Source organism: Pedobacter sp. (genome assembly GCF_041645105.1).
Classification (GTDB): Bacteria; Bacteroidota; Bacteroidia; order Sphingobacteriales; family Sphingobacteriaceae; genus Pedobacter.
This window is the reverse complement of sequence record NZ_JBAZQQ010000001.1, coordinates 460,349-518,019: the sequence shown is the minus strand read 5'-3', so window position 1 is coordinate 518,019 and position 57,671 is coordinate 460,349. Positions and strand designations below refer to the sequence as shown.

Here is a 57,671-nt window from a genome sequence, read left to right as displayed (position 1 = left end):
TAATGAACGTGCCGGTTCTGAAGTGATTACTGATCTTGTTTTTCTTTAAGCGGTTATCCGCCAAAAATTCTGCTTATTAACCATATAATGAGTGCAAGTACCAGCACTACTATAATTATACCCGTCCATACTCCTGCTTTAAAGATGCCTTCGACAAGTTCGCAGCTCATAAGAGTCGAGGAAAGTAAAGCAATAATTGCCAATGGAAAATACCTTTTTACAGTCATAGATTTTAGTTTTGATGTATAGGATTAACAATAAACTATGACAATGGTTTTATATCGGTTATTTTCCGTTTACTTTTAGTAATTCAATTTCAAATATCAAAGTACTGTATGGAGGGATATCTGCGCCAGCACCACGTTCTCCATATGCAAGGTTATAAGGAATAAAGAATTTGTATTTTGATCCGGTTTGCATCAGTTGAACTCCTTCTGTCCATCCTGCAATTACACCGTTTAATGGTAGTTCCAGTGGTTCATTTCTGTCGTATGAGCTGTCAAATTGTTTTCCATTAAGTAAGGTTCCTTTGTAATTTACCAATACTGTATCTGTAGCTTTCGGTCTGATTCCGGTTCCTCTGTTGATTACCTGATATTGTAACCCACTTGCAGTAACCTGTACACCTGATTGCAGTTTGTTTTTTTCTAAAAATGCTTTACCCTCATTAATTGCAGGTGCATGTTTTTGTTTACTAACCGTAATAAATAGGTTGCTGATTGCTGTCTGCGACTTCTCTTGTGAAATTAAAGGAGTTGCACCACCAAAGGCATCTTTTAATCCTTTTACTAATAAATCATAGTTCAAGCTAGCTAACCCGTCGTTTTTCATACTGGTTGCCATAGTATTGCCAAAGGCATAACTTGCGGAGTCTAGTGTCGACTTGAAAACTATTGGTCCTGCAGTACTAGCTTTTTTTGCTGATGTTATCGGTTTTTTTACTGTGGTTGTTTTTTTAACCGGCGCTTTAGTCTGCGCATTTAAGGTAAGTGCACAAAGTGGAAGCATTAGTGTAATTAAAGTCTTTTTCATTTGTTTTATTGTTGTGCTTGAAAGGTACAAACTTTACAAAAAAATAAGCACCTTTTTTGAGGTGCTTATTTTAATATTAGATTCGTTATGGTCATAACGATGAAGAAATATTAATGTTCTTAGAAACGCTCTACAGCAGTAAAGAAGAAATCACCTTCAATTTGTGCGTTTTCATCAGAATCCGAACCGTGAACAGCATTTGCATCAATTGATTTTGCATATTTCTGACGGATAGTACCTTCAGCTGCTTCAGCAGGGTTAGTAGCACCTATTAATTTTCTGAAATCTTCAATAGCATTGTCTTTTTCAAGTATTGCAGCAACGATTGGTCCTGAAGACATAAAGCTTACAAGGTCAGCATAAAAAGGACGTTCTTTGTGAACAGCATAAAATTCACCAGCTGTTTCTGCAGTTAATTTAGTGTATTTTAATGCTATGATTTTAAAACCTGCAGTAGTAATATCATTAATGATTGCACCAATATGGCCATTAGCAACTGCATCAGGCTTAATCATGGTAAATGTTCTGTTTGTACTCATCTTGATTTTTAATTTTTTGCAAAATTACATTTTATACTGTTAATATTAAAGCGCTGATTTATTACCTTTAAAATCTTGCTAAAAGAGGTCGAAATATTATTGGCTTCAATTATCATTAAATTATTAGCTTTGCTGCGAAAGTTATGCTATCAATTTCAGAAATAAAATCATTACTGGCTACGCCACAGAAAATTGTAATTACTACTCATCATAAACCTGATGGTGATGCAATGGGTTCATCTTTAGGTTTATATGCCTATCTGATTCAGCAAGGACATCATGTTAAAGTGATTACACCTACAGATTATCCTTACTTTTTGCATTGGCTACCTAATAATGCTGATGTGATTATTTACACGGATGAGCAGGAACGTTCAGCAGAATTGGTTGCAGAAGCTTCACTTGTATTTTGTCTTGACTTTAATAGCCTTAGCAGAATCAATGAGCTTGGTGATTTGGTTAGAGCATCTGATGCTTATAAAGTTATGATTGATCATCATCTGGATCCTGAGGATTTTGATGATTATCGTCATTGGAATATAAATGCCTGTGCTGCAGCTCAGTTGGTTTATGAATTTATTGTAAATGAACTGGGGGATGGAGCAATGATGAACAAGGATATTGCGACTTGTTTATATACGGGAATCATGACAGATTCAGGCTCCTTCAGGTTCGAATCTGCAAATGCCGCTGTCTACCGCATTGCAGCGGATTTAATCGACCTTGGTGCAGAACATTGGAGAATTCATCAGTTGGTATACGATAATGCAACTGAAAACCGTTTACGTTTCTTAGGTCACTGTTTAAGTGAAAAACTAGAAATACTCCGAGAGTTTAATACAGCAATTATTAAGGTAAGTAAAGAGGAATTGAAATCATTTAATATTGTGACAGGTGATACCGAGGGTATTGTAAATTATGCATTGTCAATTAATGGTATTAAATTGGCTGCATTTATTATTGAAAGAACTGATAAAGTTAAATTATCTTTGCGCTCCACAGGAGATTTTCCTGCGAATGAGATTTGTAAGAGATACTTTAATGGTGGTGGGCATAGAAATGCCGCTGGAGGGGTTTCTGAAAAGAATTTAGAAGACACAGTGCTGGATTTTAAAGCACTTTTAGTAGAGTATAAAAACCAATTGCTACAGTAGTCTGTAGCAATTAACTATAGAAAGTAAACATATAAAAAGTATAATTTTAAAGAACACATGAAGAAAGGTATCTTAATTCTTTTCGCGGCAACACTTGGGTTAGCTGCTTGTAACAATTATAAAAAAGGTCCGGGAGGCCTATCGTATATCATTCACAAAGATGGTGGTGGTGCGAAAATTAAAGAAGGTGATATCGTTAAGTTGAACTTCATCCAGAAAAGTGAAAAGGATTCTGTGATGTTCAATACATGGGATATGGAGCAACCTCAGGTATTTCCTGTTGCTAAGAAAATGTATGATGGAGATATGAACGATGTGTTAACATTGTTTGGAGAAGGTGATAGTGCTACATTTAAGTTAGATCTTGATACTATGGCGGCTCGTTCTGGTCAGCCAAAACCTGCAGGTACAAAAGATAAGTATATCGTGTTTACTGTTAAAGTAGAGAAAGTATTGGCTAAAGGTGCTAATGAAGCAGATTCTACTTTCCAAAACAAAGCAAGAGATTTCTTTGAAAAGGATTATAAAACTACCATGGACAAGAAGAAAGGTGCTGAAGCAGGTAAAATCAAAAAATACATTGCAGATAATAACCTGAAAACTACAACAACAGCTTCTGGCTTACAATATGTAATCAGCAAACCTGGTGATGCTGTAAAACCTGCATTGGGTGATACAATGATGGTTAACTATACTGGTAAATTGACAACTAAAAAATCTGATGGTAAAGACAATGTTTTCGATACTTCAGACGAGAAAATTGCTAAAGCATCAGGTAAATTCAATGCAATGGCCCAGTATGGCCCTCGTCCAATCACTTTAGGCAGAGCAATCCCTGGATTTGATGAAGGTTTACAGTTAATTGGAAAAGGTGGAAAAATCACTTTAATTATTCCTTCAAACCTTGCGTATGGCGAGGGTGGTATGCCTCAGGGTGGTATCAGTCCTTTCTCTCCACTTGTATTTGAAGTTGAATTGTCAGACATTAAAAAACCAGTTGCTGGTCAGGCAGGTGCTACAATTGCACCAGTTGCTCCATAGAAAACTGAAAAAATAATAAAGAGACCCGGTACGCAAAAGCATACCGGGTTTTTTATTTGTTAAGCTCCGATGGTTTTTGTTAACTTCGCCAATGCTTTTTACAGACACCCATACCCATTTGTATTATGAAACAGATGGGGATAAACTAGATGAGCTCATGCAACGTTGTTTTGAAAATAAGGTTGATCGCTTATTTTTGCCTAATGTTGATGTTGAATCAATTGCAAAAATTGACAGTATGGTAAAAAAGTATCCTAAAAACTGCTTTGCCATGGCAGGTTTACATCCTTGTGATGTAAAAGAAAATTATGAGGAGGTTTTGGATGAGATATGTCAGAGCATGGTTGATAGGGATATTTATGCTATAGGTGAGATTGGTATAGACCTGCATTGGGATAAAGGTACACTTGCTTTTCAACAGATAGCTTTTTGTGAGCAGATTAAGTGGGCAAAGGATCTTGATCTTCCAATTGTAATTCATTGCAGGGAAGCGTTTGATGAGATTTTTGAAATACTAGAATCGGAAAAGGATAATCAATTAAGAGGGATTTTGCATTGTTTTACTGGGAACCTTGAACAGGCTAATAAAGCAATTGAACTTGGATTTTATTTAGGTATAGGAGGTGTGGTGACTTACAAAAAGGCTGGATTGGATGAAGTTTTGAAGCAAGTGCCATTGGCGAATCTTGTTTTGGAAACAGATTCACCATATTTGACACCAGTACCATATAGAGGTAAACCAAATGAAAGTAGCTATCTGGTGCATATTGCTCAGAAGCTGGCCGAGATTTATGAAACCAGTATTGAAGAAATAGCAGCCGTTACTACTGCAAACTCTATTAGCATTTTTAAGATTTAACAATGACCAAAATACTCATCATATACACAGGTGGAACTATAGGGATGGTAAACGATACCGATACTGGCGCCTTAATTCCTTTTAATTTTAAGCAGATACAGCAGAATGTGCCAGAACTGGCCAGACTGAATTATGAACTGGAGGTACATTCTTTTGATCCAATTATGGATTCATCAAATATGCATCCGGTTATATGGGCAGAGTTAGCGCAGCTGATTCATACCCGCTATAATGAATTTGATGGTTTTGTAATATTGCATGGCTCAGATACAATGGCTTTTACAGCCTCAGCATTGAGTTTCATGCTTCAAAACTTAAGTAAGCCAGTTATTCTTACTGGCTCTCAGCTGCCAATTGGCGAGATCAGAACCGATGCGAAAGAGAACTTGATTACGGCATTGGAAATTGCAGCTATGAAGCTACATGGGAAAGCTAAAGTTCCAGAGGTTTGTATTTATTTCGATTCGCAGTTGTTTCGGGGCAATCGTTCTATAAAATATAACTCGGAGAAGTTTGAGGCATTCCGTTCTCCTAATTATCCAATATTGGCCGAGGCGGGGGTGCATTTGAATTTCTTCAAGAATTATATATTGCCACAACCTGAAAAGGAATTAGAAGTACTATTGGATTTTAATTCGAATATAGGGGTCTTAAAAATGTATCCAGGAATATCACAACAGGCAGTAATGGCCATTACACACTCGCCAGTGGATGCGATTGTTTTGGAGACCTTTGGTTCCGGAAATACGACTACTGCCCCATGGTTTATTAATTGCTTAAGAGAAGCGATCAATAGCGGTAAAATTATTGTTGATATCTCTCAATGTCAACGGGGATCCGTAGAACTTGGCAAGTACGAAACAAGTAAGGAATTACAGCAGATGGGAGTAATCAGTGGATACGATATGACTTTCGAAGCTACAATTACAAAGTTGATGTACTTAATGGCTCAAGGACATGATAAGTCTGAAGTGGCTAAATTAATGGAGCAGTCGCTTAGGGGAGAATTGACCGCCTAAAGTAAAACTTATGCATTTGTTTTTTGTGCAGGGTTTATAATCTTAAATTTGGGGATCAATAAGTAAGACTAATGAAAATAGAGCAAATTTATACAGGGTGTTTAGCTGAGGCTGCCTATTACATTGAAAGTAATGGGGAGGCTGCAATTATTGATCCTTTACGTGAGGTTGAACCTTATCTTAAAAGGGCTAAGAAGGACAATGCTGTAATCAAGTATATTTTTGAAACGCATTTTCATGCTGATTTTGTTTCCGGGCATATCGATCTGGCAGAGAAGTCAGGTGCAGAAATTGTTTATGGACCAACCGCGAAGACTTCGTTTAAATCTTACATAGCTGTAGATGGTGAGCAGTTTAAAATTGGAGAACTGACGATCACTGCATTGCATACACCTGGTCATACGTCAGAATCTACTACTTATCTGCTTACAGATAAGGAAGGGAAATCACATTGCATTTTTAGTGGCGATACCTTATTTATTGGTGATGTGGGGCGACCGGATCTTGCGCAGCAAGGGGATCAGACTATTGAAGATATGGCAGGTACTTTGTATGATTCTCTGCATAGCAAAATCATGGGTTTACCTGATGATGTGTTGGTTTATCCTGCACATGGAGCAGGATCGGCTTGTGGTAAGAGCATGAGTAAAGAGACCTTTGATACATTGGGAAATCAGAAGCAGGTAAATTATGCGCTTAAAGCAACATCAAAAGAGCAGTTTATAAAAGAGGTTACTGATGGTATTTTGCCCCCTCCGCAATATTTTGCCAAGAACGCTGCGATGAATAAGTATGGATATGAGCGTGTGGATGATGTCTTTGAAAAAGGGCTTAAGCCTTTAACTCCCTCAGCGTTCGAAAGTATGGCGAATTTAACAGGCGCACTGGTACTGGATACGCGTGATCCACAGGTATTCGCTAAAGCTTTTATACCTTCTTCTGTTAACATTGGACTGAACGGACAATTTGCCCCATGGGTGGGCGCGTTGATTACTGATCTAAAGCAACCTTTATTATTGATTGTTGAAGCTGGTAAAGAAGAAGAAGCGATTACCCGTTTGGCAAGAGTTGGTTATGATAATACGATCGGTTATCTGGAAGGCGGAATTACAGCATGGCAAGAGGCCGGGAAAGATATAGATAGTATAGCATCTATTTCTGCAGATGAATTCGAGAAAATAGCTAAAGCGAATGCGGCTATTAAAGTGCTTGATGTGAGAAAACCCGGAGAATATGAAGCTGAGCATCTGGAGTTGACAATGGCACGTCCTCTTGATTATATAAATGATTGGACTAATGAGGTCAATCAAAAAGAAACCTATTATATTCATTGTGCTGGTGGTTATCGCTCTATGATTGCTGCATCTATCCTTAAAGCAAGAGGGGTAGATCATGTGATTGATATTGCTGGTGGCTATGGTGCTATAAAAAATACAAGTTTAAAACGGACTGATTTTGCCTGTCCTTCTAAAGCGATGAAAGCCTAATAAAGATGCCAGGGATAAATCAGATAAAGCTGCCTATAGCTGCAGAAATAGATGCCTTTGAGGAGAAGTTTAAAGCTTCTATGCATAGCGATGCACCATTGTTGGATCGGATTACTCATTACATTGTAAAACGTAAGGGGAAACAGATCAGGCCAATGTTTGTTTTTTTTGCTGCTAAGTTATGTGGCGGTATTATTGAGTCTACCCATAGAGGAGCAGCATTGGTAGAGTTGTTGCATACCGCGACACTTGTACATGATGATGTGGTGGACAATGCTTATGAAAGACGTGGATTTTTTTCTATAAACGCACTCTGGAAAAATAAAATTGCCGTTTTAGTAGGTGATTATTTATTAGCCAAAGGCTTATTACTTTCTGTGAATAATTCTGAATTCCGCTTATTGCAAATTGTTTCTGAAGCAGTAAAACAAATGAGTGAGGGCGAGTTATTACAGATCGAAAAGGTGAGGAGGATGGATATAAGCGAAGAACTTTACTTTGATGTCATCAGACAAAAAACAGCTTCGTTAATAGCTTCTTGTTGTGCTTGTGGAGCGGCTTCTGCAGGAGCTGACGAGGAAACGGTAGAGAAAATGAGGATGTTCGGTGAAAAGGTGGGGATCGCTTTTCAGATTAAGGATGATACTTTTGATTTCGGAACCGATGATGTGGGCAAGCCACTGGGTATCGATATAAAGGAGAAGAAAGTAACGCTACCTCTTATTTATGCACTAAACAGGTCTGAGAAGGCTGAAAAGAAAAGAATCATTAACCTGGTAAAAAACCATAATGAAGAACCTGAAAAAATACAGGAGATCATAGACTTTGTAAACGCAAAGGAAGGTGTACATTATGCTAATGAAAAAATGGTCCAATATCAAGAAGAGGCTTTTGATATCTTGCATAGTTTTGAGCCCGGTGATGCCAGAACCGGACTTGAGCAATTGGTACGATATACTACAGAACGTAAAAAGTAAGTTTCAAGGTTTCTTATTATATAATAGAAACCTTTATGCCATGCCCTTCTAGTCCTTTTTTTACCTGATCAGGAATTCCAGAGTCTGTAATGATGTGGTCTACAGCTTCAATTCCACAGATTTTCCCAAAACCACGTTTTCCGAATTTGGTTGAGTCGGCCAATACAATTACCTTCTGAGAAGATTCTATCATCTGTTTGTTCAGGTGCGCTTCAGATGCACTGGTTGTGGTTAAGCCAAATTCTAAGTCTATCCCATCGACACCCAGGTACAATTTACTGCAAAAAACATTACCCAATACATTATCTGAATAGGGTCCTGCAACAGATGCTGAACTTTTTCTCACCAGACCGCCTAGCTGGATAATTTCAACGTCGGCATGGTTAAGTAGTTCTAATGCTACATTTAAGGCAGAGGTGAGTACTGTTAAGTTGCCTTTAGGCTTAATGCAACGTGCCATGGCCAATACTGTAGTGCCTGAGGCAATAATGATGGAATCGTTGTCTTCAATCAGACCTGCGGCTAAAGCTCCAATTCTCATTTTTTCAGCAGATTGCAAATGCTCTTTTTCGTTTACTGGCCTATCTACCGTGTATGGATTGTTTAATGTTGCTCCTCCGTGCGTTCTGAATAAAAGGTTTTTATCTTCGAGTAGTTTCAGGTCCTTACGTATGGTTACGGAAGAAACGTTTAGTTTTTTGCAGAGCGATTGGACGTCTATTGCGCCATCTGTTTGAATTTTATTTAAAATATACTGATGTCTTTCGGCTATGTTAATCATTTGTGTGTCTATATCTATGAAGTAATATAAGCATTATTTTAATTTCAAAATGCGCTTTTTAACAAACTTAACGTTAAAAAAATAATATTACCAATTTGTTTTTTTTTAATATCTGTCTTTTTTTAGTTTCGTTTTATTATATTTGATATTGTAAACGAAAGATTACGAAATATTGATATTTAAAATTGAAAAGAAACAAAATGGTGTTTAAACGCGAATCATTTATTAGTCAGGTAGAAGAGCAAGTAGAGTGGGATGTTATTATTATTGGAGGTGGAGCAACAGGGTTAGGAACAGCTGTTGATGCAGCCAGTAGAGGTTATCGTACTTTACTGCTTGAGCAATCTGATTTTGCAAAGGGAACTTCAAGCCGCAGTACTAAATTAGTTCATGGTGGTGTCCGTTATCTGGCGCAAGGTGATGTTGCATTAGTATATGAGGCTTTGCATGAAAGAGGCTTGTTATTGAAAAATGCGCCTCATTTAGTTAAAGATCAGGAATTTATTATTCCTGTTTATTCGTTTTTATCTAAATATAAATACCTGATCGGTTTAAAGCTTTACGATTTGCTCGCAGGCAAGAGTGGTTTTAAGAAATCTTCCTTCTTGTCAGCTTCGAAAGTGCTAAGTGCAATACCAGGATTGAAGTCTGAGGGCTTGATTGGTGGAGTTAGCTATAGTGACGGGCAGTTTGATGATGCAAGATTAGCTTTGAACCTGGCGCAGACTGCGGCTGAATATGGTGGTGTTTTGTTAAATTATACTAAGGTTACTGATTTAACGAAAGAGAACGGAATTATAAACGGTGTAAGTTTTATAGATACTGAGACTAAGAAAAATTATACGTTAAAAGCGAAAGTAGTAATTAATGCTACTGGTGTTTTTGTGGATGAGATCTTAAAGATGGATGTGCCATCTGGTAGAGCTATTGTTCGTCCAAGTCAAGGTGCACACGTGGTGCTGGATCCGTCTTTCTTAAAAGGTGATAGTGCTTTGATGATTCCTAAAACTCCGGATGGACGTGTTTTATTCGCTGTGCCATGGCATGGAAAAGTGTTGGTTGGTACAACCGATACTCCATTAAACGAACATTCATTAGAGCCAAAGCCATTAGACGAAGAGATTGAGTTTATATTAACTACTGCAGGGAAATATCTTACTAAAGAGCCAACCAGGAATGATGTGCTTGCCGCATTTGCGGGCTTGCGCCCATTGGCAGCTCCTGGTAAAGATACCAATAGTACAAAAGAGATTTCCAGAAGCCATAAGCTCATCATAAGTGAATCAGGCTTAATTACAATAACAGGAGGTAAGTGGACAACTTATCGCAGGATGGCGATGGATGTAGTAGATAAGGCAATTGAATTGGGTAAGCTGGTAACGAAAAAGTGTGTAACTCAAGATGTTAAGATTCATGGGTATATGCCTGAAATTCAAGAGGGAACGCTTAGTTTGTATGGCGCGGATGCAGAGGGGATTCGTAACCTTTTGAAAACGAGCCCTGAGTTAGGAGAAGCATTACAAGTTGGTTTTAAATATACTAAAGCAGAAGTGGTTTGGATGGTTCGAAATGAAATGGCGCGTACAATTGAAGATGTACTCTCCCGCAGGATGCGTCTATTGTTTCTGGATGCAAAAGGGGCATTAACACTTGCTCCAGCCGTAGCAAAATTAATGGCGGGAGAATTAGGTAAAGATGACCAGTGGATAAATGGGCAGATAGAAGAGTTTACGGCGCTGGTTAGCCAGTATTTATTATATACGCCTTTAAAAGAAGGTTTTGATAAAGCTGGAGTTAAAGCCATAGCCTAACTTAATCGAGACTTAACATGTATTTAATATTGCAACCTTGATATTTGCAGCAAATGAAAGATTCGAAATAAAACGAAATATTGCAGAGGAAATGGAGCAGATTTTAAGATTGTGTTTTGGAATAAAGAAAATAAAAAAAAACGTTAACCAAATTATTAACTAGCATTATGATTAAAAATTTTACTAACAACGTGCAATTTAAAAGGCCTCTCAAGTACCTCGCATTAGCAGGCATTTTGGTCTTTTTACAATTGCCACAAATGCTTAAGGCGAGTGAAGCACAGCCTTTAGGTGAGCTGTTTTTTCAGGAAACAGTTAATGTAAAAGGTACTGTCAAAGATGCTGAAGATGGTCAGCCTATACCGGGAGTAACTATTTCTGACAGCCAGAGAAAAGTTTTAGGTGTAACAGATTCAAAAGGCGCTTTTAGTGTTAACGTAGTGAAAGGGACAGAAGTTTCTTTTAATATGTTGGGCTATACTATTGTTAAACGAATGGTTACTAATGCAACGACAGCTATGGCTGTTGAGTTGAAGAGCTCAAGTTCTGAGCTTAACGAGGTAGTTGTTACCGCATTGGGCATTAAACGTGAAGAGAAATCTTTAGGTTTTGCCACAACTACAGTTGATAGTACTCAGTTAACCAATGCCATTTCAAGTAACTGGACTGATGCATTATCAGGTAAAGTTGCAGGTTTGAACATGGTTCGTAATGATGGTCCTTCTGGTTCCAACAAAATTATTTTGCGTGGTGAAAATAACCTTACAGGTGATAATGAAGCCCTTATCGTAATTGATGGTGTTGTGGCATCAAGTAGTTCGAAACGTACAGCTGCTACTGGTGGAGGCGTATACGGTACATCTGGTGATATCATGCCTGCGGATTTTGGTAGTGGGATTAATGATATAAATCCCGATGACATAGAAAGTGTTACTGTACTTAAAGGCCCTGCAGCATCGGCATTATATGGACAGAGAGGTGCTAACGGAGCAGTTATCATTACTACTAAGTCAGCGACTAAAGATAGGAAGACAATGGGCATTACCTTTACGTCAAACAGCTCATGGCAAGATATTAACAGAGGACCAGACAGACAACAAGAGTTTGGTGCAGGTACTTTTGGCGTTCCTTATTTCTCATATGGTACTTCTCCTGATGGGGCGAGTACTAATGGGACTAGTTCAACCTGGGGAGCTCCATTTGATGGTGGAAGAATGTACTATCAATACGATCCATTAACAAAAAAACAAGGTCTGGAAAGGACTCCGTGGGTAGCTTATAAGGACCCTATTGATGCCTTTTTTATAACTGGATTCGAATCATTGAATTCAATAAGTTTAGATGGTACTTATAAGAAAGTTGCGATGCGTTTTTCTGCAAGTCATGGCAGCAATGAATGGATTGTGCCAAATACAGGCTACGAAAGAACTACTGTTTCCTTTAATGCAAACACCAACCTAACTAAAAAGCTAAGTATAAATCTAAAAGCACAATATAGTAACAGGCATAGTGATAACTTACCTGCTACTGGTTATGGTAACCAATCACTGATGTACTGGTTTATGTTTGCACAGCCAAACGTAAATGTTGATTGGTATAGAGATTATTGGGCTCCTGGTAAGCAATATGAACAATTGATTAATCTTACAACGACTAACCCGGAGAGTCCATATGCTATTTCAGAGCAATATATAAATGCGCAAAGAAGAAATGGAATTTTAGGTAATATTCAAGCTAATTACAAATTTAATAAAGAATTTAGTTTAATGGCTCGGGCGTCGATAGATTTAAATGATGAGATTCGTAACACTCGCCGCCCTTGGGATGCATCTGGAAATAAGTTTGCACATGGTTCTTATCGTGTATCAGATATGCGTTCTTATGAGATCAATGCCGACTTCTTGTTGAAATATGATAAGAAAATCAATAAGGATTTACATTTGACAGCAAATTTTGGTGGTAGTCAGATGCGCAATGAATATGGTAGGATGGAAACTCGTGCAGACGGTTTGGTAATCCCAAATGAGTATAGATTGGATAACAATGAAAACCCTTTGGTTTATGTTCCAGATACAGCAAGATATAGAATCAATAGTTTCTATGCCTCCGCTTCATTTGGATATAAAAACTTTTTATACTTAGATATTACAGGTCGCCAGGATTGGAATAGTACTTTGGCAACATTAACACATACAGACAACGTAGGTTTTTTCTATCCATCTGCTAGTTTAGCTTTTGTGGCTTCTGATTATTGGAAGCTCCCAAAGGCATTTAGCTTTGCTAAGTTAAGAGCCTCAATAGCCCAGGTAGGTAGCGGAAGTAATACTCCATATAGAACTGCATATTATTATTTAAAAGCAGCAGATGGAATTTATCCTGACACTTCAATGAACAATCCAAGAGCATTGCCTAATTATGATTTGAAGCCGCTTAAAACGACTACAATTGAATTGGGATTAGATTTAAAAATGTTTAAGAATCGTTTAGGTTTAGATGTTGCTGTGTATGCAGGTAATACCAAAAACCAAATATTAAATAGAATCGTAGATAAATCTACTGGTTACAATACGCAGATCGTTAATGTTGGTAGAGTAGATAATAAAGGAATTGAGATTGCACTTAATGGTACCCCCATACAAACAAAAAAGTTTAAGTGGACAACTTTTGCAACTTTTTCTGCCAATAAGAATGTAATTAAAGAATTGGCAGATAGTTCTGTTGTACTCCGTACAGGAGCATTGGGTGGTGGCCAGGTTGTGGCAAATGTTGGTGGTAGCATGGGCGATTTATATGGAAGAGGTTACCTCCGCTCACCAGATGGTCAGATCATATTTAATCCTGAGACAGGAGTAGCTTTAGAAAATCCTGACTTGCTATATCTTGGTAATACCATGCCAACTATGAGATTTAGTCTTGGTACAGGGTTTAACTATAAGCAATTTAACTTGAATGTTTTGTTTGATGCTCAGGTTGGGGGAGTTGGTCATTCACTTACCTTCTCAAGAATGGCTTCTTTGGGTAAACATAAAGTTACATTACCTGGAAGATATAATGGTGTAATTGGAGATGGTGTTTTACAGAACCCTGATGGTACATTCCGTAAAAATGATGTAATCGCTACTGACCTTGCTGCTTTTTATGAATCGGTATATGGAAGCGGTCAAGCTGAAGGAAGTATTTTTAGAACAGATTATGTTAAATTCAGAGAAGCAAGTTTTGGCTACTCTCTTAATAAAAAATTATTAAAATCTATAGGTTTTAATAAAGCAACACTTAGTGTTTATGGGCGTAATTTGTTTATTTGGTCGCCGTGGCCTGCATTCGATCCTGAGTTTGGAACCATGGCTGGTTCGGATATCGTTCAAGGATTTGAAACAGGCCAATTGCCATCTACGAGAACTTATGGTGTACGTTTAGTTGTGGGCCTTTAATTTATAGAAATTATGAAAAAGATTAAAAATACTATTGTATATACACTTTTAACGGTTTTGGGTCTGTCAACAACGCTATCCTGTAAAAAGGATTTCATCGATGTAAATATTGATCCTATTGGTGAGAGAGAAGTAGAGGCCCGAAGATTGCTACAGCCTGCATTAGTCAACATATTATATGCTAATATGATTCGTAACTGGAACTTCAACAATCAGTTGATGCAGGTTTCAGTAGAAATTAGCGATGCTGAGGGTAAGGTTTTTCGTTATGATGTAAGAAGAACATGGGCGGATTATACCTGGAATGCCTGGTATACAAATATGACGGATCTTAAAGACATCTATACCATTGCTAGTAAACCAGAGAGTCTAAATAAATCATACCAGGGAATATCGCTGATTACACAAACCTGGGTATCTTCATTATTAACTGATACTTATGGCGATATACCTTATTCCGAGGCGAATATGGGGAGGACTGGCAATATGCAGCCTGTGTTTGATAAGCAAAAAGATATCTATGAAGATATGTTTAAAAAGCTGGAAGAAGCAAATGACTTATTGAAAGAGGGTACAGCCATAGATGCAAGTGATCCCGTTTATAAAGGAGATATCTCAAAATGGAGAAGGTTTGGTAATTCGCTTTATTTAAGACTATTGCTTCGTGCTTCTGGGAAAATAGAAGTTGCAAGTACGGTAAAAGCAAAAATTAAAGAGATGATTGATACTAACCCTGCTGAATATCCGATTATAGAAAATAATACACAGACAGCTAAAATTTTATGGAATGGAACTAATAGTAGTAGTGCTGTTTATTCTTCTCCATATATGATAGGTATACGTGCGGTTGATTTTAGAAACATGCCTATTTGCGACTTCTTCTTAGGTAAATTGGTTTCTTGGGAAGATCCAAGAGTTGATCCTGCTTTGGGTACTGGCGGTGTACCTCGTTTCGGTATTGATAAAGGAGTAGATGGATATGTGGGTGTTCCAAGTGGGTTTTTGCCAGGTTCTGGTGTAATCATACAGGCTCATTTTAATTCAGATGCAGAGAACAAGTTTACCTTGCAAACAGATCCAAATACTGGTATCATTATGAATAGTGCTGAAGTAAGTTTTATCTTGGCTGAGGCCGCAGCAAAAGGTTGGATCATTGGCTCTGCGGAGAGTTATTATAATAAAGGAATGGCTGATGCAATTTCTTACTGGATGCCAACTTTATATACAGGTCCGACAGATGCTAATTTCATAAAGTATATTACTGATGCAAACTTAAAATGGAATCCAGCTTTACCATTAGATGATGCTAGCATAGGAGGAAATAGTAAGATGGAGATGATACATATTCAAAAGTATTATGCGATGTTTTTGGTTGATTTTCAACAATGGTTTGAGTATAGGCGTACAGGACATCCTATTTTACCAAAGGGACCGGGTTTAGCTAATGGAGGTGTAATGCCGGCTAGGTTAAATTACCCACTAGTAACGCAATCGACAAATCCGACTAACTATAAGAATGCTGTTGCCGCTCAAGGTGCAGATGATATCAATACATTGGTTTGGTGGCAAAAACCCTAATTCTTAATATTTAGAAAAATAGTTATGAAAAAGATTTTAAAAAAACATATACTGATCGTAGGGGCATGTCTGGCTATTTTGTCTGCATGTAAAAGGGATAGTGATTATATGATTGTCACACCTAGTCCATTTATTTCCAATTTTGATTTAAAAAAGCTTTATAGGGGAAATGATGTGATTTTAACCAGACAAGTTACGAGAGAAGCGGTCTCCGTAAAAGGACAAGTTACCTCTGATCATTCGGGTCACAATTTGCCAGAAGGCTTATTGTTTATCCAAAATTTAAGAATGACTGGTAATGGAATAGATTCTTTAAGGGGAATGGCCATTAATATTGGTGCAGCCGCAGCAAATTATATGCCTGGAGATTCAGTACATATTGATATTGAGGGAGGCACCTTAAAGCGAGTAAACGGCATTTTACAAATAACAGGAGTTCCTGCCTCTAATGTTAAGAGAGTGGCGACTGGTATTAATGTACTTATTATACCAATATCTACTGTAGCTTTGTCTGCTAAACCTGATAACTTCGAAGGGGTTTATGCAGCGGTGTATAATGGTAATTTTGAACCTAATATTGGTGTAGAAACGCTTGAAGGTACAAAAATACTAAACGATGGCTTAGGAGATCTTCAAATGCAGGTTAATAATACTGCTAATTTTAAGTCCGAATTGTTACCTTGGACAGCTAATGTAAAAGGGATTGTAATCCCAACAGCGACAGGTGTTTCTCAGATATGGCCACGTATAGAGGCAGATTTTGAAGCTACTAGTATAATAGTGGATCCTAATATTCCGTTGGGTCCAAATCCTGCAATTATTACAGGTTATTTTGCAAATCCATCTGGTACAGATGCTAACTATGAGTACATACAATTTATGGCAACTCAGGATTTGGATTTTAGACAAAAACCTTTCAGTGTGTATACCTCTAATAATGCAGGAGCAACTGGTTCCGATTTTCCTGTTAATGGATGGAATAGAGGTGGGGTACGGACCTATAAATTTAAACTTACAAAGGGAACCGTGGCAAAAGGGACATTCTTTTATGTCGGTGCTTTGAAACAAATCGCAGGCCAAACCTCAACTGATATCAGTAATGCAAACTGGATTGTTAGTAAGCTTTATAGTAATGAAGACGGGGATGATGGCATTGGAGATAAAACGAGTAATCTTCTGGCTAATAGTGGAAATGCAGCAGGTATTTCAATTTTTGCGACTACAGATGTGAGTCTATTTACGGTACCTTCAGATGTGGTGTTTTTTGGCGGAAATGGTGGGGATGTTTATGGTGCAGGGGTTGGTTATTCTATTAGTAATAACGATATGTATAATGTGTATGATGGAACCACATATCAACCGTTTTTCAGACAAGGAAAGAACACTGCAAAGTTTGTAGTCGCTGTCGATAGTCAGTTTAGTTATTTAGGTGGAGTGTATGATGCGACGACAAAAAAATGGACAACTAAAAGGGCGCATACTACATGGCCAATTGCTAAAAATTCTCCATTGTCTTTAATTGAACAAAGACCGGACACTAGCAGACCAGATGTAACAAAGGTTGTAAACTAAAAACAAATATTAATTTTTATCAACAGGAGCTATCATTATAGCTCCTGTTAATTTAAATAGCTCCTTTTTTAATTAGGCTACCATAAAAAATTAAGATTTAAGCCACTCAAAACCAAACTAGATGAAAAAAATGTTCCTTCTAATAATGCTTTGTGCATCAAATTATGTTTTTGCGCAAAAAGGAAATCTTTATGCCAACTTTCCTGAGCAATTCGAGTCACCTGATACTTCTGCTAAATCAAGATATAAATCTGCAAAGGTTGATTTAAAAAGCGGCAACTGGACTTTTGATGATGCACTTTTGGGGGCTCTTGAAAATAAAGATAGATTTAACGGAAAGCAATCTGTTAGGATGCAACAAAATAAAGACAGATCTGTATATCTACAAATGAATTTTGATTTGCCAAATGGTGCTTCAAAAGTAGAGGTTGCTTATGGCAGTTTTCAAAAGGATCTTACTTGTACCTGGAGGCTGGAAGCATCTATGGATAAGGGGAAAACATGGACTCAGGTAGGTACAGATATTTCTGACCTAGCACCGGCCTTAAAAGTAGTTACATTTAACCCTGACATTAAAGGTAAAGTTCGTTTCCGTATTAATAAGTTAGGTCTAGGTTCTTCAAAAGAAGATCCATCTATAAAAAATGGGCGTCTCAATATTGATGATTTTGCTGTATACGAAAACTAAATCACCAGTCATTTAAGATATGAATAGAAGATCTTTTATACAATCCCTCGGTTTAATTACAGGGGGTGCGTTTATCAGTTTACAAACTAGTGCATTCTCGGATTTAAAGAGAGATAAGCAAATTAAAGGTAGAGTTACTGATGGTAAAAGAGGTATAGCCAATGTAGTAATATCTGATGGCTATAGTGTGGTGTTAACAGACTCCAAAGGTAATTATACCATTAAAACGGACGATATGGCTACCAATGTTTTTATGAGTACACCTGCAGGTTATGAGTTTAAAACAGACTATAGCATCAGCAGACAGTACGAAACTCTGGGAAGTCGCAATCAATATGATTTTATACTTCAGGCATTAAAAAAGAACGATACTAAGCATAGTTTTATCGTTTGGGCGGATCCTCAGGTAAAAACCAAGAAAGATGTGAAGCAAATGATGGATACTTCTGTTCCTGACGTGCAGCAATTGGTGAAATCTATGGGACCAGATGCATTGGTTCACGGTATTTGTGTAGGAGATATTGTATGGGATAATCTCCCTTTGTTCCCAGATTACAATAAAGCTGTCGCGGATATGGGCATCCCTTTTTTCCAGGCATTGGGTAATCATGATATGGATTATAGAATGGGTGGTGATGAAACCTCAGATAAAACCTTTAAGGAAGTATTTGGCCCGACCTACTATTCATTTAACCGAGGTAAGGCACATTATGTTGTATTAGATGATGTACGGTATTTAGGTACTGAACGTAATTATGATGGTTATATCGTAGAAAATCAACTTGAATGGCTTGCTAAGGACCTGAAGTATGTTGCTAAGGATCAGTTATTGATCATTAATGCACATATCCCGATTCATAATTCAGTTAAAAATAATGCAGCTTTATATGCATTACTAGAGGGGTATACCAATGTACATATCATGACTGGTCATACCCACTATAATCTCAACAAAGTAATAAACGAGAACATCTACGAACACAACCATGGTACAGTATGCGGTGCATGGTGGACAGGCCCGATTTGTGGTGATGGAACTCCTCGTGGTTATGGAGTTTACGAAGTAGATGGAACCGACTTAAAGTGGTATTATAAATCAACGGGGTTTGATAAAACCAAACAGTTTAACCTGTTTGTTGAACCTTTAACCAATCAAAAACGGGCAATTGCCAATGTCTGGAACTGGGATCCACAATGGAAAGTAGAATATTTTCTGGACGATAAAGCAATGGGAATAATGGAACAACAAAAAGGTTTCGATCCTTTAGCCGTACAATTGTACAAAGGAGATAAACTCCCTGTTACCCGTTCTTTTGCTGAACCGAAAAAAACAGATCACCTGTTTATAGCACATTTTGGTCCTGAGGTAAAAAATGTGAAGGTCATAGTTACTGATCGCTTTGGTGAAAAATATACAATAATCGTTAATGCTTAAATAATTAGATACAATAACCAAATACAAATCAATGAAGAAAGTAATTTGTGTAGCCACAGTGGCTTTGTTAAGTTTGTCGGCTTGTAAAACCGTGCAAAAATCAAATACAATGACTAAAGTAGAATTCCCGGCCTTTAGTACTGAAGGGCATAGAGGAGCCAGAGGGCTGATGCCTGAAAACACAATTATCGGAATGCGTCATGCTATCGATTTGGGTATTACTACTTTAGAAATGGATACACATATTACCAAAGATGGCAAGGTTGTAGTGACTCATGACGATTACCTGAGTCCTTCATTTATGCTGACACCTGATGGAAAAGAAATTCCAAAATCTGATGCTAAGAAATATGCAGTATACCAGATGGATTATAGTCTGTTGAAGCAGTTTGACCTGGGGACAAAAATTAATGCTGGTTTCCCGGAACAAAAGAAAGTGAAATCATATATTCCTTTGCTATCTGATCTTATTGATGATGCGCAAGCTTACAGTAAAGGCAAAAAGCAAATGTTCTATAACATAGAAACTAAATGTAGTGCAAAAGGCGATGGGATTGTACACCCGGGACCGGAAGAGTTTGTGAAGTTACTGATGGATGTAATTGAGAAAAAAGGAATCACTCCTTATGTCGTTATTCAGTCGTTCGATAAAAGAACATTGCAGGTATTAAATAAGAAATACCCACATGTAAGAACTTCTTTCCTGATCAATAACAAAAAGACAGTTGAAGAGAATTTAGCTGATCTTGGATTTAATCCATTTATCTTAAGCCCTCTTTACAAATTGGTTAATGAAGAGATGGTAAAGAAATGTCATGAAAAGAAGATAAAGGTTATTCCATGGACAGTGAATACTAAGGAGGAGATTGTAGCCATGAAGCAGTTAAATGTTGATGGGATCATTTCTGATTATCCTAACCTATTGGTTAACTAGATTTCACAAAACCCAAAACAGCATGTTCATAACCAAACATGCTGAATCTTTAACGTTCTCTCATCAACAAAACCAAAAACGATTAAACAAGTAAAACTAACCATTTAATGAGTAATAAATTATTTTCTCCTGCTCCACATAAAGAGCTTTTGCCTTTAAGCAGGATTGATCCTGAGTATAAGAAGCAACGTTTTAAAGTTTTTTTAGGAATCTTTTTGGGGTATGCTGGTTACTATTTAGTTCGCAAGAATTTTTCGTTAGCGATGCCGGATCTTATTGATCAAGGATATACCAAGGCACAGTTGGGCTTTGCTTTATCTGGTGTTTCTATCGCTTATGGTTTGAGTAAGTTTTTAATGGGTAATGTTTCTGATAGAAGCAATGCCCGTAATTTCCTTACTGTTGGATTAGTCCTTTCTGCATTTACCATGATTTTTATGGGAGTGTTCCCATTTGCTACTTCATCCATAACAGTGATGTTTATATTACTATTTATCAATGGGTGGTTTCAGGGAATGGGGTGGCCTCCATGTGGCAGGGTAGTAGTGCATTGGTATTCAATAAAAGAGCGGGGTACTATGATGTCAATATGGAATGTTGCACATAACGTTGGTGGAGGCTTGGTAGGTCCAATTGCGATTCTTGCAATCGAGATTTTTGCAGATTGGCATAGTAAATTTTATTTCCCAGGTCTAATAGCTTTGGTTTTTGCAGTTATTGCATACATTTTAGTTAGAGATACTCCACAATCTTGTGGATTGCCGCCAATTGAAGAATATAAAAATGACTATCCTGCAAATTATTCGGTAGATCATGAGAAGGAACTTTCAGCGAAAGAGATCTTTTTTAAATATGTATTTAATAACCGGGTACTGTGGTACATCGCTTTTGCAAATGCATTTGTTTACCTGGTTAGATATGGTATTCTAGATTGGTCGCCAACCTTCCTTGAAGAAGCAAAGGGCTTCTCTTTGAAACAATCAGGTTGGGCATATTTTCTTTATGAATGGGCAGGAATTCCAGGTACATTGTTATGCGGACTGATTAGTGATAGAGTATTTAAAGGGCGCAGAGCACCGGCTACTATTATTTATATGGTATTGGTAACAATTGCTGTTCTAATATATTGGAAAAATCCGCCAGGGAACATTTGGGTTGATAATGCTGCATTAATTGCTATAGGCTTCTTGATTTATGGTCCTGTAATGTTGATAGGAGTGCAGGCCCTTGATCTGGTTCCTAAAAAAGCTGCGGGTACCGCGGCTGGATTAACAGGTCTTTTCGGTTATATGGGCGGGGCTTTATTCGCTAACATAGCCATTGGTCTGGTAGTAGATAAATGGGGTTGGGATGGTGGATTTGAGCTGATTATCGGTGCCTGTATCTTATCTATTTTCTTTACTGCATTAACCTGGAACAGGGAGAAAAAAAATTTAGGAGTTGCATAAACAGTAACTTGTAATTTTAAAAAAACACAGTATGAACCACAGATGTCAAAGAATTATAGCAGGGTTAAGTTTGATCATGCTATTTACAACTGGTGCAGCCAGTGCTCAGAAAGTAACATGGGATAGCACTTACAGACCTAAAGCTTATCTTAAAAAAGTAGAAGAGTTTAAAGCAGAAGGCATCAATAAAAATGACTTCGTGTTTTTGGGTAACAGCATTACCGCAGGTACCAATTGGGCAAAATTGCTTGATCTTCCCAATGCTAAAAACAGAGGGATTTCCGGAGATATTACTTTTGGTGTATTAGAACGCCTTGATCAGGTGGTGTCAGAAAAGCCTAAGAAAGTTTTTGTATTAATTGGTATTAATGACATATCAAGGAATATTCCTGACAGCATTATTTTAAGGAATTATAAAAATATCATCAGGAGGATACAAGCAGGCTCAAAAAAGACTAAAATCTATTTTTATACCTTATTACCTGTAAATAGTTCGTTTAATAAATTTAAAAACCATTACGGTAAAGACGATCATATTTTATGGCTCAATTCTGAAATCAGAAAGTTTGCAGATAAAAAAGTAACCGTAATTGATTTGTATACACATTTTCTGGATTCTGAGAATCATTTAAAAGCAGAACTCACACACGATGGGTTGCACCTGAAGCCGGAAGGCTACCAGGTTTGGGCAGAAGTGCTCAAAAAGGGTGGTTATTTAAAATAATCTGATCAACTTATTTTTTTAAATATACCATAGCGGGCCTGTTCATATATTGATCAGGCCTGTTTATGTAAGGGGTTTCACTGTAGGTCTCCTTACCTAACCTTCTAAGCGTTATATAGTGAGAAACAAGTGCCGCACCAAAAGTTGGACTTTCAATATAATCAAGATCAAACTCAGCAGCCGTTTGCTTTACAATAGCACCTATGGCAGGGTAGTGGATGTGACATATTTTAGGGAAAAGATGATGCTCCACCTGTCTGTTCAAGCCCCCGCAAAAAAAACTGGTGATTTTGCAGTCGCCCCCAAAGTTTGCCGTGGTTTGCATTTGGTGGACAGCCCAGGCTTCTTCAATATTTCCTTCTTCATTAGGAAAAGGAAAGCTAGTGCCTTCCACCACATGTGCAAGTTGAAAAACAAGACCTAGTACCAAACCTTGCGAAAATTGCATTACCAGAAAGCCAATTACAAACTGCCACCAGGTAATGTTCATCACTAATAAAGGCAGCAAAATGAATAAGAAATAGTAGATCCCTTTATAAAAGAAAAGCTTAAAATATTCTATTCTAGGATGGTTTGCAACCTGTTCGCCAATCTTTTTCTGAAAGAATTTCTTGTAATCTTTTCTGAATACCCAGGAAAGCATGGCAAAACTATACAGTAGAAAAGCATAATAATGCTGGTAACTCTGCACCTTATTTACCGTTTCAGATTCCGAGAAACGAATTAGTCCGGGCGCCACATCTATATCCTCATCATGTCCCGCAATATTGGTATAAGTATGGTGAACAATATTGTGGCAGATGTTCCACACATAGGGACTGGCACCAATAAGATTAAATACAAAACTAAAAAGCTGGTTTACCCTGGCATTAGAGGAGTAAGCCTTATGGATGGCATCGTGGCAAACATTAAAGCCTACAAAAGCTCCAAACATGCCCAGAAGGGCACATAATACAAGGGTTACTACCGGATTAAAACCTCCAAGAAGGATCAATAAATAAATAGCTAGTATTCCTATCAGAAAGAAAATTGTTTTAAACCACATCGCTGGGTTTGCATGGATGGAAATGTTGTTGTCAGTAAAATAAGCATCTACCCTTTTCCGCACTGTCACGTAAAATGTCGACTTACTGACATTCGTGAACTTAACCTTTTTTGTCATAAATTATTCCCTGCTGGGTAGTGTTATATCTTCTTGTCGATTTGCTAATGTAACATAATTAACACATACATCATGCCAGTACCATCATATTATTATATCAATTGATATTATTATTTAGTTACGAAATCACAAAGGGTTTGGATTTTCAATTATATTTACCGCTAAATTAATGGTTCTATACCAATCATTATCTATACATAGATGGAAAACATCAATATCAAGCAGTTGGCCAAAGCCCTGAACTTGTCAACATCGACAGTCTCCAGAGCTTTTAGGGATAATAGCGATATCAATAAGGAAACGAAAGAAAGAATACTGGCTAAAGCAAAAGAATTCAATTACCAACCTAACCATTATGCAAGTAATCTTAGGGAGCAACGGAGTAAAACCATTGCCGTAATTGTTCCTGAGCTGGCCAACAATTTTTTTTCTCAAGCCATACGTGGTATAGAGAAAATTGCACGCGACAAAGGTTACCACATTCTGATCTATTCAACGGACGACGTTTATGAAAAAGAAGTATCCTTCATCAGGCACTTACACAATGGCAGGGCCGATGGCATTATCATGTCTGTAACCGGTGAGGCAAACGATCATACTTATCTGAACGAACTAACCCAAAAACGCTTGCCACTTGTTTTTTTTGATAGGGTTTACGAGGATATCATCACTCCAAGGGTAATTACCAATGATTATGACAGTAGTTTTTCTGCAACACAACACCTGATTAAACAAGGCTGTAAACACATCGCTTATCTGGTTATCAATAAAAACCTATCGATAGGTAAATTCAGGATGCAGGGATATATTGATGCTTTACTGAAACATAACATTCCTTATGATGACCGTTATGTAGTCGATTGTACAAATAGCTATGCTAAGAATAATGTGATCCTAAAGCAAATGCTGCAAGAGCTAAAACCGGATGGTGTTTTTACTTCGGTAGAAAGACTTGCCTTTGCTACTTATTATGCTTGCTATGATTTAAATATATCTGTGCCAGACCAGCTAAAAGTGATTGGTTTCTCTAGTCTGGAAATAGCACCATTGTTAAACCCTTCTTTAACTACGATTACACAGCCCGCTACAAAGATTGGAACAGAAGCTGCAAACCTTTTGTTTAAAATGCTCGAGAATCCAGAATCTGTAGATCCGAATGAAAAAATTGTACTGAATTCAAAACTGGTTAAAAGACGTTCAACAGAAAATAACTAACTAAATTTTCGAAATCGATTATTGCCAACAGCGCATATTTGTTATGGCCGCTTTATGGGCCCATTGAAAGGTTCTGATTGGTCCGAATCTGGGACACAAATTCTCCCTTTAAACAAGCTGAAAAACGGTGGAGATTTCGGTGCTAAAAAACATGATTTTTTAGGCCTTGAAAAACGTCCATTTTGAAAAAAAAATCTGACGGTTTTCTTGTTTTACGCAGAATTTCTGCTCTTCCTTTCAACGGTCTCTCCAAAAAGTGTTGAAAACTCCGGGAACGATCCCGGGAACGATCCCGATAAAAGAGCTAAAAAACGTAAAGTGTAATAAATACACTTTCTTTGCTGATTTTACTTTGTAATTAATTGTTGTTCAGTATATTGCTTTTTTGTTTGGTGGTTTTTATCAAAATGAGCTTGCAAATAATTTTGCAAATAATTTGCAATTTGAAGTATAAAATATGGTGTTAAAAAAAAATATGATATAAAATTTTGAATTGTCGTTGGCGACTGTAAATTTACCATAAGTGTTACATACACTTAACGTTAACCGAATATTACACCTTAAAACGAGTTCAAATATGAAAGTATTTTACCTAAAAAAGCATTACCTTTTGGTGCTTTTGGTTTTAACAGCACTAGGGGCAAATGCCCAGACCGGAGCCCTGGTTGGAAAAGTACTGGATGAGACCGGAATCCCACTACCAGGCGCATCTGTACAGATCAAGAGTATCAGTAAAAGTACACTCACCAATGCTGACGGAACTTATAAGATTACAGGTTTAAATAATGGTACTGTAGCTTTGCTAATTAGCTACGTAGGTTACCAGCCTAAACAAGAAACAGTAAAGATAAACGGTAACACAGTTGTCAACTTTAGCTTGAAGCCAGATCAACAGAGTTTAAACGAAGTAGTGGTAGTAGGTTATGGCACGCAAACACGTCGCGAAGTAACCGGATCTATCTCTAAAGTAACCGGCGAAAAGCTAACCGCTATTCCTACACCAAGTTTTGAAGCTAGTTTGCAGGGACAGGCTCCAGGTGTACAGGTAACACAAGGTAGCGGACTTGCTGGAAGTGGTTCTGTAATCAGGATCCGCGGTATCGGTTCAATTTCTGCCGGTGGTGATCCACTTTATGTAGTAGATGGTATTCCAATTACTTCAGATCCGTTTATTGGTGACAATCGGGGCGGAATGAACCAGAATCCACTGGCAACCATTAATCCTAATGACATTGAGTCCGTAGAGGTATTGAAAGATGCAGGTGCAGCAGGTATCTATGGTTCCCGAGGTGCAAACGGGGTGATTTTAATTACTACAAAAAGAGGGAAGTTGGGCAGACCGACTTTCAATCTGTCTACCAAATACGGTTTAACCACCTATGCTAACCGTCCGGAATTTGTAAGCGGATCGGAGTGGTTGCAATTGCGTCAGGAAGCATGGGCAAATGATGGAAATGTAGGTTTGGCTACTTTGCCAAATGGAATAAGCTGGGAAACAGCTGAAAAAAATAATACTGATTGGTGGGGATTGTTAACGAAAACAGGACATACGAATGATCAAAGCATTTCATACAGTCAGGGGACAGAGCGCATAAAAGCCTTCGTGTCTGCGAATTACAGTGATAATCAGAGTTTTCTTAAAGGTAACAGTTACGAACGATATGGTTTCAGAACCAATCTGGACGTTAAAGCAAATTCGTATATCAATACCAGCATCAATGTAGGATACGATAGAGGAACGAACACCAGGGTAAATGCAGCCTGGGGTGGCGGTTTAGGTGATGCAATGTCCACAGCTTTACCAATTTATCCCGTTTACAATGCTGATGGTTCTTATTTCAACAGTGGTGCGAATCCAGTAAGAAATGTAAATCTGCTAGATTGGAAAGCGGTTACTGACCGCGTAATTGCCGGGGTTACTTTTGAAGTTAAACCTGTAAAGAATTTAAGTATCAAAGCGATTGCGAACATCGATAACATGAATGTTAAAGAGAACCAGTTTCAACCCGCAGAGCTTAGAAATCAATCGAGAGGATATGCTAATTCATGGCCAACAAAGATATTTAACAATACGCTAACCGGAACGGCTAATTACGATTTGCAATTGAATGATAAGAATAAGCTTTCGTTTCTTGCCGGTGTAGAAACACAAGTTACTTACCGTCACCGTCATCCCAATGGAATTTATGGAGAGGCTGACGGGCCTTTCAATAAAGATCGTGAAAGTTTGAATCAAGCAATGAATACCCTAAAATCTACGCCTCTCTTTTATGTGCCCGGAGATCTTAGAGATACATTTGAGTCTTTATTTGGAAGAATCAACTATTCATATGACAATAAATATTACTTACAGGTTCTTGCAAGGAGGGACGGATCTTCCAAGTTCGGACCGAATAACAAGTATGGATATTTTCCTGCAGCATCTGCTTCCTGGTATATCAGTGAAGAAAACTTCTTGAAAGGAAATAAAGTGCTGTCAAATTTAAAAATAAGAACAAGCTATGGTTTAGTCGGCAGTTCTCAGTTCCCTTCTGCACAATATGATGCCTATTATGGTCCGGGAAGCATATACAATGGAGGAGTTTCTGTATATCCAAGTAACGTAGCTAACCCAAATCTGAAATGGGAAGAAGGTCGCAACTTCGATCTTGGTCTTGATTTTGGCCTATTTAACAATAGGATTAGTGGAGAGCTGGCCTATTATCATAAAAAAACATCAGGTGCATTACTTAACGGTGCCGTATCTCCTTCAACGGGCTTTTTAACTGGTTGGGTAAATGTTGGAACTATTTTAAACGAGGGCCTGGAGCTAAGTTTAAATACGATTAATATCCAGTCAGATAAGTTTAAATGGGTGACGAGATTAAATGTATCGCAGAATAGCAATAAGGTATTGGATTTAAATGGGTTTTCTGCCGACGCGGTGTCTGGTGGAACAAATGATACCCGGTTAGCCATAGGCCATCCACTAGGTGTAAATTTTTTGGTGAGGTATAAAGGGGTTGACCCAGCTGATGGATTACCAATTTGGCTGAATAAAGATGGTTACGAAACTAAGACCTTCTCTTTAGATGACCGCGTAATTACCGGACAGGTATTACCTGATTATGTAGGAGGTTTAACGAATACTTTTTCATATAAAGGTTTTGAGTTAAATACCCTGTTTACTTTTGCAATTGGTGGTAATCTTTATGATGGATCTGCAAAGCGTCAGTTAGGTATTGTTACGGATTGGAATATTCGTACAGATATTGCCGACCGCTGGCAAAAACCCGGCGATATCGCTAGGTTCCCCAGGTTAACTTTAAATACGAATGCTTATCCCGGACTAGCAAGCGAATGGCAGTACAATTCAACCTTGTTTCTATATGATGCTACCTTTGTTAGATTAAGAGAAGTTACACTTTCTTATGCATTGCCTGTCAGTTTTGCACAAAAGTTACGGTTACAGAGTTTAAAAGTATTTGCGGCAGGGATGAATTTGCTCACCTTTAGCAAGTATCCCGGAGGTGACCCCGAAATAGCCAGAGATTTTGCGAATCCGCAGGACAGAAACATGAGTCCTAATGTCACTTATTTGACGACTCCTCAACAAAAGAGTGTAACATTTGGCCTATCTACATCATTTTAATTGTTGACTATAATAAAACGAAGATGAAAATCAACTATAAAAATATTATAAAAGTCGTGGCTGTTCTGGCTGTATTAGCTGGTACAGGGACAGGATGTAAAAAATTTCTTGATTCACCTCCAGCATCGCAGATACCTGAAGAGGAAGCGATAGCCGATGAAGCAGGATTGAGAACTGTACTTATCGCTGGATATCAAAGTGTGGGTGGCGATTTTGCATTTGGTGGGAGGATAAAAGTAATGAGTGAATTGCTTGCTGACCAACTTGATGGTAGTCAGCAAAGTGGGGATTTTGGTGAGACCTTTCAACGAAAATCTTCCATTTTTGGGGATTACAAGAAGGACATGTACAAAGAGTTGTATCAAGGTATTTATCGTTCAAATGTTGTGCTTAAGTTTTTGGATAAAGCCAATCCTGCAAATAGAAATGATATTGAAGGACAAGCATTATTTATTCGCGCTATACTTCATTTTGAAATCGTAAAGTTGTTTGCCCAACCTTATCGCGCCACAACTGACAATTCTCAACTAGGTATTCCTTTACGTATAGCTACGTCTACCGAGTCTAAGAATAGAGCTACTGTAAAGGAAGTTTATGACCAGATCATTAGCGATTTGAAATCGGCAGAGTCAAAATTAACAGGTGAGAATACGGGATTTGCAACAAAATGGGCAGCAAAGGGCTTGTTGGCTAAAGTATATTTCCAAATGAATGACTTTCAAAATGCATATAATTATGCTAACGAAGTCATTACTACCAATAAGTTTATATTGGATCCCACTTATACTACACGATTTTCGGAAGGAATGTCTAAAGAAGCTGTTTTCCAGATCATTTCAACTAGAGGTGTGTTTGAGGCTGGTGGGCATTTAAGGGATAATATGCGTTCGGATTTTGTATTACCTAATATTAGATTCACAAAAGCAACTTATGATTTGCTGAATACGCCAAATGATGTAAGAAAGACTTTTTTAGATGCTGTTAAATACCCTGCATTTTATCCACTTACAAAATATAATAAAGACAGATTTAATATTCCGGTTGTCTATTTGACGGAACTTAAGCTGATCAGGGCGGAATCTGCTGCTGAAAACAATGCCAACCTTGATGTTGCAGTTAAAGATGTTAATGATATCATGAACAGAGCCTATGCTGGTACAAAAAGTATCCCGGCAATTTCTACACCTGCTTTTATCATTACCAATTCAAGACTTGAACGTAACCTTGAATTTATCGGGGAAGGAGTTAGGCTTTCTGAAATCAAACGTATTGGCGCACGAAGCGGGGAGAATGTAGACAAACGTGGATCAGTTTGGAACTGCCCGGGTTTCCTTTTACAATTCCCTCAGGAAGAAATGGCTACAAACCTGACTTTCCAACGCAATCCGGAAGGCAACTGTTTTTAATTCTAAACTTTAAGAGATAAACGTATGAAACGTATTCAATATATCCTATTCGCCATCTGTATCCTCTCGATATGGAGCTGCAAGCCTGAAGAGTTTGCACCAATTGGGGAGCCACAAAATATTGTCAAATCAATCCAGGGAAACTGGGGCTTAACCAAAGTAACTCAAATTGATCAGGATGCCAGTACAAAGGGCTTCCCTTACAAACAACTGGACATTACCTCAGTATATCCGTATACCGATTTAGCCCTCTCTTTTTTAGGCGATGCACAAGGTAATCCGTCTACATTTACCATTACTTCTGGTAATGCACCTAAAATAGCCGATTTAACATCAGGCAATTGGACTGTAGATGACGTAAAAGCCCCGACTTCCATTTCTTTAACAAATGGAACATTAACCAACAGCTTGAGCATAGGTTCTTATGTAAGCCTAAAAGCGGGAAAACTGATCATCAAAAGAGATAAGAAATTGAACGGAAAGGTTATCCTTTCTTACCAGTATGAATTCACCAAAAAGTAGAGCGGTTATGAAAAAGATATTATTATTAGTGGTATGCTGTTTTGGTGCAATGTGGGCATCAGGACAAGGAAAGGTTACTTTTAGCCCGGCGACTTTTACTGCTGAGGACGAGGTGACGATTACCTTAGATGTTACTGGTACTCCATTGGAGGGTGCTAACGACGTATATGTGTGGGCATTTTCTAACGATGGTATTGGGGGAGGAAAAGATGCAAGTACTAACGGACAGTGGGGTAGTTCTTCTGAAGACGCCAAGATGACTAAAACTGCAACCAACATATTCACCTTTAAATTTACAGGGACTACACTTTTCGGACAAAGTCCGGCTGAGCTGATTAACTTCGGTTTCCTGGGGAAATCTAAAGATGGCTCGAAGCAAACACCGGATTATAAACCGTTTAAGTTTGACCCTTTAGTGTTTACCGCTTCGCAGTTCAGGATATTCCCTGCAAAGCTGGATTATACGGATATGGCTACTGTTTATTTTCACCAGAGCCTGGCTACCGATATTAACTTGCAAAGAATGACGAATATAAAGGTGAACTTAAGTTTCTATAATGAAGCAGGTGATCCGGTTGGCTCGAAACAAGGTATTGCAACGGTAAAAGAGTCAGCTATTCTTTTTTCTTACTCTTTTATTCCTGATCGGGTAGTTACCATTCCGGCTGGAATTAAACTGGGCAAGTTCAGTTACCAGTTTACAGGTACGGTAAAAGATGCGAATGGACTTGATATAACAACCAGCGGTCCGGTAACAGAAGTAGTTTATACGGTATTCAATTAATCTTAAGGCGATGAAATACAAAATATTATATACGCTTCTTGCATTTGTAACAATTGCATTTGGATGTAAAAAGGCAACTTATGATGATGCATCAAAAGGAGAGGCATTGGGGACTTTTACCGCAACGGCACCTGCCAACAATACCATGTTGGTGCTTAACTCAGCAACACCGGGTAAAACAATTGACATTACCTGGACAGCCGCAAAACCAGGTGTAAGCACAGCCCCCACTTATAAATGGGTAGCTGCATTAAAGACTGGCTCGATAGATCAGCCGATCATAGAATTTCCATCAGATAATGGTGGCAAGGCCAATACACTTACTTTAACCCAGAAACAACTGGACGATGCATTGAAAGCAAAAGGAATAGCAGACGGTGCTAAAGCAGAGTTAATATGGCGCATTGTTGCTGATAATGGCACAGTAAAAGTGAATGGCGATACTTTTAACATTTCTGTAACCAGGTTTGGTGATGGCGTATCCAATTTTATATTGTACGGTCCCGTTTCAAGTGCTGATGTAATCACCATCAATCCCATATTAACAGAGCAAACACTTAATTTTAAATGGCAAAAATCTTTTGCCGGAAAAGCTGGTGCAAATGTCACGTACAAAGTTAAATTCATCAAACCTGATGGTAGCTTTGAAACGCCATTATTTGAGCTTACTTCAAATAATAACGGGTTGGACTCTAACCTGAATGTATCTTATAAAGATTTTGATGCAGCATTGACCACTGCTGGTTTAGCAGATCAGTCGGCTGTTGCTACCTTAAAATGGAGTGTTGAGGCTACTTCTGGTACATTTAAAAAGTTCTCTGATTATGCCAATGATGTTTCTGTACTTAGGGATGTAAGCCTGTTTATGGTAGGTAATGCGTCTGAATTTGGCTGGGACAACGGTAATCCAACCCATATGTATCGCGATGAAACGAACAGAGGTAAATACGTTTATACAGGTTATTTAAATGCAGGAGACTTTAAATTCATTACGGTTGTTGGCAGTTGGGAAACACAGTATGGCAACGACGGTAGTAACGGTGTTAAGCTGAAAGCCAAAGGATCTGATCCTGATCCTGGAACATATAATGTTGCTACAGCAGGTTACTATACGGTGAAAATCGATATCAATGCGCTGACTTTCTCCATCACTCCATATGATGCCTCAGGCGCAACAAGCTATAATTCTATTGGGATCATAGGAGGATTTAATGACTGGGCGAACATTACTGCTATGAGTAAGACTTCCTTTAATCCACACATCTGGACAATTACGCAAACTATCACAGCAAATACTGAAATGAAATTTAGAATTGACACTGGATGGGATGTGAACTGGGGGCCTGTAGAAGCTAATGTAAATGGCAAATACGGCAAGGCTGTAAGGGACGGTAAGAATATCAATGTGAAGCCGGGTACTTACAAAATACAGTTCAACGATTTGACTGGAGACTATATTTTCTATAACAAATAACAGATTAACTAAGTAATGCCGACCTGGAATATTCCTTGTCGGTATTGCTTTCCTGATGCTGCTTGGACATTCTTTAAGTAAAAGCGCCTAACCCATTTAACATGAGAAAACTATTTATCGCATTATTTTTTACTCTTTTAAGCGGCCTGGTAAATGCCCAGAAACTGGAACGTGTAGAACCCATGTTTTGGTGGGTAGGGATGAACAATCCTAAACTACAGTTACTGGTACACGGAACAGACATTTCCAAGCTTGATGTCAACTTAAATTATCCAGGCGTTAAGCTGGTAAAGGTAAATAAGGTTGAAAATCCAAACTACCTTTTCCTTGATCTTGAAGTTGCTGCGGATGCCAAAGCAGGGAAATTCCCAATTGAATTCTTGCAGGCAGGGAAAAGAAAACTGCAATATAGTTATGAACTTAAAAATAAGGAAACTAATCCATTAAGGATACAAGGAGTAAGTAATAAAGATCTGATCTATTTGCTGATGCCTGATCGCTTTGCCAATGGAGACCTTAAGAATGATGTAGTAAAAGGAATGCGTGAAACTAAATTGAACCGTGATTCCATGTATTACCGTCACGGTGGGGATATTCAGGGACTGATCAATAAATTAGATTACCTGAAAGACCTTGGGGTAACCGCGATTTGGATGACTCCGGAAATAGAAAACGATATGCCTTTGGTTTCTTATCATGGCTATGCGGCAACCGATCATTACAAAATAGATCCACGCTATGGTACATTGGAGCTATACAAAAGCTATGTAGACAAAGCTCACCAGAAAGGATTGAAAATTGTTAAAGATATAGTGCACAACCATATGGGGACAGGACATTGGTTTTATAATGATATGCCAATGAAAGACTGGGTAAATCAATGGCCCGCTTATACCCAAACAAGTTATCGTGATGAACCTGTGATGGATCCATATACCTCTATCGCGGATAAAAAGAAAATGCTGGACGGTTGGTTTGTACCTAGCATGCCTGATTTTAACCAACGGAACCCATATGTGCAAAATTATATCACTCAAAACCACATCTGGTGGGTAGAGTATGCGGGTATTGACGGATTAAGACTAGACACCTATCCGTACAACGATCCTGATTACATGAAAGACTGGGCACAAAAGATAAAAGCAGAGTTTCCGACATTATCCGTTTTCGGAGAAACGCTGGTACATACGGCTGCGGCACAAGCGTTTTTTACCGGTGGCAATACCGTAAACCGTGGTTTTGATACGGAACTGCCGGGCATAACAGATGCCGTCCTTAAAAATGCCATTTACGAGGCATTGAATGGTAAGTCGGGCTGGACAGATGGCGTTTTCAGACTATACTCTACAGTAGCACAAGATTTTCTTTATCAGGATGCAGAGCGTAACGTCATTTTTATGGATAACCATGATATGAGCCGATTCTATTCCATGGTAAATGAAGACATCGATAAGTATAAATCAGGTATGGCTTTGTTGTTAACCATGAGGGGCATCCCACAATTGTACTATGGAACAGAGATCCTGATGAAGAATTATTCTAACCCAGATGGATTGGTACGTTCAGATTTTCCCGGCGGATGGGCAACCGATAAAACAGATAAGTTTACAGCTGCCGGACGTACAGAAAAAGAAAATGAAGCCTTCAATTTTGTAAGAACACTGGCTAATTACCGTAAAAATAATTCGGCCTTACAAACGGGTAAAATGATGCAGTTTGTTCCTGAAAATGGAGTATATACTTACTTCAGGTATCAGCCGGAAGGTGCTACAGCAAGTGATGCCGGCAAAACTGTAATGGTCATCGTAAATGCAGAAGAGACTGCAAAAAGCCTTGAGACTTCCAGGTTTGCGGAATGTATTGGAAATGCATCTTCTGCAACCAATATCATCAATGGCGAAAAATTAAATACACTTAAAACAATCGCAGTGCCCGCAAAAACAACATTGGTACTTGAACTGAATTAAATGAGTAATATAACAGAACATATGGCCTGCATATTTGACCTTGATGGTGTCCTGGTGGATACTGCCGTATACCATTACCAGGCATGGAAACAACTGGCAAATTCACTGGGTTTTGACTTTACACATGCGCAAAATGAACAGCTGAAAGGGGTAAATCGCATGCGTTCACTGGATATGATCCTGAATTGGGGAGGCATAGAAAAGAACGAAGCGGAAAGAGAAGAACTTGCCTCGCTTAAAAATTCTTGGTATGTAGCCATGATTAGTAAAATGACTACTGACGAAGTATTACCAGGTTCTTTAGAGTTGTTGCAGGATTTGAAAGCCTGGGGTATTAAAATAGCACTGGGCTCAGCGAGCAAAAACTCTTCACTGATATTAGAACGGACAGGCCTCACTCATTTTTTTGATGCTATCGTAGATGGGAACGCGGTGACCACCTCCAAGCCTGATCCGGAAGTATTTTTGAAAGCCGCAGAGCTACTTGGTGCAGCTAATAAAGACTGCATAGTGTTTGAAGATGCACTGGCAGGCGTGCAAGCAGCTATAGCAGCCGGAATGCATGTGGTAGGCATTGGTGAACCCGAAAATTTACCAGGTGCAAAGCTGGTGATAAAAGACCTCTCAGAAATAACAATTGCCGAACTCTCGGCTTTGAAAAGTCAGGAAATAGAAAAAGGATAATGTATGCCAACCGGTTAGCCGGTAAGTGTACCAGAGCAGTATAAAGATGAAGAATTACATAAAAGCAGACGAGTGGAATATTATTGAGGAAGGTTTTGATCCTCATTTAAATAAAGTATCAGAAAGTTTGTTCAGTATTGGCAATGGACGTATGGGCCAGCGTGCTAATTTTGAAGAAGCATATTCTGGAGAAACCCTGCAGGGTAATTACGTAGCTGGAGTATACTATCCAGATAAAACCCGTGTAGGATGGTGGAAAAATGGCTACCCGGAGTATTTTGCCAAAGTATTAAATGCTGCCAACTGGATTGGTATCGACATCACTATTGAAGGCGAAGTACTGGATCTTTTTACCGCTAACGTAACAGACTTCAAAAGGGTACTCAATATGCAGCAAGGTACGTTGAGCCGTACTTTCACCGCTGAACTAAGAAGTGGTAAAATTATTCAGGTCGAAGCGTTACGTTTCTGTAGCATAGCCGAAGATGAACTGGCAGCTTTACATTATAAGATTACTGCTGTTAACTTTGAAGGAAGTATTTTGATTACTTCATATGTTGACGGTGACGTGAAAAATCAGGATGCTAATTATGATGAGAAATTCTGGAATGAAGTAAAACAAGAGCAGGTAAATGATACGGATTATCTGGTGTTACGAACCAAAAAGACAGAATTCGACGTATGCACAGCAAGCCATACAGCCATCATTAATAATGGCCAAAAGCAAACGTTAAAACCTGTCTCTAAAGAAAAATATCTTGGACAAACTGTCGCAGTATACCTGAAACAAGACCGTACTGTTGATATCTATAAAATTGCAGCAAACCTTTCTTCACAAAATTATAATAAGGAAGAACTACTTGCAGTTGCCAAAACAAAAATGGCAAACGCAGTCGCAAAAGGTTTTGATCAATTGCTTAAAGCACAAATCGCTGCCTGGGCTGCAAAATGGGAAGAAAGTGACATGGTGATTGAGGGAGATGTTAAAGCCCAGCAAGCCATTAGGTTCAATATTTTCCAGCTCAATCAAACTTATACCGGTAAAGATGCCCGTTTGAATATCGGGCCTAAAGGTTTTACCGGCGAAAAATATGGAGGCTCTACCTATTGGGATACAGAAGCGTATTGCATTCCGTTTTATTTATCTACTGCCCCACAGGAGGTAGCCGAAAACCTGCTGGTTTATCGTTATAAACAGTTGGATAAAGCGATTGAAAATGCTGAAAAGCTAGGCTTTAATAAAGGTGCTGCCTTATACCCCATGGTAACGATGAATGGCGAGGAGTGTCATAACGAATGGGAGATTACTTTTGAAGAGATCCATAGAAACGGGGCTATAGCTTTTGCTATTTTAAATTACATAAGGTATACAGGTAAAGAAAATTACCTGGCGCAATATGGTCTGGAGGTATTGATAGGTATCGCACGTTTCTGGAAACAGCGCGTAAACTGGAGTGTAGATAAACAAAAGTATGTAATGCTTGGGGTTACAGGTCCCAACGAATATGAAAATAACATCAATAACAATTGGTATACCAACAAGCTTGCCGCATGGTGTTTAAGGTATACTATGGAAGCTGCGAATATTGTTAAAGCACAGCATCCTGAAAAATATAAAGCAATCGTAGAAAAAACAAAGCTTAATGAAGATCAGGAGTTTAAAGACTGGACTGCTGTGGCGGATCAGATGTATTATCCTTACGATGAAAAAGAGCAGGTATTTCTTCAACAGGATGGTTTTATGGATAAAGAACAAATCCTGGTTAAAGATTTGCCAGCCAGCGAGCGCCCTTTGAACCAGAAATGGAGCTGGGACAGGATATTACGTTCCTGCTATATCAAACAAGCTGATGTTTTACAGGGAATGTATTTCTTCGAAGATGAATTTGATCAGGAAACCTTAAAAAGGAATTACAACTTCTACGAAAGAAGGACTGTCCATGAAAGCTCTTTATCACCATGTGTTCACAGTATTTTGGCCGCTAAATTAAGTGATGAAGAAAAAGCTTATGAATTTTACCTGCGTACGGCACGTTTAGATCTGGATGATTACAATAACGACACGGAAGATGGCCTACACATTACTTCAATGGCCGGCACATGGATGAGTATTGTAGAAGGATTTGCGGGGATGCGTGTGCGTAACGGACAACTAAGTTTTAAACCTTTTTTACCAAAAGCCTGGAAGTCATTCTCCTTTAACATTGGTTTTAGAGGTATTCAGTTAAACGTACATATTACTGCATCCCAAATCAGAATTGTAAATAATGCAGATCAGGTATTGGAGATCAGTATATTTAATCAGCCTTATACATTTCCTAATGGAGAAAAGGCGATTAATTACAACGAACTATTGGTATGACAGCGCACCTAAGAATCCTTATTTTGATTTTACTGACGATTATTGCAGATCCGGCTATTGGCCAGGCGCAAAATAAACCGGTAATTTACCAGTTGTTGCCGAGGTTGTTCGGGAACAAACAAACAGCAAACGTTACTTATGGCACCATTGAACAGAATGGAAGTGGTAAGTTTAATGATATCAATGTGAAAGCATTGGAAAGTATTAAGGAACTGGGCGTTACCCACGTCTGGTATACCGGGGTGATTGCCCATGCAAGTATGACCGATTATAGCGCCTTTGGCATAAAAGCTGATGATGCCGATGTGGTTAAAGGTAGGGCAGGTTCGCCTTATGCCATCAGGGATTATTATGATGTCGATCCTGATCTGGCAGTGGATGTAAAGGGAAGGATGAATGAGTTTGAGGCTTTAGTCGGCCGTACGCATAAAATGGGTATGAAAGTGATCATTGATTTTGTTCCTAATCACGTAGCGCGCCATTATCATTCTCGTATGAAACCAAAAGGTGTGGAAGACTTTGGAATCAAAGACAATACCACAAAAGCCTTTAGCGTAACCAACGACTACTATTATATTCCGGGAGAGCATTTTGTAGTACCGGGAGAACTGGATAAGAACGATCCACTGTACGATTTAAAAGATTTGAAATTTGATGAAATGCCGGCTAAGGCGACAGGTAATAATGTATTCTCTAAAGCACCTTCGCAAAATGACTGGTATGAAACGGTAAAGCTAAACTATGGGGTAGATTATCTTAATGGAGAGAAGCAGTATTTTGATCCTAAACCATCGGTATGGTTAAAAATGCGGGATATTCTTCTCTATTGGGCTGCAAAAGGTGTTGATGGCTTTCGCTGCGACATGGCAGAAATGGTGCCTGTTGAATTCTGGGAATGGGTGATCCCCGAGGTAAAAGCTAAATATCCATCCATGCTATTCATCGGCGAAGCTTATAATGCCGCTGTCTATGCCACCTATTTAAATAAAGGTCGTTTCGATTATTTGTATGATAAAGTAGGTTTATATGACGGGCTTAAAAGACTTATCAGAGATGAACACAAGGCGGATGTTAAAGAAATCGCAAGAGTTTGGCAGGTAGAAACTGCTGGCTTTGGCGACCGTATGCTGCGCTTCCTGGAAAATCACGATGAAGAGCGAATTGCTTCAGCTGGATTTGCAGGTAATCCTTTATATGCACTGCCAGCGATGGTGGTTTCAGCAACCTTGTCTGCCGGACCTGTAATGTTGTACTTTGGCCAGGAGGTCGGGGAGCCAGGTAAAGGAGTGGAGGGCTTTGGTGGTGATGATAACCGTACCAGTATTTTCGATTATTGGGGTGTTCCGGAACATCAAAAATGGATGAACAATGGCGCGTTTGATGGTGCTCTATTAAATAAGGAACAACAAGAGTTACGTAATTACTATAAAAAACTAATGGGGATTGTTTCTGTGTCTGATGCCATTAAACGTGGTCAGATTTATGAAATACCTGTTTCTGGTAACATGAACAACAAGATGTACGGCTATATTCGGTATACCGCAAAGCAGCGTTTGTTGATTATTGTGAATTTCGATCGTAACCAAACGTTAGAAGCGAATATAGCACTCCCGGAAGAAGTCTTAAAAATTAAAGCTTCGGTACCCGTTACTGATTTGCTAACCGATAGAAAATTAAACATCCCTGCTGGAATTACTATTCCTGTAAGTGTGTTACCTGTTTCTGCACAGATTATAGAATTTTAAACCAAATAGATGAGCTTAAAAACATTAACCGAAAACCCAAAGCTAAGTTTAGTCCAAATCATTAATATGAGCGTCGGCTTTTTCGGCATTCAGTTTGGTTGGGATTTACAGCGTGCCAATATGGGCCGCATATATGAAAATCTGGGTGCAAATCCGGATCAGGTTCCATTATTGTTTTTAGCTGCTCCCTTAACTGGTTTGCTTGTTCAGCCAATAATTGGCTATATGAGCGATCGCACATGGCACCCAAAATGGGGTAGACGAAGACCTTATTTTATGATTGGCGCTATTGTGAGTTCCATTGCGCTTATTTTTATGCCACATAGCAGTGCGTTGTGGATGGCTGCAGGTTTGCTATGGATTTTGGATGTTGCAGGGAATGTGGCGATGGAGCCTTTCAGAGCTTTCGTGACCGATAAATTACCTGATTCTCAAGTCAACAGAGGCTTTATCATGCAAAGTATGATGATTGGGCTTGGCGGAAGTATCGCGTCGGCACTACCCTGGTTAATGAACAACGTTTTTCATCTGAGCAATACGGCCAGTCAGGGCAATATCCCTGAAAACGTGAAATTCTCTTTCTATATAGGGGCCTTCTTTTTCCTGGCTGCGGTATTGTATACGGTTTTTACTACCAAAGAATATCCACCCTCAGATGTCGACTTTAAAGAGAAGGTCCTGGAAAGCAATAAAGGTTTCGGTGCCGGCGCAAGAGAAATCTGGCACTCGCTATTGAATATGCCGAAAAGGATGCAGATTATTTCGTTGGTGCAGTTTTTTACCTGGCCGGGCTTGTTCTTAATGTGGTTTTATTATACTACTGCTGTTGCTGTAAATGTATTTGGCGGCAAAGATGCCAGTGATCCGGTGTATGCTCACGGAGCTGATTTTGGTAGTTTAACGCTGGCCTACTACAGTGTAGTAACCTTTTTGTTTGCATTGGTATTGCCTAAAATTGCCGACAAATTAGGTCGTAAAACTACACATGCATTGTGTTTATTGTGTGGTGCTTTCGGCCTAATCAGTGTAGCCTGGGTACAAGATAAGAACATGCTTTATTTATGTATGACAGGGGTAGGCATAGCATGGGCTAGTATTTTATCTATGCCTTATGCCATGTTGAGTGGTTCCTTGCCAAAGGATAAAATTGGCATTTACATGGGCATATTTAATTTCTTTATTGTGTTGCCCGAAATTATTGCTTCACTGGGCTTTGGCTGGCTAATGCGCGAAGCGCTACATAACGACAGGCTTTTAGCCGTACAGATGGGGGGAGGCTTAATGATTATTGCTGCAATTATTTGTTACGTTTTTATCAGAGAGCCGCGAAAGACGGATAAGAATTTAGCGGATAAATTGGCTATTGAAGGAAGAGATCAATAAAATTAAACCATAAACTAATGAAAAGATTTTATCTGGTGCTACTGATTTTATCAGTATTGGCCACCGCATGCAAAAAAGGAAAGGTTACGCCAGAGCCAACAAGACCAGTTGTTCCGGTTACTCCTAATCCTCCGGTTACACCCGACCCGGTTCTGCCAGCAGCAGCAAAGGATGGTGTTGTATTTATCAATAATGGTACATCAGCTATTGTTACCCTGTATGCCCCATACAAGAAAACGATAGCACTAATTGGTGAGTTTAATGATTGGAAAGCCTTGCCAATGAGAAATACTGCGGATGGAAACGTCTGGTGGGTACAGATAGATAACCTGAATCCCAATACGGAATATGCTTACCAGTTTTTGGTTGATGAAAGCTTGAAGGTGGCGGATCCTTATTGTGAAAAGATACTCGATGAATCAAATGATATTCATATTGATAACACTACTTACCCTTCTTTAAAGGCGTATCCGAAAGGTAAAACCACTGGTATTGTGAGTGTAATGCAAGCCAACCAACCTGCCTATACCTGGAAAAATACAGCAGGTTTTACAAGGCCTGCAAAGAATAATCTTGTCATTTATGAGTTGTTAATTAGAGATTTTACAGCAGAGCATAATTATGCATCAACCTTGCAGAAGCTCGATTATCTAGTAGGATTGGGCATCAATGCTATTGAGCTTATGCCAGTAAATGAGTTTGAAGGAAATTTAAGTTGGGGTTATAATCCTTCTTTTTACTTTGCGCCGGATAAGTATTATGGTACAAAAGCAGCACTACAAAATTTTATTGATGAATGTCATGGTAAAGGGATTGCTGTGATTTTGGATATGGTTTTGAACCATTCATTTGGGCAGTCGCCCATGGTTCAGCTTTATTTTGATCAACCTTCGGGTAAGCCTCTTGCCATTAGTCCATGGTTTAATACCCGGTCTGATACTCATCCATATAATGTGGGCTACGACTTTAATCATGAAAGTACTGCTACAAAAATATTTGCTAAAAATGTTATGAAGTTTTGGATGCAAGAGTATAAAATTGATGGTTTTCGCTTCGATTTATCGAAAGGTTTTACACAAAAGGTATCAACAGATGACGCCTCTTTTAGTGCTTATGACGCAAGCAGGGTCGCAATCTGGAATGATTACAATAATCATATTAAAAGTATTGATGCTAATAATTTTTACGTGATATTGGAACATTTTGCTGATGCTGCGGAAGAGAAAATATTAGCTGATGCAGGTATGATGCTTTGGAATGGTCTGAATGTAAATATGAACGAGGCAACTATGGGCTGGGTTAGCAACTCTGATTTCTCATGGGCTTTTTCTGCCCGTCATGGTTTCGCCAGATCAGAAAACCTGATCAATTTTATTGAAAGTCATGATGAAGAACGTACCATGTATAAAAACTTGAATTATGGAAATGTGACAACTTCTTATAGTGTGAAAAATCTGACTACAGCTTTAAAGCGAGAAGAAATGGCAGCGGCTTTTCTATTTGCTGTTCCTGGACCAAAAATGATCTGGCAGTTTGAAGAACTTGGATATGATATCAGTATAAATTATAACGGACGGACGGGTAATAAACCTATCCATTGGGAGTATTTTCAACAATCTGAGCGTAAGGCTTTATATGATACTTATGCAAAGCTAATAGGATTGAAAAAGAAGAATGCTATTTTTAATGCTACAAATGCGAGTTATAATTTATCTGGTGATATTAAGTATGTGAAGTTGGTTGAAGGTTCCAATACTGTGATGGTAGTCGGTAATTTTGATGTAAATAACAAGAATGTTAGTATTGATTTTGGTACATCAGGATTATGGTATGATGTACTTAGTGGAGGAACAATCACGCTAGGTACTTCGATTTATAACAAAATGCTTGCTGCGGGCGAGTACCATGTGTACAGTAGCGCACCACTTAACGGTGGTTGAAATAAATAACGTTTTTAAAATAAAATGTCTATTTTTACAGCCCGATTATGGAACAGATAAAAACATCATTCGATTTTGAAAAGCCTATTGTTGAATTAGAACAACAAATAGAAAAGGTTAAGCAAGTTGCGGAAAAAACCAAAGTAGATATGTCTGCTACCTTAACAGAGCTTGAAGGAAAACTAGACGCTACACAGCAAACATTATATAACAACCTAACAGGTTGGCAAAAAGTTCAAATGTCCCGTCATGCTGAAAGGCCACAGACGCTGGATTATATCAGTATGATCTGTGATGATTTCATCGAGATGCATGGTGATAGAACGGTTAAGGATGATAAGGCTATTATTGGAGGTTTTGCAACAATTAATGGCGAAACGGTAATGATTATTGGACATCAGAAAGGTAAAAACACAAAAGAAAGACAATACCGTAATTTTGGTATGGCTAATCCGGAAGGTTACCGTAAGGCTTTACGTTTGATGCGTTTGGCTGAGAAGTTCAATAAGCCTGTTATCTCTTTTATTGATACTATGGGTGCTTACCCTGGTCTAGAGGCTGAAGAGCGTGGACAAGGTGAAGCCATTGCACGTAATTTACTTGAAATGTCGGTATTAAAAGTTCCTATCATTTGCTTTGTAGTAGGTGAAGGCGCTTCGGGTGGAGCATTGGGAATTGGTATTGGTGATAAAGTATATATGTTGGAACACACCTGGTATTCTGTGATCTCTCCTGAGTCCTGCTCATCAATCTTATGGCGTAGCTGGGATTATAAGGAGCGTGCTGCAGAGTGTTTAAAGCTAACTTCTGATGATATGTTTAAGAATAAACTTATCGATGGTATCATTAAGGAACCACTAGGAGGGGCACACCAAAATCCTGAACTAATTGCGCAGACTGTAAAAGCTCAGATTATTGCAGATCTTAAAGTGCTTAAAAAAGAAAAGACAGAAAAAATGATTTCTGCCAGAATTGAAAAATTCTGTGCAATGGGAGTCGTTAACGAATAAAAGAGTTATCTGCCTATTCTGGTCGTATCTAAATAAAACAGCCTGTATCATGATGAATGATACAGGCTGTTTAGTTTTATTAGTATGTATTTATGATTACCTATTTCATTAAGTATGTTAATGCCTTTGGTCTTATCATATTTTCTGTATAAACTTTTCCGAATCTATCGGTAACTTTAATTTGTAAGGTATTGGTTGCATTACTGGCCTTAGCTTTAAAAATATGTGCTGTTGCTGTTGAAACGAAATCATCCGTTGGCACTGCATCTGCATTTACACGTTTAGCTTCGTAGGATATAATATGTAATGGATCATAAGCAGAAACTCTGGTAACAGTTAAAGGAGTTCCATTCTCTGTTACCTCAACTTTCCATTTCTCATCGTAGCCCCAAACGTTTATCAATATTTCATTATTGTTATTTGCTGTCCCATATCCTCTAGTGTAAAGACTCAATTTTGTATCTGTTGATGCCGGAGCAAATGCAGCGGCTGTGATATGGGTTTTGTTTAAATCATAAGCCCTGAATTGGTAATCTCTGCTTTCCCCAATTCCTTTGTACTGCCACTTTACATCTTTATTGTTGAACTCCCAGATTGCATAGCCACCCGGGCTACCATCCTTGGCAATGTGGTTACCTGCATAGCCATTTTTACCAGTCCACCACCAAGTGGCACATACAGCTGCAGTATTATGTTCCATGAATGTACCAGTAGCATTGTCTACAGCGTAGTTAATATGAGTATGTCCTGTTAATACGTTCACATTAGAAAATTCGGTAAAAGCTGCTTTAAATTCAGCGGAGTTATCCAGTCTTAGAGTGGAAACTGGTTTTCCGGCACTTAAGGTTGGGTTGTTGTTTAATTGGATGTGCATTCCTACAATAATAGGAGTAGATTTATCTTCAATCATTGCCAGATCTTTCTTTAACCATTCCATCTGACTACTAATGATCTTGCCTTTGTAGTCTCTTGCTCCTTCTTTTTCAAACATACCATCTGCATTTATGTATTCAACATTGTCTAAGACAACATAATGTATTTTACCTAAATTGAAGGAGTAATAAGTTGGGCCAATAATTTTTCGGTAAGCACCTTCAGACAGCAAATCACCCGCTACATAAGGGTCATTATCATGATTGCCAATGACATTAAATACAGGTGCATTTATCTTATTCATTTGTGTTAGGTAATCAGATAGGAAGTAACTATTTGAATACCAGTATAGGTCCCATGTTAAATCCCCTAGTGTTAAACCATAGATTTTAATTCCACTGTTTTTGTAAGTCTGTATTACGCTGTTTACATCAGGCATAAATCCCTTTTCAAACTGAGAAATGTCATCATTTCTATTCGCAAGGTGAAGGTCAGCCATTGCCAGAACAACATGTTTATTGTTATCCACGGGTGTTAGTTTAAAGTCTTTTATCTCAACCTGGTTTGCAGCTTTAGTTAATGTCTTATAAAACAATGGTGCACTTCCGTTATTATCTACTTCATAATTTCCAGGAATAGAAACAAAAACATAATGGTTTTCTTTTTTAGAAGGAAGATAATATATGCCGTCACTATCAGTTTTAGTAACTTCCACTCCATCAGAAACGACAACATTTGCAAGTCCAATACCTTGTGCATGGATTACACCTTTAATCGTCATTCCTGTTTTATCTGGAATATTTACATTAAAGATAATATCAATAGTAGTGCTTGCCAGGTAAAGATAGTCGTCTTTGCGTTTTAAAGTGAGTTTGTAACTTCCTTCCGGAAAATCATTAGGAATAATGAAAGTAATGCCATCTGCCAATACCTGTTTTACTGTTGAATTGTAAATCAGAGATAAATCTTTTGTTGAAGTTAACATGATTTCATCACCTTGTACAAAACCTTTTCCTGAGATCTTTATTTCTGTTTTATAATCAGTCGTTATAGATGTTGGGACTGCTATTTCTATTATTTTAATCCCAGATATTGGAGGTTCCGGTTCCGGCTGATCTGGTCCTACTTTACTTTTTGAACATCCTACTGCGAGGATTGAAAAAAATAGAAGGATAAAGGCCGCTTTTGTGAAGGGGTGATATTTTATTTTTTCCATACTTAATTCGTTTATTAATGATTGGTTTTTGGTTTTGAGTAGCGAAAATCCAGTTAAACAGTTAAACGAATAGTTATGGATTTTGCAAATGATAAATTGAAAGTGAAAATAATAAAAAATAATTAAAATGAAACAAAAAGAAGTTTTCTATTGTTTTGTTTTTTAATTATTATTCTGTAATGAACTTTCGTTTCTTCGTTTAGTTCAAGGAAGGTCTTGTCTATTTTAAGTCTAGCCAAAACAGGAGCGATAGAGTAAGGCAAAAAAAAACGCTGATAAACTAACGCCACATGGTGTTAGTTTATCAGCGTAAAATAATTTACCTTATATATCTTACTGTTGTGAGAAGTAAGCCGAGAATCTTGATTCTAAACCTTCAAATTGACTTGTCAGACTTTGGCTAAGTTTTGTTTGCTGGTTCTGTTCAGCTGTTTTAGACATTTGGTGCAGGAATGATAAGCCCAACTGAACATTTTGTCCGCCAACAAACTTACGTTTACTAGCAGAGACATCAGCAAGATATGTCAATTCTTTTTGGATATAAGCAGCAGATTTTTCTATTAAAGTATTTGCTCTTTTGGTATCACCAAGTAAGTAAAGGTTTTCTGCCATAAAATATGTACCCATCATAGAACGCATACCATAGAATTTATCAGGCATTACCTCGAAATAGCGGTTCACAACTTTTTTAGCATCTTCTACTCTGTTTTCTCTGATTAGCCCAGAAATTGTGTTGTTAAAAATGTTAGTGAAAATAGAAATATCATCAGCAGATTGAGGGTCAAGATATTTTGCATTCTTAACATTACCCCATACAAACTTATCCATTACATTTTTGTAAAGAACAGGCGTGTTGATCAGTTCTGCTTTTTGAGCTGATGTATCAGCCTTTAAAGGAAGTAAACGTAAAGCAAGTCCTTCATTATATAAATAATTGTCAAGGCCATTGTATTGGTCTGACGGAACTGTACTGGCAAAATAAATTGGTCTTTCCCAGTTGTTATGTACCAGGATGTCAAAGAATGCCAAAGTACCTTTGGTTACATAATTTTTATTAAAGCTCCATTCTAGTGCAGGTGCAATTTTACTTGAATCTGCAGCATTTACTACACCATTTTTAATCACGTCAGCTTTATTTACCGTCAGCTTAAAATTCTTTGTAGGAATAAAATTCTCTCTGCTGCCGTCTTGTAATGGAAGTTTATCTTCAGGATCTTCAGATAAAAGTATAGCAAGGATATTGCTTAATTCTACTGAACCTGCAATTTTATAATCCTGGTAATACATTACGTCTCTGACACCTTGAACGTATTGCGAGGGTTTCATTGAAATTGGTAATGCCGCAGATTCATTAGTAACTCGTTTTAATCCGTTGATATACCAATCGGTATCAAATAAACTTAAGTTAACAAGTTTGATATCAGGTCTGATATTCTCAACTTCTTGTGCATACCATAATGGATAGGTATCGTTATCACCATAAGTAAAGAGAATGGCGTTTGGTGCACAGGATTGCAGGTAGTCGACCGCAATATCATGGGCTACCATTTTGGTTGATCTGTCGTGATCATCCCATCCTTGAGCAGCCATAAGTACAGGAGCTGCTAATAGACCTGTTGCTGTAGCTAATATAGCTCCGTTTGCTGGGGTAAGTTTTTTGAATACCCATTCTCGAATAGCTAATACGGAGAGGCCTATCCAAATGGCAAAGGCATAGAATGAGCCAACATAAGCATAATCTCTTTCCCGTGGTTCCAGTGGTTTCTGGTTTAGGTAAAGCACAATGGCTAAACCTGTAAAGAAAAATAATAAAGCAACCGTTCCGGCATCTCTTTGGCTGCGACTAAATTGCCAGATCGCACCCATTAACCCAAGAATAAGGGGAAGGAAGAAGAAACGATTGTAGGAATTGCTGTCTACAATAGATGGAGGAAGGTTAGTCTGATCACCAAGCATAATAGCATCAATTGGTTTGATACCACTTAACCATTGACCTTCATACAAACTTCCCTGACCCTGATCGTCATTTTGACGACCTGCAAAATTCCACATGAAGTAACGCATGTACATTTGACCAATCTGGTATTTAAATAGGAAACTAATGTTGTCAAAAAGACCAGGGAAATGATTGTCATCAAAGCCCATCATGTCTTTATAATAGCCAACATGTCGACCATCATCACTATACATTCTTGGGAAAGGCGTAGTTTTGTCATACTCATAGTCAGTCTTTTTACCAGCTACTTCATATTTATCATCACCTTTTCTATATAGTGTTTTTCCTTGTGTAAGGTTAACTTTTTGCGAATTGTAGTTAGGGCCAAACAACAAAGGTCTGTCTCCATACTGCTCCCTGTTTAAATAACTAAGGAATGAGAATGCGTTATCAGGGTCACTGTTGTTAAGGTTCGGGTCGGCTTTTGCACGGATTATAATCATAGCAAATGAACAATAACCGAATATGATCAGTACCGTTGAAAGTAAAGCCAGGTTTAAAACTCTTTTCTGGTGTTTGATAGAATAGCGGATCCCATAAACTAAGCCAGCAATTACCAGTATTGCAAATACGATTACTCCAGAGCCAAAGCTCATTCCTAATGTATTTACAAAGAACAGGTCGAAATATGCGCCAAATGATACCAGGTATTGTATAATACCATATTGTATAACCGCAAGTATAAGGATACCGATAATACCTGTTTTAATCATGCCTGCAGTAGTTGGCTTTTCTGTTTTCTTGAAATAATAAACAAAAGCAATTGCTGGGATGGTTAGTAGGTTCAATAAGTGAATGCCTATTGATAAGCCCATAATATAAGCTATGAAAAGTAACCATTTATCTGCACCTGTCTCATTGGCTTTTGCTTCCCATTTAAGGATTCCCCAGAAAACGATAGCGGTAAATAAAGAGGATAATGCATACACTTCAGATTCTACAGCTGAGAACCAGAAACTATCTGAGAAAGTATAGGCTAGAGCACCAACAGCACCAGCTCCCATTATTGAGATTAGGTTGCCTTTCGATATTTCTTCATTTTCTTTAATCAGAACTTTTTTAGCTAAAGCAGTTATTGTCCAGAAGAGGAATAATATCGTTGCAGCACTTGCCATTGCAGATCCAACATTCATGAAGTAAGCAACTTTCTCTGCGTCACCAAAAGCGAATAGAGAAAAGAAGCGCTGAATCATTAAAAATAATGGTGCACCAGGTTGGTGTACAACCTGCATTTTTAAAGCAGAGGCGATAAATTCACCACAATCCCAAAAACTTACAGAGGGTTCTAATGTTAAGATGTAAGTTACGGCGGCAATTAAAAAGCAAAGCCAACCTGTAAGATTATTAATTTTCGAATAATTCATTTCTTTATTGAATAGTTAAATATGCGCCATTAGGCGAATAAAATGCAGCCGAAAATAAAGAAATAGATTGATACTAGTGCAATGTAACAATGAGTTTAACATTTTTTATCATTAAGAATAGCCCTGAAAGCATAGATCGGAATGGTTTTGCCTAATATAATAAATTGCTAACTGCTTTATTCTTTCTTTAATTTGATATAAGCCAACGATAAAGCAATCCTTAATTCATTCTTTAGTTCTTAATTTTGCTTCGCGTTATTTTGGATTCATAATGGAGAAAATATTTTTTTAAATAATGTAGAAAACAATTCATTCATTTATAGGGAGTTATTTTATAGTGATTAAATTTGTTCGAAATTATTTCAAAAAAAAATGCTTCAGCCCTTGCATTAAAGAAAAAACTGCTTACATTTGCATTCCATTTCAAAGCAACCCTTTCTCGAAAGGAGTTTTAAAAAGGAAAGATTGTCCGATAGTATAAGGGTAGTACAACGGTTTTTGGTACCGTTTGTCTTGGTTCGAATCCAGGTCGGACAACAAAACATTATTCGGATTGTGGTTTGTTTCACAATCCGATTTTTATTTAACCAGCATTGATCCCCTTTAATCATGCCTTTGCAATTTAACCCAGTTAAACTTTTCGCCGGAACAGGTACTAAAGAATTAGCAACAAAAATTGCCGAACATTACGGCAGACCACTTGGTGATGTAACTTTAAATAAGTTTAGCGACGGGGAGTTTCAGCCTTCTTATAACGAAACGGTACGAGGTTGTGATGTTTTTATCATCCAGTCTACTTATCAGCCTTCTGACAATTTAATGGAATTATTATTAATGGTTGATGCGGCTAAAAGAGCTTCAGCACATTATATTACTGCAGTAGTTCCTTACTATGGATTGGCTAGACAGGACAGGAAGGATAAGCCAAGAGTTGCAATAGGAGCAAAATTGGTTGCCAACTTATTAAGATCGGCGGGTATTCACAGAATCATGACCATGGATTTGCACGCAGCACAGATTCAAGGATTTTTTGATATCCCTGTGGACCATCTGGACGGATCGATCATCTTTGTTCCTTATATTAAAAGTTTGGGACTGGATAATTTAATCATTGCATCACCTGATATGGGTGGTTCTTATCGCGCTCGTACCTTTGCCAAATTCTTTAATGCAGAGGTAGTTATTTGTGATAAGAGACGTAAACGTGCAAATGAAATAGAATCAATGTCTATTATAGGTGATGTAGTAGGACAGGATGTAGTATTGATTGATGATATCTGCGATACTGCTGGTACCCTTGCTAAAGCTGCTGCTTTAATCATGGAAAATGGGGCCAACAGTGTAAGAGCAGTTTGTACACACCCAGTATTATCTGGAAAGGCATATGAAACTGTTGAAAATTCAATGTTAACAGAATTGATCGTTACCGATACGATTCCGTTGAAACAAGAAAGTCCTAAAATAAGGGTGTTAAGTACAGCTCCATTGTTTGCAAAGGCTATAGCTAATGTAAATGAACATGGCTCTATCAGTGACCTGTTTAACGTTTAATAATTTTAACAAATAGATATATATAAAATGAAAACAATCGCAATTAGCGGTTCTCCAAGAGAGAACGTAGGGAAACGCGATGCTAAAGAGCTTCGTTACGAAGGTAAGGCTCCTGCAGTATTGTATGGTGGTAAAGAGCAAATTCACTTTGCTGTATTAATCACTGATTTAAAGGACGCAATTTACACTCCTGAAGCGAACTTTGTAGAAATTGAAATCAATGGTGCTAAAACTAAAGCTATCATTAAAGACTTACAATTTCACCCATTAACAGACGTGCTATTACACGTAGATTTTCTTCAGTTATTTGATGATAAGGAAATTGTAATGGAAATTCCTGTTAAATTAACTGGAACTTCTCCAGGTGTTAAAATGGGGGGTAAATTAGTTCAGAAATTACGTAAGCTTCGTGTTAAAGCATTACCTACAAACATGCCTCAAACAATTGAAGTAAGTATCGCTAAGATGGAAGTAGGTAACTCTATCCGTGTACGTGATCTTGGAAAAGGTGATTATTTAATTACTAATACTGGTGAAGATACAGTAGTTTCAGTTGGTATGTCAAGAGCTTTAAAACAAGCAGAGCAAGCAGCAGGTAAAAAATAATTCTGTATAGCAGGCTAAATAAAAAGCAGTACCAAATCGGTACTGCTTTTTTTATGTACTTGTTGTAATAACGATTTATATTTTACTATTATATTTGAAAAAATGAAGTATTTAGTTGTTGGTTTAGGAAATATAGGTCCGGAATATGCATATACACGCCATAATATTGGCTTTATGATAGCGGATGAACTGGTAAATCAGCTGGAGGGTAAGTTTACCAATACCCGTCTGGCTTATTATGCGGAAGTTGGCTTTAAGGGACGTAAGATTCATGTGATCAAGCCTACTACTTATATGAACTTAAGTGGAAAGTCTGTAAATTATTATATGCAAGAGCTGCGTATTCCAATAGAAAATGTGTTGGTAATAGTGGATGATCTGGCATTACCTCTGGGTAAATTACGTTTGAAATTACAGGGGAGTAGTGCCGGGCACAATGGACTAAAAAGTATTGAAGGCCTTTGTGGCGGACAAGGTTACCCACGACTTCGTTTCGGTATCAGCGATAACTTTGGCAGGGGACAACAGGCCGACTATGTTCTTTCTCCTTTTGATAAAGATGAGTGGCCCGAATTACCCGCATTGATTGATAAAAGTGTAGAACTAATCAAAAGCTTTGTTACAATTGGTCCTGCTAAAACAATGACTGCTTTTAATCAGTAATTACATACTCCTTTATTTTTTTGTGAAGAACAGCTGCCTCAAATGGCTTGCTGATTACATCATTAGCACCCGCAGCTATTGCAGTTTCTTTATCCGTTTCCATTACAGCGGCGGAAAATGTGATAATAGGTATTTTTTCCTTCCCAATTGCATAGCCCTCTCTTATCAATTTAATTGCCTCTAGGCCATTCATAATAGGCATAAATGTATCCATTAAAATAAGATTATAGTCGTTTTCCCGGAGTTTTTCTATTGCCTCTTTCCCATTCTCAACTATATCAAAATTTACGTTCCAGCTTTTAAGTATTTTTTCAATAAGGAACTTATTAACAGGATTATCTTCTGCAACGAGTACTTTGGCATTATTAAATGGGAGAAGTTGTTCTTCGTTCATCTTTTTAGTTGCTTTTGTTTCTTTAACGATTTCATACCAATTGGTGAAAGAAAATGTACTGCCTATGAACTCTTCACTTTGTACCTCTAGTGTTCCTCCTTTAAGTTTAGCAAGATTTTTTACAATGGCGAGTCCTAAACCTGTTCCGCCAAATTTAATGGTGGTTTGTTCATCTGCTTGTTCAAATGTCTCGAAAATTTTATCAATATTCTCTTTGGCTATTCCAATTCCTGTATCAATAACAGAAAACCTAATCTGTACATTGTTTCCTTTTGTATCTAGTACTTCCACTTTTAAGGTTACACTACCCTTGTGGGTAAACTTAATAGCATTTCCTATAAGGTTCATCAGTACCTGATTTAGACGAAGAGAGTCTGCAATTACCGTGTTGGGCAGATCAGAATCAAGTTTTATGATTAGATCCAGTTTCTTTTCAATAGAAGAGATACGTAGAAGGTCGATCACATCATTACATATCCTGGAAAGATCAGTAGGTGTACGGTTAATTTTAAACTTGCCAGACTCTATTTTTGATAAATCAAGCACATCATTGATTACACCAAGTAATGAGTTGGATGATATTTCTAGCAGATTAACCATCTCATGTTGTTGATCCGTAAGATTACTCTTCTTTAAAAGTTGTGAAATGCCAATGATGCCATTAATAGGAGTGCGGATTTCGTGACTCATATTGGCAAGAAAGTTCTCTTTTATTCGTTTACCTTGTTCGGCTAGATCTTTGGCTTTAATTAATTCTTTCTGATAAGCTTCAAGCTCCTGGTTCTTTTTTTGGATTTCACGTTTGTGTCTTACAAATTGTATAAAAGAATCAACTTTTGCTGATGTTATATAAGGGTCAAGCGGCTTGTAAAGGTAGTCGACAGCCCCTGTATTTAATCCCTTAACTGCATATTTAGTTTCTTTAGAAATAGCAGTAACAAATATGATTAGTATTTCTTTGGTCCTTGGGTTACTTTTTAGGATTTCTACAAGTTCAAAGCCATCCATTTCTGGCATCTGAACATCAATCATTGCAATTGCAATATCCATTTCCCAAGATATTCTTAAGGCTTCGTTAGGGTTTGTAGTCGTTATAATATTAATGTCGTCTCTTTGTAGTAAAGCCTCAAGTGCGATGATATTTTCAGGGATATCATCAACGATTAATATATTTATTTTTTCCATTTTTTGAATTCTTAGGGAGATTTTTATTGCTAGGCAATTTTTTGGTAAATGTTATTTTTCTTATCTATGATCTTAAAACGGCCCAGTTCGGTACTTCTCAATGTTTCTTTAGAACCCAGACACAAAAAGCCAAAATTGGCTAGGCTGTTATAGAACAGTTCAATCACCCTTTTTTGTAGATCAGTGTTAAAGTAAATAAGGACATTACGACAGGAGATAACCTGGAATTCATTAAAAACGGAATCAGATGCCAAATTGTGAATAGAAAAAAGAATATTTTTTTTTAGTGAATGATTAATAGATGCTGCATCATATTTTGCAGTATAATAATTAGATAAAGTATTTGTTGTTCCAGTTCTCTGAAAGTTTTCAGAGTATTGTTTCATTTTCTGTAAGTTGTAAATTCCATTTCTAGCATGTTCCAATACATCTGTATTGATATCAGTTCCATAAAAAAAACACCTTTCGTATAAATTCTCCTCAGAAAATAATATTGCGAATGAGTAAAGTTCTTCACCGGTAGAGCAGCCTGCATTCCATACTTTTATGCGCTGATAAGATTTCAGATATGGAATGATATTGGTTGCTACAGATTTATAAAAAGAAGGGTCTCTAAACATCTCAGTTACATTTACTGTAACTTCAATTAGAAATAATTCAAAGTATGCTTCATCATTGGTCAATAAAGTACGGAGATCGAAAAGACTGAGCTTTTGTAACTCCATTATTCTACTGACTCTTCGTTTTAATGAGGCTGCCGAATAATCAGCAAAATCAAAGCCATGGACATTCTTGATAAAAGCTACAAGACTATCCAGCTCTTCGTAAGATATGGTTTCGTGTTCTTTATGCATAGTTTCAAGTTTAGCTTAACCAAACTCTTAACATAGATAGTAATTTATCAATGTCTACTGGTTTAGAGATGTAGTCATTTGCACCAGCATCAATACATTTTTCTCTATCGTTTTTCATAGCCTTGGCCGTTAAGGCGATAATAGGCAATTTGGCAAAATCCTTTTTACTTCTGATAGCCCTCATCGCTTCGTAGCCGTCCATCTCTGGCATCATGATGTCCATTAGCACAAGATCAATCTGGTTAGGTTCCTCTAGTCGGTTAATGGCCTCACGACCATTATTGGCAATTACTATTTTTAAATCATACTCTTGCAACGCACTTGATAAAGCAAAAATATTACGCATATCATCATCGGTAATTAAAATCGTTTTATCCTTTAATACCTTTTCCATCGTAGAGGAAGGCTTATGGTTCGTATTTGAACTAATTGAAGGCGGATAAATCGGAGTAGAGTTATGATTCTTTAGCTTATTCATGAATAGGCTCACTTCATCCATAAGTCTGTCATTAGACTTATTTGATTTTAGCACCATGGCTTCCGTATACTTCATGATATGTGCCATTTTTTCCTGGTCAAGCTCCATTGCTGTATTGATGATTACAGGGATATGTATTAATGCAGGGATAGCCTTTATAGTATCTAAAAGATCAAATCCAGAGATATCAGGTAGTTTAAGGTCAAGAATAATACAATCGAATTCGTGTTCATCTAATAGTGTTAGTGCCTCTTTACCTGTGAAAGCTTGTTTTACTTCTACGCCTCGGTCTGTCAGTTGCTGAGTAAGCATATTACTTTGCAATTCCTGATCTTCAATAACGAGCACTGTATTTAAATTGTATTTTGAATAAGCTGTACTTAGTAATTCAAAAGCTTCGTCAAGCTGTTCTTTTTGTATGGGCTTTTTCAAAAAGCCTATTGCACCCTCTTTTTTTGCCTTTGCTTCTTTTTCATTTCCTGCAGACATCATATGCACTGGAATATGCTTTGTTCTTGGGTCAGCTTTAAGCTTTTTAAGTATGGTCCAGCCATCCATTACAGGAAGCATAATATCGAGTATAATGGCATCTGGCAATTCGGAGAAGGCCATATCAATGGCTACATCACCACTATGAGCAAGTATTGGTTTAAAGCCTTTTTCAATGGCATAGTCATTAAGCACATCTGCAAAAACAAGGTCATCTTCTATGATAAGTAGTTTTTGACCTTCAGCCGGGTTAGGGAGCGTTAACAGTGGATCAGGACTGATAGGTGTAATCCCTTTTTCTTCTTCTTCGATTTTCTCATCCTTATTTTCATGCTCTATGGCCTCTAATTTATCAGGAATATACAGTGTGAATAGACTTCCTTGTCCTACCTTACTTTCAACCTGGATTTCTCCACCAAGGATATGCGCGAGTTCTTTACTAATAGATAAACCTAATCCGGTACCGCCGTATTTTCTGCTGGTTGAACCATCGGCTTGCTGAAAGGCTTCAAATATTAATTTTTGTTTATCAGGTGAAATTCCAATTCCCGAATCTTTAACTTGTATTGCTATGATGCTGCCATCATAGCTCTTTAATTGTTGTGAGAAAAATGTTGTTTCCGGTTTTGCTTTATTAATGTCTAGTAAGATCTCTCCATGTTCTGGAGTGAATTTAAACGCATTTGAAAGCAGATTTTTAATGATTTGTTCTAGCCTTGGTTGGTCTGTTAAAAACTGTTTAGGTAAAGAAGTATCAAGGTGTGTATGGAAATTGATTTTTTTGCTTTTGGCAAGTTCTGAAAACAAGGCTTCCATGTCCAGTTTAATCGTTATAGGCTTTAGTGGCTCTATGGACAGTTCGATTTTTCCGGACTCAATTTTAGACAAGTCAAGGATATCATTAATCAATGTCAAGAGGTCGGTCCCAGCATTGTGAATAACACCAGCGTATTTAATCTGATCCTCATTAAGGTTTTCAGTGCGGTTCTCTTTTAATATACGAGCCAGGATTAATATACTGTTTAATGGTGTTCTTAACTCATGACTCATGTTTGCAAGGAACTCTGATTTATATTGACTTGAAATTTCAAGTTCTTCCGCTTTTAAGCTCATTGCTTCCCTAGCCTGATTTACTGCAAAATTTCGCTCTTCAAGCTGTTGCGCTTTTTCTTCCAGTTCGGCATTGGTTTGACGAAGTTCTTCCTGTTGAACTCTCAATTCTTCTTCCGATGCCTGAAGCTGTTCTGATTTATAGATAAGTTCTTCATTGGTGGTGCGTAATTCTTCTTGTTGGCTTTCCAGTTCTTCTGCCTGTTGTTGGGTTTGCTCGAATAATGCTCTTAGTTTTATACGGGCAATTGCACTGTTTATTCCCACTCCAATACTTTCTGTAATTGTATTTAAGAATAATAATGATGATTCATCAGGTTTGTTAGTCAGACCGAGTTCAACTACAGCAATGGTGCTTTCTTCAAAGACAATCGGGAGAAGATAGATACTGGTTGGTACGGATTCCCCTAAACCAGAATGTATTTTAATATAGTCTGCTGGTATGTGCTTAAGTAATTTTGGTTGTTTTTCGACTGCAGTCTGGCCGACAAGACTTTCTCCGAAATGATATTCCTGACGTGTATTTTTTGAATTATGCCAGGCATAACCTCCTTCGAATTTTAAAGTATTTTTTATAGGATTAACAATGTAAAGGCCACCTGTCGGAGCATTTATATAATTGCAAATTCCTGAAATAATATTGTTCGCAAGTTCATCAATCTCTTGTTCACCACGCATGACCTCATTGATAACAGTTGCACCAGAAAGCAGCCAGTTTTTTTGCTCGTTTTGGCTAGATATTTTTCCAAGTTCAAGATTAGCATCTCGGATCTGATCTTCAGTCTCTTTCTGTTGATCAAAGGTTCGTCTGATGTATGATAATAAAAATACGATTAAACCAAATATAATAAATGAGCTTAGTACGACAACCAGTTCACTGCGGAAACTACTTTTATTAATCTCTTCTTTTCTTTTGATGAGTAACTCTTCTTCTTCATGGATTATTTTTCCACTCCATTCAAGAATTTTGTTTTTAAACATTTGCCCCGGACCAAACATGACCCGATGTCCGGCACTATTTTGCCCTTCGATATCGTATATGCGTAGAACTTCTTTCATCTCATCAACTTTTTGGTGTGCATAAAAGTTGAGTGAAT

General features: G+C 37.9%; 42 protein-coding genes (2 of these 42 running past the window's edge). 33 read left to right on the top strand and 9 right to left on the bottom strand.

The features are described from left to right. Window positions 1-49 carry the 3' portion of a DUF721 domain-containing protein gene (locus WC623_RS02165; protein WP_349784271.1) on the top strand. Its footprint begins 242 nt before the window's first position, so 49 of the gene's 291 nt are visible here — the last part of the coding sequence; its start codon lies off the left edge, out of view; it ends in the stop codon at window positions 47-49. Between the two features lie 38 nt (window positions 50-87). Then, window positions 88-249, top strand: a complete 162-nt coding sequence (locus tag WC623_RS02160) for a hypothetical protein (protein WP_372847866.1) — start codon at window positions 88-90, stop codon at window positions 247-249. Between the two features lie 36 nt (window positions 250-285). Here the strand turns inward: WC623_RS02160 and WC623_RS02155 are convergent, their stop codons facing one another. Both WC623_RS02155 and WC623_RS02150 read right to left on the bottom strand, forming a co-directional pair. Beyond that, window positions 286-1,032, bottom strand: coding sequence for an FKBP-type peptidyl-prolyl cis-trans isomerase (locus tag WC623_RS02155; RefSeq protein WP_372847865.1), 747 nt, complete (start codon window positions 1,030-1,032; stop codon window positions 286-288). Window positions 1,033-1,151: 119 nt separating this feature from the next. After that, entirely contained in the window at window positions 1,152-1,571 is a 420-nt protein-coding gene (locus WC623_RS02150; protein WP_372847864.1) for a nucleoside-diphosphate kinase, read from the bottom strand. A gap of 143 nt (window positions 1,572-1,714) precedes the next feature. On the opposite strand from WC623_RS02150, the gene WC623_RS02145 reads away from it, so the two are divergent. The 6 genes from WC623_RS02145 to WC623_RS02120 all read left to right on the top strand — a co-directional run bounded on the left by WC623_RS02145 (window position 1,715) and on the right by WC623_RS02120 (window position 8,108). Continuing rightward, a complete protein-coding gene (locus WC623_RS02145) occupies window positions 1,715-2,725 on the top strand; it encodes a bifunctional oligoribonuclease/PAP phosphatase NrnA (RefSeq protein ID WP_372847863.1) in 1,011 nt (336 codons plus the stop codon). A 57-nt stretch (window positions 2,726-2,782) separates the two neighbouring features. Beyond that, window positions 2,783-3,766: an FKBP-type peptidyl-prolyl cis-trans isomerase gene (locus WC623_RS02140; protein ID WP_372847862.1), complete on the top strand. Its 984-nt coding sequence runs from the start codon at window positions 2,783-2,785 to the stop codon at window positions 3,764-3,766. Window positions 3,767-3,857: 91 nt separating this feature from the next. Beyond that, a complete protein-coding gene (locus WC623_RS02135) occupies window positions 3,858-4,625 on the top strand; it encodes a TatD family hydrolase (RefSeq protein ID WP_372847861.1) in 768 nt (255 codons plus the stop codon). Between the two features lie 2 nt (window positions 4,626-4,627). Then, a complete protein-coding gene (locus tag WC623_RS02130) occupies window positions 4,628-5,644 on the top strand; it encodes an asparaginase (RefSeq protein ID WP_372847860.1) in 1,017 nt (338 codons plus the stop codon). Between the two features lie 71 nt (window positions 5,645-5,715). Next, a complete protein-coding gene (locus WC623_RS02125) occupies window positions 5,716-7,131 on the top strand; it encodes a rhodanese-like domain-containing protein (RefSeq protein WP_372847859.1) in 1,416 nt (471 codons plus the stop codon). 5 nt (window positions 7,132-7,136) lie between these two features. After that, on the top strand, window positions 7,137-8,108 hold the full coding sequence (locus WC623_RS02120; RefSeq protein ID WP_372847858.1) for a polyprenyl synthetase family protein: 972 nt from the start codon (window positions 7,137-7,139) through the stop codon (window positions 8,106-8,108). Window positions 8,109-8,124: 16 nt separating this feature from the next. Here the strand turns inward: WC623_RS02120 and WC623_RS02115 are convergent, their stop codons facing one another. Continuing rightward, complete coding sequence (locus tag WC623_RS02115; RefSeq protein ID WP_372847857.1) at window positions 8,125-8,889, bottom strand: DeoR/GlpR family DNA-binding transcription regulator; 765 nt, start codon at window positions 8,887-8,889, stop codon at window positions 8,125-8,127. Window positions 8,890-9,089: 200 nt separating this feature from the next. On the opposite strand from WC623_RS02115, the gene WC623_RS02110 reads away from it, so the two are divergent. The 9 genes from WC623_RS02110 to WC623_RS02070 all read left to right on the top strand — a co-directional run bounded on the left by WC623_RS02110 (window position 9,090) and on the right by WC623_RS02070 (window position 22,510). Further along, window positions 9,090-10,700 carry a glycerol-3-phosphate dehydrogenase/oxidase gene (locus WC623_RS02110; protein WP_372848970.1) on the top strand — a complete coding sequence of 537 codons (1,611 nt, stop codon included), beginning with the start codon at window positions 9,090-9,092 and terminating at the stop codon, window positions 10,698-10,700. A 167-nt stretch (window positions 10,701-10,867) separates the two neighbouring features. Beyond that, on the top strand, window positions 10,868-14,131 hold the full coding sequence (locus tag WC623_RS02105; RefSeq protein WP_372847856.1) for a SusC/RagA family TonB-linked outer membrane protein: 3,264 nt from the start codon (window positions 10,868-10,870) through the stop codon (window positions 14,129-14,131). Between the two features lie 12 nt (window positions 14,132-14,143). Beyond that, complete coding sequence (locus WC623_RS02100; RefSeq protein WP_372847855.1) at window positions 14,144-15,709, top strand: SusD/RagB family nutrient-binding outer membrane lipoprotein; 1,566 nt, start codon at window positions 14,144-14,146, stop codon at window positions 15,707-15,709. 24 nt (window positions 15,710-15,733) lie between these two features. Further along, window positions 15,734-17,281 carry a DUF5689 domain-containing protein gene (locus tag WC623_RS02095; protein WP_372847854.1) on the top strand — a complete coding sequence of 516 codons (1,548 nt, stop codon included), beginning with the start codon at window positions 15,734-15,736 and terminating at the stop codon, window positions 17,279-17,281. 121 nt (window positions 17,282-17,402) lie between these two features. Then, entirely contained in the window at window positions 17,403-17,969 is a 567-nt protein-coding gene (locus tag WC623_RS02090) for a hypothetical protein (RefSeq protein WP_372847853.1), read from the top strand. Window positions 17,970-17,988: 19 nt separating this feature from the next. Then, a complete protein-coding gene (locus WC623_RS02085) occupies window positions 17,989-19,404 on the top strand; it encodes a calcineurin-like phosphoesterase C-terminal domain-containing protein (protein WP_372847852.1) in 1,416 nt (471 codons plus the stop codon). A 31-nt stretch (window positions 19,405-19,435) separates the two neighbouring features. Next, window positions 19,436-20,338 (top strand): glycerophosphodiester phosphodiesterase family protein, encoded by a 903-nt coding sequence (locus WC623_RS02080; RefSeq protein ID WP_372847851.1) that lies wholly within the window; start codon window positions 19,436-19,438, stop codon window positions 20,336-20,338. Window positions 20,339-20,445: 107 nt separating this feature from the next. Then, window positions 20,446-21,786, top strand: a complete 1,341-nt coding sequence (glpT, locus tag WC623_RS02075; RefSeq protein ID WP_372847850.1) for a glycerol-3-phosphate transporter — start codon at window positions 20,446-20,448, stop codon at window positions 21,784-21,786. Window positions 21,787-21,817: 31 nt separating this feature from the next. After that, a complete protein-coding gene (locus WC623_RS02070) occupies window positions 21,818-22,510 on the top strand; it encodes a GDSL-type esterase/lipase family protein (protein WP_372847849.1) in 693 nt (230 codons plus the stop codon). Between the two features lie 10 nt (window positions 22,511-22,520). On the opposite strand, the gene WC623_RS02065 is transcribed toward WC623_RS02070, so the two are convergent. After that, window positions 22,521-23,672 (bottom strand): fatty acid desaturase, encoded by a 1,152-nt coding sequence (locus WC623_RS02065; RefSeq protein ID WP_372847848.1) that lies wholly within the window; start codon window positions 23,670-23,672, stop codon window positions 22,521-22,523. Between the two features lie 201 nt (window positions 23,673-23,873). Here WC623_RS02065 and WC623_RS02060 point away from each other — a divergent pair, with 201 nt between their 5' ends. The 13 genes from WC623_RS02060 to WC623_RS02000 all read left to right on the top strand — a co-directional run bounded on the left by WC623_RS02060 (window position 23,874) and on the right by WC623_RS02000 (window position 43,795). After that, window positions 23,874-24,887, top strand: coding sequence for a LacI family DNA-binding transcriptional regulator (locus WC623_RS02060; protein WP_372847847.1), 1,014 nt, complete (start codon window positions 23,874-23,876; stop codon window positions 24,885-24,887). Window positions 24,888-25,464: 577 nt separating this feature from the next. Continuing rightward, window positions 25,465-28,518 (top strand): SusC/RagA family TonB-linked outer membrane protein, encoded by a 3,054-nt coding sequence (locus tag WC623_RS02055; RefSeq protein ID WP_372847846.1) that lies wholly within the window; start codon window positions 25,465-25,467, stop codon window positions 28,516-28,518. Between the two features lie 23 nt (window positions 28,519-28,541). Next, window positions 28,542-29,924, top strand: coding sequence for a RagB/SusD family nutrient uptake outer membrane protein (locus WC623_RS02050; protein WP_372847845.1), 1,383 nt, complete (start codon window positions 28,542-28,544; stop codon window positions 29,922-29,924). 24 nt (window positions 29,925-29,948) lie between these two features. Beyond that, window positions 29,949-30,446, top strand: coding sequence for a DUF5004 domain-containing protein (locus tag WC623_RS02045; RefSeq protein ID WP_372847844.1), 498 nt, complete (start codon window positions 29,949-29,951; stop codon window positions 30,444-30,446). A 7-nt stretch (window positions 30,447-30,453) separates the two neighbouring features. After that, window positions 30,454-31,230, top strand: a complete 777-nt coding sequence (locus WC623_RS02040; protein WP_372847843.1) for a hypothetical protein — start codon at window positions 30,454-30,456, stop codon at window positions 31,228-31,230. Window positions 31,231-31,240: 10 nt separating this feature from the next. After that, the gene (locus tag WC623_RS02035) at window positions 31,241-32,704 is read left to right on the top strand and encodes a SusF/SusE family outer membrane protein (protein ID WP_372847842.1); all 1,464 of its coding nucleotides are present in this window, start codon (window positions 31,241-31,243) and stop codon (window positions 32,702-32,704) included. Between the two features lie 101 nt (window positions 32,705-32,805). Next, window positions 32,806-34,671 carry a glycoside hydrolase family 13 protein gene (locus WC623_RS02030; protein ID WP_372847841.1) on the top strand — a complete coding sequence of 622 codons (1,866 nt, stop codon included), beginning with the start codon at window positions 32,806-32,808 and terminating at the stop codon, window positions 34,669-34,671. After that, a complete protein-coding gene (gene pgmB / locus WC623_RS02025) occupies window positions 34,672-35,355 on the top strand; it encodes a beta-phosphoglucomutase (protein ID WP_372847840.1) in 684 nt (227 codons plus the stop codon). 46 nt (window positions 35,356-35,401) lie between these two features. After that, window positions 35,402-37,717, top strand: a complete 2,316-nt coding sequence (locus tag WC623_RS02020; RefSeq protein ID WP_372847839.1) for a glycoside hydrolase family 65 protein — start codon at window positions 35,402-35,404, stop codon at window positions 37,715-37,717. Continuing rightward, window positions 37,714-39,462: an alpha-amylase family protein gene (locus tag WC623_RS02015; RefSeq protein WP_372847838.1), complete on the top strand. Its 1,749-nt coding sequence runs from the start codon at window positions 37,714-37,716 to the stop codon at window positions 39,460-39,462. The genes WC623_RS02020 and WC623_RS02015 overlap by 4 nt, the downstream gene beginning before the upstream one ends. Window positions 39,463-39,471: 9 nt before the next feature. Beyond that, complete coding sequence (locus tag WC623_RS02010) at window positions 39,472-40,845, top strand: MFS transporter (RefSeq protein ID WP_372847837.1); 1,374 nt, start codon at window positions 39,472-39,474, stop codon at window positions 40,843-40,845. 17 nt (window positions 40,846-40,862) lie between these two features. Continuing rightward, a complete protein-coding gene (locus WC623_RS02005) occupies window positions 40,863-42,785 on the top strand; it encodes an alpha-amylase family glycosyl hydrolase (protein ID WP_372847836.1) in 1,923 nt (640 codons plus the stop codon). 47 nt (window positions 42,786-42,832) lie between these two features. Beyond that, on the top strand, window positions 42,833-43,795 hold the full coding sequence (locus tag WC623_RS02000; protein WP_372847835.1) for an acetyl-CoA carboxylase carboxyltransferase subunit alpha: 963 nt from the start codon (window positions 42,833-42,835) through the stop codon (window positions 43,793-43,795). 100 nt (window positions 43,796-43,895) lie between these two features. On the opposite strand, the gene WC623_RS01995 is transcribed toward WC623_RS02000, so the two are convergent. Together WC623_RS01995 and WC623_RS01990 are read right to left on the bottom strand one after the other, a co-directional pair. Further along, entirely contained in the window at window positions 43,896-45,884 is a 1,989-nt protein-coding gene (locus WC623_RS01995) for a calcineurin-like phosphoesterase C-terminal domain-containing protein (protein WP_372847834.1), read from the bottom strand. Window positions 45,885-46,217: 333 nt separating this feature from the next. Continuing rightward, window positions 46,218-49,244, bottom strand: coding sequence for a DUF2723 domain-containing protein (locus WC623_RS01990; protein WP_372847833.1), 3,027 nt, complete (start codon window positions 49,242-49,244; stop codon window positions 46,218-46,220). 609 nt (window positions 49,245-49,853) lie between these two features. Here WC623_RS01990 and WC623_RS01985 point away from each other — a divergent pair. From WC623_RS01985 to pth, 3 genes are all read left to right on the top strand, one after another. Continuing rightward, window positions 49,854-50,795 (top strand): ribose-phosphate pyrophosphokinase, encoded by a 942-nt coding sequence (locus WC623_RS01985; RefSeq protein ID WP_372847832.1) that lies wholly within the window; start codon window positions 49,854-49,856, stop codon window positions 50,793-50,795. Window positions 50,796-50,822: 27 nt separating this feature from the next. Next, window positions 50,823-51,401, top strand: a complete 579-nt coding sequence (locus tag WC623_RS01980) for a 50S ribosomal protein L25/general stress protein Ctc (RefSeq protein WP_372847831.1) — start codon at window positions 50,823-50,825, stop codon at window positions 51,399-51,401. Between the two features lie 102 nt (window positions 51,402-51,503). Beyond that, on the top strand, window positions 51,504-52,064 hold the full coding sequence (gene pth, locus WC623_RS01975) for an aminoacyl-tRNA hydrolase (RefSeq protein ID WP_349784308.1): 561 nt from the start codon (window positions 51,504-51,506) through the stop codon (window positions 52,062-52,064). Here the strand turns inward: pth and WC623_RS01970 are convergent. The 3 genes in view from WC623_RS01970 to WC623_RS01960 are tightly spaced (at most 29 nt apart) and all read right to left on the bottom strand, a layout consistent with a single transcriptional unit that may run on beyond the window. Further along, window positions 52,054-53,643 carry a response regulator gene (locus tag WC623_RS01970; protein WP_372847830.1) on the bottom strand — a complete coding sequence of 530 codons (1,590 nt, stop codon included), beginning with the start codon at window positions 53,641-53,643 and terminating at the stop codon, window positions 52,054-52,056. The two genes, pth and WC623_RS01970, sit on opposite strands and share 11 nt — an antisense overlap. A 29-nt stretch (window positions 53,644-53,672) precedes the next feature. Then, window positions 53,673-54,497, bottom strand: a complete 825-nt coding sequence (locus WC623_RS01965) for a protein-glutamate O-methyltransferase CheR (protein ID WP_372847829.1) — start codon at window positions 54,495-54,497, stop codon at window positions 53,673-53,675. A 10-nt stretch (window positions 54,498-54,507) separates the two neighbouring features. Continuing rightward, window positions 54,508-57,671: the 3' portion of a response regulator gene (locus tag WC623_RS01960; RefSeq protein ID WP_372847828.1), read on the bottom strand. It continues 328 nt past the right edge of the window; the window shows 3,164 of its 3,492 coding nt (coding positions 329-3,492); its start codon lies beyond the right edge, outside the window; it ends in the stop codon at window positions 54,508-54,510.

What these genes read in the sequence shown, in the direction of transcription:
- WC623_RS02160 (WP_372847866.1), top strand. Translation starts at nt 88, where the DNA reads ATGAGTGCAAGTACCAGCACTACTATAATTATACCCGTCCATACTCCT.
- WC623_RS02155 (WP_372847865.1), bottom strand. Translation starts at nt 1,032, where the DNA reads ATGAAAAAGACTTTAATTACACTAATGCTTCCACTTTGTGCACTTACC.
- WC623_RS02150 (WP_372847864.1), bottom strand. Translation starts at nt 1,571, where the DNA reads ATGAGTACAAACAGAACATTTACCATGATTAAGCCTGATGCAGTTGCT.
- WC623_RS02145 (WP_372847863.1), top strand. Translation starts at nt 1,715, where the DNA reads ATGCTATCAATTTCAGAAATAAAATCATTACTGGCTACGCCACAGAAA.
- WC623_RS02140 (WP_372847862.1), top strand. Translation starts at nt 2,783, where the DNA reads ATGAAGAAAGGTATCTTAATTCTTTTCGCGGCAACACTTGGGTTAGCT.
- WC623_RS02135 (WP_372847861.1), top strand. Translation starts at nt 3,858, where the DNA reads ATGCTTTTTACAGACACCCATACCCATTTGTATTATGAAACAGATGGG.
- WC623_RS02130 (WP_372847860.1), top strand. Translation starts at nt 4,628, where the DNA reads ATGACCAAAATACTCATCATATACACAGGTGGAACTATAGGGATGGTA.
- WC623_RS02125 (WP_372847859.1), top strand. Translation starts at nt 5,716, where the DNA reads ATGAAAATAGAGCAAATTTATACAGGGTGTTTAGCTGAGGCTGCCTAT.
- WC623_RS02120 (WP_372847858.1), top strand. Translation starts at nt 7,137, where the DNA reads ATGCCAGGGATAAATCAGATAAAGCTGCCTATAGCTGCAGAAATAGAT.
- WC623_RS02115 (WP_372847857.1), bottom strand. Translation starts at nt 8,889, where the DNA reads ATGATTAACATAGCCGAAAGACATCAGTATATTTTAAATAAAATTCAA.
- WC623_RS02110 (WP_372848970.1), top strand. Translation starts at nt 9,090, where the DNA reads ATGGTGTTTAAACGCGAATCATTTATTAGTCAGGTAGAAGAGCAAGTA.
- WC623_RS02105 (WP_372847856.1), top strand. Translation starts at nt 10,868, where the DNA reads ATGATTAAAAATTTTACTAACAACGTGCAATTTAAAAGGCCTCTCAAG.
- WC623_RS02100 (WP_372847855.1), top strand. Translation starts at nt 14,144, where the DNA reads ATGAAAAAGATTAAAAATACTATTGTATATACACTTTTAACGGTTTTG.
- WC623_RS02095 (WP_372847854.1), top strand. Translation starts at nt 15,734, where the DNA reads ATGAAAAAGATTTTAAAAAAACATATACTGATCGTAGGGGCATGTCTG.
- WC623_RS02090 (WP_372847853.1), top strand. Translation starts at nt 17,403, where the DNA reads ATGAAAAAAATGTTCCTTCTAATAATGCTTTGTGCATCAAATTATGTT.
- WC623_RS02085 (WP_372847852.1), top strand. Translation starts at nt 17,989, where the DNA reads ATGAATAGAAGATCTTTTATACAATCCCTCGGTTTAATTACAGGGGGT.
- WC623_RS02080 (WP_372847851.1), top strand. Translation starts at nt 19,436, where the DNA reads ATGAAGAAAGTAATTTGTGTAGCCACAGTGGCTTTGTTAAGTTTGTCG.
- glpT (WP_372847850.1), top strand. Translation starts at nt 20,446, where the DNA reads ATGAGTAATAAATTATTTTCTCCTGCTCCACATAAAGAGCTTTTGCCT.
- WC623_RS02070 (WP_372847849.1), top strand. Translation starts at nt 21,818, where the DNA reads ATGAACCACAGATGTCAAAGAATTATAGCAGGGTTAAGTTTGATCATG.
- WC623_RS02065 (WP_372847848.1), bottom strand. Translation starts at nt 23,672, where the DNA reads ATGACAAAAAAGGTTAAGTTCACGAATGTCAGTAAGTCGACATTTTAC.
- WC623_RS02060 (WP_372847847.1), top strand. Translation starts at nt 23,874, where the DNA reads ATGGAAAACATCAATATCAAGCAGTTGGCCAAAGCCCTGAACTTGTCA.
- WC623_RS02055 (WP_372847846.1), top strand. Translation starts at nt 25,465, where the DNA reads ATGAAAGTATTTTACCTAAAAAAGCATTACCTTTTGGTGCTTTTGGTT.
- WC623_RS02050 (WP_372847845.1), top strand. Translation starts at nt 28,542, where the DNA reads ATGAAAATCAACTATAAAAATATTATAAAAGTCGTGGCTGTTCTGGCT.
- WC623_RS02045 (WP_372847844.1), top strand. Translation starts at nt 29,949, where the DNA reads ATGAAACGTATTCAATATATCCTATTCGCCATCTGTATCCTCTCGATA.
- WC623_RS02040 (WP_372847843.1), top strand. Translation starts at nt 30,454, where the DNA reads ATGAAAAAGATATTATTATTAGTGGTATGCTGTTTTGGTGCAATGTGG.
- WC623_RS02035 (WP_372847842.1), top strand. Translation starts at nt 31,241, where the DNA reads ATGAAATACAAAATATTATATACGCTTCTTGCATTTGTAACAATTGCA.
- WC623_RS02030 (WP_372847841.1), top strand. Translation starts at nt 32,806, where the DNA reads ATGAGAAAACTATTTATCGCATTATTTTTTACTCTTTTAAGCGGCCTG.
- pgmB (WP_372847840.1), top strand. Translation starts at nt 34,672, where the DNA reads ATGAGTAATATAACAGAACATATGGCCTGCATATTTGACCTTGATGGT.
- WC623_RS02020 (WP_372847839.1), top strand. Translation starts at nt 35,402, where the DNA reads ATGAAGAATTACATAAAAGCAGACGAGTGGAATATTATTGAGGAAGGT.
- WC623_RS02015 (WP_372847838.1), top strand. Translation starts at nt 37,714, where the DNA reads ATGACAGCGCACCTAAGAATCCTTATTTTGATTTTACTGACGATTATT.
- WC623_RS02010 (WP_372847837.1), top strand. Translation starts at nt 39,472, where the DNA reads ATGAGCTTAAAAACATTAACCGAAAACCCAAAGCTAAGTTTAGTCCAA.
- WC623_RS02005 (WP_372847836.1), top strand. Translation starts at nt 40,863, where the DNA reads ATGAAAAGATTTTATCTGGTGCTACTGATTTTATCAGTATTGGCCACC.
- WC623_RS02000 (WP_372847835.1), top strand. Translation starts at nt 42,833, where the DNA reads ATGGAACAGATAAAAACATCATTCGATTTTGAAAAGCCTATTGTTGAA.
- WC623_RS01995 (WP_372847834.1), bottom strand. Translation starts at nt 45,884, where the DNA reads ATGGAAAAAATAAAATATCACCCCTTCACAAAAGCGGCCTTTATCCTT.
- WC623_RS01990 (WP_372847833.1), bottom strand. Translation starts at nt 49,244, where the DNA reads ATGAATTATTCGAAAATTAATAATCTTACAGGTTGGCTTTGCTTTTTA.
- WC623_RS01985 (WP_372847832.1), top strand. Translation starts at nt 49,854, where the DNA reads ATGCCTTTGCAATTTAACCCAGTTAAACTTTTCGCCGGAACAGGTACT.
- WC623_RS01980 (WP_372847831.1), top strand. Translation starts at nt 50,823, where the DNA reads ATGAAAACAATCGCAATTAGCGGTTCTCCAAGAGAGAACGTAGGGAAA.
- pth (WP_349784308.1), top strand. Translation starts at nt 51,504, where the DNA reads ATGAAGTATTTAGTTGTTGGTTTAGGAAATATAGGTCCGGAATATGCA.
- WC623_RS01970 (WP_372847830.1), bottom strand. Translation starts at nt 53,643, where the DNA reads ATGGAAAAAATAAATATATTAATCGTTGATGATATCCCTGAAAATATC.
- WC623_RS01965 (WP_372847829.1), bottom strand. Translation starts at nt 54,497, where the DNA reads ATGCATAAAGAACACGAAACCATATCTTACGAAGAGCTGGATAGTCTT.